Annotated in this window: 52 protein-coding genes and 1 pseudogene; 30 read left to right on the forward strand and 23 right to left on the reverse strand. The window is 67.8% G+C overall.

The window, feature by feature from the left end:
* Nucleotides 1-10: 10 nt before the first annotated feature.
* Entirely contained in the window at nt 11-1387 is a 1377-nt protein-coding gene (locus ACLBYD_RS13035) for an MFS transporter (protein WP_447816752.1), read from the reverse strand.
* A 231-nt stretch (nt 1388-1618) separates the two neighbouring features.
* On the reverse strand, nt 1619-2497 hold the full coding sequence (locus ACLBYD_RS13040; RefSeq protein ID WP_447816753.1) for a LysR family transcriptional regulator: 879 nt from the start codon (nt 2495-2497) through the stop codon (nt 1619-1621).
* A gap of 183 nt (nt 2498-2680) precedes the next feature.
* On the opposite strand from ACLBYD_RS13040, the gene ACLBYD_RS13045 reads away from it, so the two are divergent.
* From ACLBYD_RS13045 to ACLBYD_RS13100, 12 genes are all read left to right on the forward strand, one after another.
* Nucleotides 2681-4000 carry an MFS transporter gene (locus ACLBYD_RS13045; RefSeq protein ID WP_447816816.1) on the forward strand — a complete coding sequence of 440 codons (1320 nt, stop codon included), beginning with the start codon at nt 2681-2683 and terminating at the stop codon, nt 3998-4000.
* 15 nt (nt 4001-4015) lie between these two features.
* Nucleotides 4016-5722: an acyl-CoA dehydrogenase family protein gene (locus ACLBYD_RS13050; protein ID WP_447816754.1), complete on the forward strand. Its 1707-nt coding sequence runs from the start codon at nt 4016-4018 to the stop codon at nt 5720-5722.
* Nucleotides 5719-6894 (forward strand): CaiB/BaiF CoA transferase family protein, encoded by a 1176-nt coding sequence (locus ACLBYD_RS13055; protein WP_447816755.1) that lies wholly within the window; start codon nt 5719-5721, stop codon nt 6892-6894. The genes ACLBYD_RS13050 and ACLBYD_RS13055 overlap by 4 nt, the downstream gene beginning before the upstream one ends.
* A gap of 253 nt (nt 6895-7147) precedes the next feature.
* Nucleotides 7148-7450 carry an urease subunit gamma gene (locus ACLBYD_RS13060; RefSeq protein ID WP_120282630.1) on the forward strand — a complete coding sequence of 101 codons (303 nt, stop codon included), beginning with the start codon at nt 7148-7150 and terminating at the stop codon, nt 7448-7450.
* 13 nt (nt 7451-7463) lie between these two features.
* Entirely contained in the window at nt 7464-7793 is a 330-nt protein-coding gene (gene ureB / locus ACLBYD_RS13065; protein ID WP_059383476.1) for an urease subunit beta, read from the forward strand.
* Between the two features lie 4 nt (nt 7794-7797).
* Nucleotides 7798-9498 carry an urease subunit alpha gene (locus ACLBYD_RS13070; protein ID WP_447816757.1) on the forward strand — a complete coding sequence of 567 codons (1701 nt, stop codon included), beginning with the start codon at nt 7798-7800 and terminating at the stop codon, nt 9496-9498.
* On the forward strand, nt 9498-10193 hold the full coding sequence (locus tag ACLBYD_RS13075) for an urease accessory protein UreF (RefSeq protein WP_447816758.1): 696 nt from the start codon (nt 9498-9500) through the stop codon (nt 10191-10193). Before ACLBYD_RS13070 ends, ACLBYD_RS13075 begins: the two co-directional genes overlap by 1 nt.
* On the forward strand, nt 10186-10944 hold the full coding sequence (gene ureG / locus ACLBYD_RS13080; RefSeq protein WP_258261288.1) for an urease accessory protein UreG: 759 nt from the start codon (nt 10186-10188) through the stop codon (nt 10942-10944). The genes ACLBYD_RS13075 and ureG overlap by 8 nt, the downstream gene beginning before the upstream one ends.
* Before the next feature lie 2 nt (nt 10945-10946).
* On the forward strand, nt 10947-11678 hold the full coding sequence (locus tag ACLBYD_RS13085; RefSeq protein ID WP_258261289.1) for an urease accessory protein UreD: 732 nt from the start codon (nt 10947-10949) through the stop codon (nt 11676-11678).
* 13 nt (nt 11679-11691) lie between these two features.
* Entirely contained in the window at nt 11692-12597 is a 906-nt protein-coding gene (locus ACLBYD_RS13090; RefSeq protein WP_258261290.1) for an energy-coupling factor ABC transporter permease, read from the forward strand.
* A gap of 123 nt (nt 12598-12720) precedes the next feature.
* Nucleotides 12721-13425 (forward strand): DUF899 domain-containing protein, encoded by a 705-nt coding sequence (locus tag ACLBYD_RS13095; protein WP_447816759.1) that lies wholly within the window; start codon nt 12721-12723, stop codon nt 13423-13425.
* Between the two features lie 12 nt (nt 13426-13437).
* Nucleotides 13438-14286: an alpha/beta fold hydrolase gene (locus ACLBYD_RS13100; protein WP_447816760.1), complete on the forward strand. Its 849-nt coding sequence runs from the start codon at nt 13438-13440 to the stop codon at nt 14284-14286.
* A gap of 18 nt (nt 14287-14304) precedes the next feature.
* Here the strand turns inward: ACLBYD_RS13100 and ACLBYD_RS13105 are convergent, their stop codons facing one another.
* The 4 genes from ACLBYD_RS13105 to ACLBYD_RS13120 all read right to left on the reverse strand — a co-directional run bounded on the left by ACLBYD_RS13105 (nt 14305) and on the right by ACLBYD_RS13120 (nt 18256).
* Nucleotides 14305-14856, reverse strand: a complete 552-nt coding sequence (locus ACLBYD_RS13105; RefSeq protein WP_447816761.1) for a dihydrofolate reductase family protein — start codon at nt 14854-14856, stop codon at nt 14305-14307.
* Between the two features lie 58 nt (nt 14857-14914).
* The gene (locus tag ACLBYD_RS13110) at nt 14915-15724 is read right to left on the reverse strand and encodes a glycoside hydrolase family 19 protein (protein ID WP_447816762.1); all 810 of its coding nucleotides are present in this window, start codon (nt 15722-15724) and stop codon (nt 14915-14917) included.
* 716 nt (nt 15725-16440) lie between these two features.
* The gene (gene rsgA, locus ACLBYD_RS13115; protein WP_447816763.1) at nt 16441-17490 is read right to left on the reverse strand and encodes a ribosome small subunit-dependent GTPase A; all 1050 of its coding nucleotides are present in this window, start codon (nt 17488-17490) and stop codon (nt 16441-16443) included.
* Between the two features lie 100 nt (nt 17491-17590).
* Entirely contained in the window at nt 17591-18256 is a 666-nt protein-coding gene (locus tag ACLBYD_RS13120) for a class I SAM-dependent methyltransferase (protein WP_447816764.1), read from the reverse strand.
* 129 nt (nt 18257-18385) lie between these two features.
* Here ACLBYD_RS13120 and ACLBYD_RS13125 point away from each other — a divergent pair, with 129 nt between their 5' ends.
* Entirely contained in the window at nt 18386-19693 is a 1308-nt protein-coding gene (locus tag ACLBYD_RS13125) for an alpha-hydroxy-acid oxidizing protein (RefSeq protein WP_016934804.1), read from the forward strand.
* 7 nt (nt 19694-19700) lie between these two features.
* Here ACLBYD_RS13125 and ACLBYD_RS13130 read toward each other — a convergent pair whose 3' ends face one another.
* The 7 genes from ACLBYD_RS13130 to ACLBYD_RS13160 all read right to left on the reverse strand — a co-directional run bounded on the left by ACLBYD_RS13130 (nt 19701) and on the right by ACLBYD_RS13160 (nt 28747).
* The gene (locus ACLBYD_RS13130) at nt 19701-20564 is read right to left on the reverse strand and encodes an oxygenase MpaB family protein (RefSeq protein WP_277371668.1); all 864 of its coding nucleotides are present in this window, start codon (nt 20562-20564) and stop codon (nt 19701-19703) included.
* Nucleotides 20565-20681: 117 nt separating this feature from the next.
* Nucleotides 20682-22097 carry a phytoene desaturase family protein gene (locus tag ACLBYD_RS13135; RefSeq protein ID WP_277371667.1) on the reverse strand — a complete coding sequence of 472 codons (1416 nt, stop codon included), beginning with the start codon at nt 22095-22097 and terminating at the stop codon, nt 20682-20684.
* Entirely contained in the window at nt 22094-23911 is a 1818-nt protein-coding gene (locus ACLBYD_RS13140) for a DUF3556 domain-containing protein (protein ID WP_447816765.1), read from the reverse strand. Before ACLBYD_RS13140 ends, ACLBYD_RS13135 begins: the two co-directional genes overlap by 4 nt.
* Nucleotides 23912-23984: 73 nt before the next feature.
* Entirely contained in the window at nt 23985-25448 is a 1464-nt protein-coding gene (locus tag ACLBYD_RS13145; RefSeq protein ID WP_447816766.1) for a class I adenylate-forming enzyme family protein, read from the reverse strand.
* 129 nt (nt 25449-25577) lie between these two features.
* A complete protein-coding gene (locus ACLBYD_RS13150) occupies nt 25578-26891 on the reverse strand; it encodes a PucR family transcriptional regulator (RefSeq protein ID WP_447816767.1) in 1314 nt (437 codons plus the stop codon).
* 183 nt (nt 26892-27074) lie between these two features.
* On the reverse strand, nt 27075-27911 hold the full coding sequence (locus tag ACLBYD_RS13155) for a hypothetical protein (RefSeq protein WP_447816768.1): 837 nt from the start codon (nt 27909-27911) through the stop codon (nt 27075-27077).
* The gene (locus ACLBYD_RS13160) at nt 27908-28747 is read right to left on the reverse strand and encodes a MerR family transcriptional regulator (protein WP_447816769.1); all 840 of its coding nucleotides are present in this window, start codon (nt 28745-28747) and stop codon (nt 27908-27910) included. The genes ACLBYD_RS13155 and ACLBYD_RS13160 overlap by 4 nt, the downstream gene beginning before the upstream one ends.
* 144 nt (nt 28748-28891) lie before the next feature.
* Here ACLBYD_RS13160 and ACLBYD_RS13165 point away from each other — a divergent pair, with 144 nt between their 5' ends.
* Nucleotides 28892-29863, forward strand: a complete 972-nt coding sequence (locus ACLBYD_RS13165; protein ID WP_447816771.1) for a pirin family protein — start codon at nt 28892-28894, stop codon at nt 29861-29863.
* A gap of 63 nt (nt 29864-29926) precedes the next feature.
* Here ACLBYD_RS13165 and ACLBYD_RS13170 read toward each other — a convergent pair whose 3' ends face one another.
* From ACLBYD_RS13170 to ACLBYD_RS13180, 3 genes are all read right to left on the reverse strand, one after another.
* Nucleotides 29927-30685 carry a 2-phosphosulfolactate phosphatase gene (locus tag ACLBYD_RS13170; protein ID WP_447816772.1) on the reverse strand — a complete coding sequence of 253 codons (759 nt, stop codon included), beginning with the start codon at nt 30683-30685 and terminating at the stop codon, nt 29927-29929.
* 87 nt (nt 30686-30772) lie between these two features.
* Nucleotides 30773-31177 carry a DUF1304 domain-containing protein gene (locus ACLBYD_RS13175; RefSeq protein ID WP_447816773.1) on the reverse strand — a complete coding sequence of 135 codons (405 nt, stop codon included), beginning with the start codon at nt 31175-31177 and terminating at the stop codon, nt 30773-30775.
* The gene (locus tag ACLBYD_RS13180; protein ID WP_447816774.1) at nt 31174-31632 is read right to left on the reverse strand and encodes a hypothetical protein; all 459 of its coding nucleotides are present in this window, start codon (nt 31630-31632) and stop codon (nt 31174-31176) included. Before ACLBYD_RS13180 ends, ACLBYD_RS13175 begins: the two co-directional genes overlap by 4 nt.
* Nucleotides 31633-31719: 87 nt before the next feature.
* Between ACLBYD_RS13180 and ACLBYD_RS13185 the strand changes: the two genes are divergently transcribed.
* The 3 genes from ACLBYD_RS13185 to ACLBYD_RS13195 all read left to right on the forward strand — a co-directional run bounded on the left by ACLBYD_RS13185 (nt 31720) and on the right by ACLBYD_RS13195 (nt 34590).
* Complete coding sequence (locus ACLBYD_RS13185; RefSeq protein ID WP_447816775.1) at nt 31720-32808, forward strand: helix-turn-helix transcriptional regulator; 1089 nt, start codon at nt 31720-31722, stop codon at nt 32806-32808.
* 188 nt (nt 32809-32996) lie between these two features.
* On the forward strand, nt 32997-33986 hold the full coding sequence (locus tag ACLBYD_RS13190) for an NAD(P)H-dependent flavin oxidoreductase (protein WP_447816776.1): 990 nt from the start codon (nt 32997-32999) through the stop codon (nt 33984-33986).
* 19 nt (nt 33987-34005) lie between these two features.
* The gene (locus tag ACLBYD_RS13195; RefSeq protein WP_447816777.1) at nt 34006-34590 is read left to right on the forward strand and encodes a PadR family transcriptional regulator; all 585 of its coding nucleotides are present in this window, start codon (nt 34006-34008) and stop codon (nt 34588-34590) included.
* Nucleotides 34591-34736: 146 nt separating this feature from the next.
* On the opposite strand, the gene ACLBYD_RS13200 is transcribed toward ACLBYD_RS13195, so the two are convergent.
* A complete protein-coding gene (locus ACLBYD_RS13200) occupies nt 34737-36995 on the reverse strand; it encodes an NADP-dependent isocitrate dehydrogenase (protein ID WP_447816778.1) in 2259 nt (752 codons plus the stop codon).
* 569 nt (nt 36996-37564) lie between these two features.
* Nucleotides 37565-38014, reverse strand: a complete 450-nt coding sequence (locus tag ACLBYD_RS13205) for a cupin domain-containing protein (RefSeq protein ID WP_447816779.1) — start codon at nt 38012-38014, stop codon at nt 37565-37567.
* Between the two features lie 149 nt (nt 38015-38163).
* On the opposite strand from ACLBYD_RS13205, the gene ACLBYD_RS13210 reads away from it, so the two are divergent.
* Nucleotides 38164-38964 carry a HugZ family pyridoxamine 5'-phosphate oxidase gene (locus tag ACLBYD_RS13210; RefSeq protein WP_447816780.1) on the forward strand — a complete coding sequence of 267 codons (801 nt, stop codon included), beginning with the start codon at nt 38164-38166 and terminating at the stop codon, nt 38962-38964.
* A 5-nt stretch (nt 38965-38969) separates the two neighbouring features.
* Here the strand turns inward: ACLBYD_RS13210 and ACLBYD_RS13215 are convergent, their stop codons facing one another.
* Nucleotides 38970-39875 (reverse strand): macrolide 2'-phosphotransferase, encoded by a 906-nt coding sequence (locus tag ACLBYD_RS13215; RefSeq protein WP_447816781.1) that lies wholly within the window; start codon nt 39873-39875, stop codon nt 38970-38972.
* Between the two features lie 153 nt (nt 39876-40028).
* Here ACLBYD_RS13215 and ACLBYD_RS13220 point away from each other — a divergent pair, with 153 nt between their 5' ends.
* The 5 genes from ACLBYD_RS13220 (at nt 40029) to ACLBYD_RS13240 (ending at nt 43859) form a co-directional block, all read left to right on the forward strand.
* Nucleotides 40029-40799 (forward strand): 8-oxoguanine DNA glycosylase OGG fold protein, encoded by a 771-nt coding sequence (locus ACLBYD_RS13220; RefSeq protein ID WP_447816782.1) that lies wholly within the window; start codon nt 40029-40031, stop codon nt 40797-40799.
* 64 nt (nt 40800-40863) lie between these two features.
* The gene (locus ACLBYD_RS13225) at nt 40864-42270 is read left to right on the forward strand and encodes a cytochrome P450 (protein ID WP_447816783.1); all 1407 of its coding nucleotides are present in this window, start codon (nt 40864-40866) and stop codon (nt 42268-42270) included.
* A gap of 332 nt (nt 42271-42602) precedes the next feature.
* Nucleotides 42603-42977 carry a gas vesicle protein GvpJ gene (gvpJ, locus tag ACLBYD_RS13230; RefSeq protein ID WP_447816817.1) on the forward strand — a complete coding sequence of 125 codons (375 nt, stop codon included), beginning with the start codon at nt 42603-42605 and terminating at the stop codon, nt 42975-42977.
* A 22-nt stretch (nt 42978-42999) separates the two neighbouring features.
* Complete coding sequence (locus ACLBYD_RS13235; protein WP_447816784.1) at nt 43000-43623, forward strand: maleylpyruvate isomerase N-terminal domain-containing protein; 624 nt, start codon at nt 43000-43002, stop codon at nt 43621-43623.
* Between the two features lie 32 nt (nt 43624-43655).
* Nucleotides 43656-43859 (forward strand): zinc-ribbon domain-containing protein, encoded by a 204-nt coding sequence (locus tag ACLBYD_RS13240; RefSeq protein ID WP_447816786.1) that lies wholly within the window; start codon nt 43656-43658, stop codon nt 43857-43859.
* Nucleotides 43860-43865: 6 nt separating this feature from the next.
* Here ACLBYD_RS13240 and ACLBYD_RS13245 read toward each other — a convergent pair whose 3' ends face one another.
* Complete coding sequence (locus tag ACLBYD_RS13245) at nt 43866-44672, reverse strand: crotonase/enoyl-CoA hydratase family protein (RefSeq protein WP_447816787.1); 807 nt, start codon at nt 44670-44672, stop codon at nt 43866-43868.
* 216 nt (nt 44673-44888) lie between these two features.
* Between ACLBYD_RS13245 and ACLBYD_RS13250 the strand changes: the two genes are divergently transcribed.
* On the forward strand, nt 44889-46361 hold the full coding sequence (locus tag ACLBYD_RS13250) for an Hsp70 family protein (protein ID WP_447816788.1): 1473 nt from the start codon (nt 44889-44891) through the stop codon (nt 46359-46361).
* A gap of 4 nt (nt 46362-46365) precedes the next feature.
* On the opposite strand, the gene ACLBYD_RS13255 is transcribed toward ACLBYD_RS13250, so the two are convergent.
* Entirely contained in the window at nt 46366-46977 is a 612-nt protein-coding gene (locus ACLBYD_RS13255) for a hypothetical protein (protein WP_447816789.1), read from the reverse strand.
* A 166-nt stretch (nt 46978-47143) separates the two neighbouring features.
* Between ACLBYD_RS13255 and ACLBYD_RS13260 the strand changes: the two genes are divergently transcribed.
* On the forward strand, nt 47144-49804 hold the full coding sequence (locus tag ACLBYD_RS13260; RefSeq protein ID WP_447816790.1) for a LuxR C-terminal-related transcriptional regulator: 2661 nt from the start codon (nt 47144-47146) through the stop codon (nt 49802-49804).
* A 13-nt stretch (nt 49805-49817) separates the two neighbouring features.
* On the opposite strand, the gene ACLBYD_RS13265 is transcribed toward ACLBYD_RS13260, so the two are convergent.
* Nucleotides 49818-50366: a DinB family protein gene (locus ACLBYD_RS13265; RefSeq protein ID WP_194293835.1), complete on the reverse strand. Its 549-nt coding sequence runs from the start codon at nt 50364-50366 to the stop codon at nt 49818-49820.
* A gap of 100 nt (nt 50367-50466) precedes the next feature.
* Here ACLBYD_RS13265 and ACLBYD_RS13270 point away from each other — a divergent pair, with 100 nt between their 5' ends.
* Nucleotides 50467-51429 (forward strand): helix-turn-helix transcriptional regulator, encoded by a 963-nt coding sequence (locus tag ACLBYD_RS13270; protein ID WP_447816791.1) that lies wholly within the window; start codon nt 50467-50469, stop codon nt 51427-51429.
* 79 nt (nt 51430-51508) lie between these two features.
* Nucleotides 51509-52585: an alkene reductase gene (locus ACLBYD_RS13275; protein WP_447816792.1), complete on the forward strand. Its 1077-nt coding sequence runs from the start codon at nt 51509-51511 to the stop codon at nt 52583-52585.
* Between the two features lie 9 nt (nt 52586-52594).
* Here the strand turns inward: ACLBYD_RS13275 and ACLBYD_RS13280 are convergent, their stop codons facing one another.
* Entirely contained in the window at nt 52595-52981 is a 387-nt protein-coding gene (locus ACLBYD_RS13280; protein ID WP_447816793.1) for a malate:quinone oxidoreductase, read from the reverse strand.
* Between ACLBYD_RS13280 and ACLBYD_RS13285 the strand changes: the two are divergent.
* The 3 genes and pseudogenes from ACLBYD_RS13285 to ACLBYD_RS13295 form a co-directional block, all read left to right on the forward strand.
* Nucleotides 52913-53485 (forward strand): annotated as a pseudogene (locus ACLBYD_RS13285) (LysR substrate-binding domain-containing protein). The gene ACLBYD_RS13280 and the pseudogene ACLBYD_RS13285 overlap by 69 nt on opposite strands.
* Nucleotides 53486-53822: 337 nt before the next feature.
* Nucleotides 53823-55301 carry an aldehyde dehydrogenase family protein gene (locus ACLBYD_RS13290; RefSeq protein WP_447816794.1) on the forward strand — a complete coding sequence of 493 codons (1479 nt, stop codon included), beginning with the start codon at nt 53823-53825 and terminating at the stop codon, nt 55299-55301.
* Nucleotides 55302-55575: 274 nt separating this feature from the next.
* Nucleotides 55576-56691, forward strand: a 1116-nt coding sequence (locus ACLBYD_RS13295) for an FAD-binding oxidoreductase (RefSeq protein WP_447816795.1), incomplete at its 3' end; no start/stop codon positions are given.

Below are 56691 nucleotides of genomic sequence, written 5' to 3' on the forward strand. Positions count from 1 at the left end.
AGTGCGGTGGTCACTGGGAGATCTCCTCGAGGGTCTTCTCACGGGTTTCGGTCGCGAACAGGCCCACGACGATCGCGCCGATGAGGGCGACGAGTCCGAACAGCCCGAAGACCAGGGTCAGGGTGCCGCCGGCGTCGAGGATGCCGCCCAGGACGAGCGGGCCGACGATGATGCCGAGGCGGCCGGCGGCGCCGCCGATCGCGCAACCGATGGCGCGCATCCGGGTCGGGTACAGCTCGGCGGTGTAGACGTACAGGGCCATGTTCACGGCGAAAACGAACAGTGCCGCGCCGGCCGACCACAGCAGCACTGTCACGGCCGAACCGGTGCCGGTACCGGCGAGCAGGAACAGCAGCGCCGCGCACAGGACCATCGACGACGTGATGCAGATGCGGCGGCCGAGATTGTCGATGAGGAACGCGACAGCCAGGCAGCCGACGAGACCGGCGACGGTCGTGAAGATCGAGTAGTGCAGCGCGGTGTCGACGCTGACCTCGAAGACGGTGCGGTAGAGAGTGGGCAGCCAGGAGGCGATGCCGTAGTTGACGAAGTAGGCACTGCCCCAGATCGCGGCGAGCATGAGGGTGCGGCGCAGGTACACACCCTGGAACGCCTCGATGAAGCGGCCGCGGGAGGTGTCGACGGCGACGGTGGTGGTGATGGGGCGGGGTTCGGGCAGTTCGCCGTGGCGACCGGCGATCTCGGTCTCGATCCGGCGCATCGCGGCGTCGGCGTCGTCGAGGCGCCCGCGGGCGGCGAGCCAGCGGGGCGACTCGGGCAGCCGGAAGAGGACCGGTAGCAGCAGGATCGGGATGGCGCCGAGGGCGAAGAGGATCTGGTAGCCGAAGCGCGGGACCACCCATGCGGAGACGATCGCGGAGGCGACGAGGCCGACGGGGAAGATCACCTCGTAGAGCAGCACGAAGCGTCCGCGCTTGTGGGCCTTGGTGATCTCGCCGATATAGGTGGCGGCGACGGGGACTTCGGCGCCGAGTCCGATGCCCTGGACGAAGCGGAAGACCAGGAAGAGCATCAGCGAGTCGGTGAACGCCATGCCCAGGCTCATCACCGCATAGAGCGCGAGCGAGGCGATGATGACGTTGAGGCGGCCCATGCGGTCGGCGAGCCAGCCGCCACCGAGTGCGCCGACGAGCATGCCGATGCCGCCGATGGCGATCACCCACGCGACGGAGGCGGGGGTGAGATTCCATTTGGGGATCAGGACGGGGAGGGAGTACGCGATCATCAGCTGGTCGAAGCCGTCGAAGAAGGTCACGGCGCCGACGGCGACCCGCGCCTTGATGTGCCACCGGCTCATCGGCAGCCGTTCGAGGCGTGCACTGATCATTTCCGCACTACTGGACATGGTGGTCGATACCGGTGTCATGGGGTCCTCGGTTTCGTGTTCCAGTTACTTAAGCCCTAAATGGCTTACCGCTAAGATGTAACCTGCAGCACTCGACATCCGTCAACCGTTGACTTTCCGTCCCGCATGACATATACGGACACAGGCACCGTCGGGTCACCTCCTCCGCTCGAGCGTCGGGCCCTTCGAGGGTGCCTTCCACCTTGGCACGCCCGCACTGCCCGCAGGGCACATACCGGGGCGCGGCAGCGGTCAGTTCACATGGGCGCGCAGTACATCCACCACCCGCCGGACCGCCGGTGCCGGGTTGTCGCGGCGCCACGCGAGCGCGATGGGCAGCACCGGACTGTTCTGCAGCGGGACGTACCGCACGCCCGTCACGGTGATGTCGGTGGTCGACGCGACGACGACCGCAACCCCCACGCCGGCTCCGACGAGGGCCAGCAGGCTGTACGGATCCGGCGCCACCCGGGCGATCACCGGGGTGAATCCCGCGGAGTGACACACCGTGAAGGTCATCTCCCGCACGCTCGACCCGTGGACGGCGGGATACACGACGAACCGCTCGCCGGTCAGATCGGCGGCATCGAGTTCCTCCCGCGCCGCCAGCCGATGGTCGGCGGGCAGCGCGACCATGAGCGATTCCAGCCGCACCGTCTCGGTGGCGACGTCCCGGGGTACCGGGAGGCCGACGATCCCCATGTCGAGCAGTCCTTGCGAGACGAGATCGAGCACTGCCCCCGTGTAGGTCTGGGGACGCAGATCCAGCTCGATGCCGGGACAACGCTCCTCGAGCAGCCGGGTCAGCTGCGAGATGACCGTGTATCCGCTCGCGCCGCCGAACCCGACGCTCACCACCCCGGTGACACCCGAGGCCGTCGACCGCACGACGGTCCGGGCGATCTCGATCTGGGCGGCGATCACGCGTGCGGGTCCGAGCAGCGATTCACCGGCCGCGGTGAGTTGCACCGAGCGGGTCGTGCGGGCGAACAGCTCGGCGCCGAGTTCGCGTTCGAGCGCACGGATCGTCTGACTGAGCGGCGACTGGGCGATGTGCAGTCGCTCCGCTGCGCGTCCGAAGTGCAACTCCTCGGCCACCGCCAGGAAGGCCTGCAGTTGCCGAAGTTCCATGCCGGCCTCGATTTTGTCGGTTGATCTACACAATCGTGCTCGATTAGGTCTTGGACTTTACACGGTTGCGCCGGTGATAGTGATCCACGACTCATTCATCCGCGGACCGAGTCCGCTCGACGCCCTCGGAAGTGCAGCGTGAATACTTCTCCAGAGCACACCGCGACCCCGCCGCCACGCCCGATGCACGACACCCGGGCAGCGCGCCGCGCCGGTGTGACCGCCTTCGTCGGCACCACCATCGAATGGTTCGACTTCTACATCTACGGCACGGCCTCGGCTCTCGTCCTCGGGGCACTGTTCTTTCCCGACGCGTCCCCCGCGGTCGGCACGCTCGCGGCCTTCGCGACCTTCGCCGTCGGTTTCATTGCCCGCCCGCTCGGCGGCATCGTCTTCGGCCACTTCGGCGACCGCTTCGGACGCAAGAATGCCGTCATCATCACCCTCGCCCTCATGGGAGCCGGCACCATCGGTGTCGGCCTGCTGCCCACCTACGATCAGATCGGGATCTGGGCGCCCGTCCTGCTCGTCCTCCTGCGCGTGCTGCAGGGCATCGCGATGGGCGGTGAATGGGGCGGGGCGGTCCTCATCGCCACCGAATTCGCCCCACCCGGCAAGAAGGTTCTCTACGGCGCGTTCGCGCAGCAGGGTTCGCCGGTGGGCAATCTCCTTGCCACCCTTGCCTTCCTCGGCCTCACCGCGATGTCCGACGCGACCTTCGAGGGCTGGGGCTGGCGCATTCCGTTCCTGGCGTCCGCTGCACTGGTGATCGTCGCCCTCTACATCCGCGTGCGGATCCAGGAGACACCCGAGATGCGCGTGGCCGCCGTCGCCCAGGAACGCACGAAACTGCCGCTCGTCGAGGTTCTGCGCTCCCACCCGGCGTCGCTGCTCCTCGGTGTCGGTGCCGTGGTGGCGGGTGTCGCGATCACCTACGTCAAGACGACCTTCGCCCTCGCCTGGGCCACCACCGATCTCGGGTTCACCCGATCGGACTTCCTGCTCGTGATCACCCTCGCGCTGGTCGCGCAGGTGCTCGTCCAACCCTTCGGCGCGGTTCTCGCCACCAGGATCGACGCGCGACGGGCCGTGCTGTGGATGCTCGGACCCGAGCTCGTCGTCCTGCCGCTGATGTTCGTGCTGATCCGCACCGGCTCGCTCACCTGGGCGATCATCGGCATGGTGCTCGCCACCGCGCCGCATGCGATGTACTACTCGGCGCTGGCCGGCATCCTCGCGCAGGTCTTCCCCACGCACGTGCGCTACACCGGCATCTCGTTGTCGTACCAGATCTCGACGGCGATCTTCGCCGGCACCGCACCGATGGCGAGCCAGTTCCTACTCAACCGCACCGACTCGATCCGGCCGGTCGTCGGCCTCGGGATCGGGTACGTGCTGCTCTCCCTCGTCTGCATGACCGCCCTGCTCAAACGCTCACCGACCACCACCGAGCCCGACGAACCACGCGCTGCACCCGCACGGACGACGGCCGACGCCTCCTGACACGAACGGACGACCATGAACTACGCCCATACCGACCCGGCCCTGCATGCGGTACTCGACCGCTGGATCTCCGACGCCGACCGGCCGCTGACCGACCGTCTCCTCGAGCGTCTGGGTGCCGACGCCGCCGACCGTCTCGACGCGCTCGCGGCCACCGCGAACGCCCATCCGCCGGTACTGCACCAGTACGACCCCGACGGCGAACGGATCGATCGCATCGAATACCACCCCGCCTACCTCGAACTGTGCCGCGCCGCCTACAGCGAATACGGCCTCTCGGCGCTGTCGCACCGCCCGATCCACGGTTGGACGGACACACCCCCGCATCTCGTCAAGTACCTGGCGTCGTATCTGTTCGTGCAGGCCGAATTCGGCCTCGCCTGCCCGGTGTCGATGACCGATGCCGCCGCGCGCACCCTCCGGATGTTCGGCGACCCCGAGGTGTTCGGTCCGTGGATCGACGGCCTGACCTCCACCGATCCGGCCACCGCCCTGACCGGGGCGATGTTCATGACCGAGACCCAGGCCGGAACGGACATCGCGAAGACCGAGACCTGCGCCGAATTCGACGGCACCGCATGGAGATTGACCGGTCGAAAGTGGTTCGCCTCCAACCCGGACGCCGACGTCGTGATCACCCTCGCCCGGTTCCCCGGCGGCGACGAGAACTCCACGCGCGGGGTCGGAATGTTCATGCTGCCCAAGCAACTTCCCGACGGCAGCCGAAACTCGTACACGATCGACCGGCTCAAGGACAAGCTCGGCACGCGATCGATGCCCAGTGGTGAGATCACCCTGCACGGCGCGTACGCGCTGCAGGTCGGCGACCTCGACCGTGGATTCCGGCAGATGACGGAGATGCTCAACACCTCCCGCCTGTCGAACGCGATGCGCTCGAGTGCCCTGATCCGGCGTGCCGTGCGCGACGCCGTCGCTCACACGAGGGAACGGGAGGTCTTCGGGAAGTCCCTGTTCGATCAGCCGCTCATGCGCGCCACCCTGCTGCCGTTGCTACTCGACGCCGAGGCCGCGCTCGCGCTCGTCGCCTACAGCGGTGCGACCCTCGACCGTGCCGACAAGGGCGACGAGCAGGCCCGCGGTGTCGTCCGGATCCTCACGCCCGTCGCCAAGCACTACATCTGCAAGCGTGCCCGCACCGTCACCGGTGAGGCGATGGAGATCCGGGGTGGCAGCGGCTACATCGAGGACCGCGTGTTCACCCGCCTCGTCCGCGACTCGCATCTCGGATCGATCTGGGAGGGTTCGAGCAATGTCATCGCGCTCGACGTGCTGCGGTCGATGCGCAAGGACGGCGCGCACCGGGTCCTCGCCGACGCGCAGCGCGCTCTGCTCGACGCGGCGCATCCGGAATGCGGCCCGGCGGTCGCGGCACTGCGGGAACGGTGGGACGTGCTCGAGGCGCGCGGCGAAGACCTGCTCGCCGGCGACGACACGCACGCGCAGGCCCGCTGCGCGACCTACACCGACGATCTCGCACGGACGGTGATGGCCACCCTGCTCGTGGACCTGGCGTCACACCGCATCGAACACGGTCTCGGCCACCGGTCGTTGCTCGTCGCCCACGCCTACCTCGACGGCCTGGCCGGTGAGCCGAACACCGTCGCTCTCGACCACCTCGCCGTGATCGCCGACGGCACCGACGTCGACCCGTCCATCGCGGCCGCTGCGGCACCGACTGCACTGACAGGAGCCCACTCATGAGTACGCATCCCACAGGCCCGGCCCCGCTCGCCGGCATCAAGGTCCTCGACCTGTCGAAGATCCTCGCCGGACCGTACGCGACCATGTCGTTCGCCGACCTCGGCGCCGATGTCACCAAGGTCGAGCACCCGGACGGCGGCGACCCCACCCGGGTGTGGGGACCGCCCTTCGTCGGCGACGACGCCACCTACTACCTCGCGGTCAACCGCGGCAAGAAGTCGGTGACCATCGACCTCAAGTCCGAGGAAGGGCAGCGGATCGTGCACCGGATACTCGCCGACGCCGACGTCGTCGTCGAGAACTTCAAGCCCGGCAGCGGCCTGCAGAAGATCTTCGACTACCGCGCCCTGTCCGAGCAGTATCCGCACCTGATCGTGCTGCACATCTCGGCCTTCGGTGACGAGGGTCCGCTGGCCGACCAGCCCGGTTACGACATGGTCGCCCAGGCCGCCGGTGGTCTGATGTCGCTGACCGGGGAACCGAACGGAGCGCCGATGAAGGCCGGCTACGCGATGGGCGATCTCGGTGCGGCACTGTTCGGGATCATCGGGGTGCTCGCCGCGCTGGTCGAACGCGCTCGCACCGGTCGCGGCCAGTACGTCACCACGTCGTTGTTCGAATGCCAGCTGGCGATGCACGTCAACTGGGCCACGAACTACTTCGCCACCCGGGAACGCCCGCACGCCCTGGGCTCCGCGCACCCCAATCTCGCGCCCTACCAGGCGTATCCGGCGAGCGACGGTTACTTCGTCGTCGCGGTCGGGAACGACGGATTGTGGGAGAAGCTGTGCACGGCACTGGGGAGGCCGGAGCTTGCGACCGATCCGCGGTTCCTCCGCAACCGTGATCGCATCGAGCATCGCAGCGAACTCGACGAAGTCCTCACCGCGGCGTTCGCGACCGGGACGGTGCAGCACTGGTGCCGCGTCCTGGAAGAGCACGGCGTGCCGGTCTCCCCCATCCGGCATCTCGACGAGATCTACAGCGATCCGCACACCGCCGCGATCGGCATGGTCGGCACCGTCGACCATGCGTCGGGTCCGCTCGAACAGATCGCGTTCCCGGTCAATTTCGGTGGGCAGCGACCACCGCTGCGGTCGGCGCCGCCGCTGCACGGGGAACACACCGACGAAATCCTCGCGGGATATCAGAGGGTCTCCGTTCCGTCCTAGCGACGAACGTCTCGAATATCGCTGACCTACGGCCGTTTCCGATCGATCGGGAGCGGCCGTAGGACTGTTCGACCACGAACGACGGTAGAGACATCCCGCTCCGGGTGTCGTCGCGGTCACGCAGTGCGGCAGCACTTCTGAGGTCGGCGTGTCCGGATTTCTCCGCGATACGCGGGGGTAACGTCCGCGAAACAACAGCCGCGCATGATCGGCATCGATTGCACGACCGCCGACTCGTACGAAAGAACGACATATGCAGCTGACTCCCGCCGACACCGAGAAACTCCTTCTGGCCGTCGCCGGCATGGTGGCGCGCGACCGGCGGGACCGCGGCGTCCGACTGAACTATCCCGAAGCCGTTGCCCTGTTGTCCACCTGGGTGATCGAGCGGGCACGCGAAGGCGCCGCCGTCGCCGACCTCATGGTGAAGGGCCGCGAGGTCCTCGCCCGCGACGAGGTGATGGACGGCGTCGCCGAGATGTTGGCCGACGTGCAGGTCGAGGCCACTTTCCCGGACGGACGCAAACTCGTCACGATCCACCACCCGATTTCCTGAAAGGAGCCCCGACATGGCATCCGGACCGACTTCGGGACCCGGAGCGATTCGCGTCGCCGAGGGCTCCCTCACCCTCAACGCGGATCGCTCCGACGACGAGCGCATCACCCTCGTCTTCCTCAACACCGGTGACCGTCCCATCCAGATCGGATCGCACATCCACCTGCCGGACGCGAACGCGGCCCTCGAGTTCGACCGCGAACGCGCGCAGGGCTTCCGCCTGGACATCCCGTCGGGGACCTCGCAGCGCTTCGAACCCGGCAGCAGCCGCGAACTGGGCGCCGTCGCCCTGCGCGGGCGACGCGTCGTGCCCGGCATCCAGGTGCGGAAGCAGGAGGACTGAGAACGTGAAGATCACACGCGCCGAGTACGCGGCACTGTACGGACCGACGGTCGGCGACCAGGTGCGCCTGGGCGACACCGACCTGTGGATCCAGATCGAGGAGGACCGCACCTTCGGCGGCGAGGAAGCCGTCTTCGGTGGCGGCAAGTCCATCCGCGAATCGATGGCCCAAGGTGTGACGACCCGAGCCGAGGGCGCTCCCGACACCGTGATCACGAACGTGATCGTGCTGGACTGGTGGGGCATCGTGCGCGCCGACGTCGGCATCCGCGACGGCCGCATCGTCGCCCTCGGTCGCGCCGGCAACCCCGACATCGCCGACGGAGTGCACCCGAAGCTGCAGATCGGCCCGTCCACCGACGTCATCTCGGGTGAAGGGCACATCCTCACTGCGGGCGCGTTCGACTCGCACGTGCACCTGCTGTCGCCGTCGCAGATCGTCGAGGCACTCGCCACCGGCATCACCACCATCGCCGGCGGCGGAACCGGCCCGTCCGAAGGATCGAAGGCCACCACCGTCACGCCGGGTCCGTGGCATCTGATGCAGATGCACCGCGCGCTCGACACGCTGCCGGTGAACGTGCTGCTGCTCGGCAAGGGCAACACCGTCTCCGCCGACGGGTTGCTCGAACAGGCCCTCGCCGGTGCCGCCGGGTACAAGGTGCACGAGGACTGGGGCTCCACTCCCGCCGCGATCGATGCGGCGTTGCGCGCGGCCGACGAGCACGGACTGCAGGTCGCGCTGCACTCGGACTCGCTCAACGAGGCGGGGTTCGTGGAGAGCACCCTCGCCGCGATCGGTGGTCGCTCGATCCACGCCTTCCACGTCGAAGGCGCCGGTGGCGGGCACGCCCCGGACATCCTGAGCATCGCCGGATTGCCGCACATCATCCCGGGCTCGACCAACCCGACGTTGCCGCACACGATCAACACCGTCGACGAGCACCTCGACATGCTGATGGTCTGCCATCACCTCAACCCGGCCGTCCCGGAGGACCTCGCGTTCGCCGAGTCCCGGATCCGGGCCACCACCATCGCGGCCGAGGACGTCCTGCACGACATGGGCGCCCTGTCGATCACCTCGTCCGACGCCCAGGCGATGGGCCGCATCGGTGAGGTCGTCACCCGCACCTGGCAGGTCGCGCACGTGATGAAGAACCGGCGCGGCAGCCTCGACGGCAGCATGCCCGCCGACAACGAACGGGCCCGCCGCTACATCGCGAAGTACACGATCAACCCTGCGATCGCGCATGGTGTCGACCACGAACTCGGTTCGATCGAGGTCGACAAGATGGCCGATCTGGTGCTGTGGGATCCGAAGTTCTTCGGTATCCGGCCGTCGCTGGTCATCAAGGGCGGATCGATCGCCTGGGCCGCGCTCGGCGACCCCAACGCGTCCATCCCGACGCCGCAACCGGTGCTGCAGCGACCGGCGTTCGGCGATGCGCTCGCCCCGCACACGTCGGTGTCGTTCGTCTCCCCCGCCGCCCTCGACGACGGTCTGGAGGAACGACTCGGGTTGCGCCGCAGACTGTTACCGCTGCGGCCGACCCGGCACATCGGCAAGGCCGACATGAAACTGAACGACGTGTTGCCGCGCATCGAGATCCGCCCCGACACCTTCGACATCGACATCGACGGCGAGCGGGTCGTTCCGGCGCCGGCCACCGAACTGCCGCTCGCGCAGCTGTATTCGATGTTCTGATGTTGCCCGATACACTCTCCTCCACCACGGTGCTGCTCCTCCTCGCGGACGGGCGCGCGCCGGTCGGCGGGAACGTCAACTCGGGAGGCCTCGAACCGGCGCTCCAGGGTGGGATGTCACCGACCGAGGTGCGCCGCTTCCTCGTCGCGCGGTTGCGCACCTCGGCGGCGGTCGAGGCCGGTGTCGCCGTGGTGACCCGGCACGCGGTGGACTCCGATGCCGGAGCCGCCCTGACGCTACGGATCGACGAGATCGAGGACCACTGGGCGGCGCGCACTCCGGGCCCGGCCCAGCGCGAGGCGTCCCGGTTGCTGGCCCGCGGTTATCTCCGACTGGCCCGGAACCTGTGGCCCTCCACCGTTCTCGACGATCTCGATGCCCGGACCCCGCGACCGTCGCGGGGACTGGTCGTCGGGGCCATCGCGGCGCTCGCGCGCATCCCGGCGATCGACACCGCCCGACTGGTGCTGTACGAGGAGGCGCAGGCGATCGTCGCGGCCTTCCTCAAACTGCACCCCACCGACCCGGCCACCGGTTCGCGATGGGCGCTCGAAGCATGTGCTCATCTCGAACCGCTCATCGCCGAGCTGTCCGCTCTCATCGATCCGGCGGACATCCCGGCCACCGGTGGCCCCCAGACCGAAATGTGGGCCGAAGCCCACGCATCCGCTCCAGAAAGGCTGTTCCGTGCCTGAACACACCACCACCCGTTCACTCCGTCTCGGCGTCGCCGGTCCCGTCGGCACGGGCAAGAGTTCGCTGATCGCGACGATCTGCCGCACCCTCGCGTCCGAGCTGCAGCTCGGCGTGATCACCAACGACATCTACACCGATGAGGACGCCCGCTTCCTCCGCTCGGCGGGCGTGCTCGATCCCGAGCGCATCCGCGCGGTGGAGACCGGTGCGTGTCCGCACACCGCGATCCGCGACGACGTGACCATGAACCTGCTGGCCGTCGAGGATCTCGAACGTGACTTCGCGCCGCTCGACGTGGTCCTGGTGGAGAGCGGCGGCGACAACCTCACCGCGACGTTCTCCCCCGCGCTCGTCGATGCGCAGATCTTCGTGCTCGATGTCGCCGGTGGTGGCGACGTCGCCCGCAAGGGCGGTCCGGGCATCAGCCGCGCCGACCTGCTCGTAGTGAACAAGACGGATCTCTCCCCCTATGTGGGGGTCGACGTGCCGCAGATGGTCGCCGACGCCGAGAAGGCCCGCGAGGGCGGACCGGTGCTGGCGCTGTCCCGGACCGACGCCGCATCCGTGCAGGCGCTCGGCGACTGGGTGCGCGAGATGCTGGCAGCCCACCGCGCCGGGGCGCACACCCCGGTCGATCCCGGTCCGATGGCTCCGCACTTCCACGCAGACGAGGACGACGACCACGGTCACGACCATGGGCACGGTCACGGGCACAGCCACGATCACGCCGTCGCACACTCGCACGACTGATCATGTCCCGCGCCACGATCCGTATCGACCGTGCTCCGGGCCGGGCACGCCTGACCCTGCGGGCGGGCATGCTCGTCCCCCGCACGGTCGAGGTCGGTCCGGACCACGCGCGGGTCGCCCTCGTCGCCGCCGGCGCGTTGTTGCTCGGTGGTGACGCGGTGACCGTCGACGTCCACGTCGACGCCGGGTGCACGCTCGAACTGCAGGACATCGGTGGCACCGTCGCCTACGACGCCGACAACCGGCTGTCCCGGTGGGACGTGCGGATCACCGTCGCCGAGGGCGGCACCCTCGTCTGGGACACCTACCCGTTCGTGATCGCCACCGGCGCCCGCGTGCACCGCGACACCCGGATCGAACTCGCCTCCGACGCCGCCGCGAGCGTGCGGGAGACCCTCGTCCTCGGGCGCCACGGAGAAAGCGGGGGTGCGATCCGCAGCCGTACCTCGGTCACTCTCGATCGTCGTCCCCTCTTCGTCGAGGAGTTGTACGCGCACGGCGCGTTCCCCGAGCCCGGGATCCTCGGTTCCGCCCGGGTGCACGACGTCATCGCGACCTACGGGCGACGCGCCGAGGGCGACGGCGTCGTCCAGCTCGAAGGGCCCGGCAGCCTGCTGCGGTTCCTCGGCGCCGACGCCCACTCCTCGCCGCTCGAATCGACCTGGCGCTCCTGGCGCTCCACACCCGTTCACCCGTCCACCCTCGAAGGGAGTCTCACCCATGCACGTCCCTGACCATTTCCTTCCCATGAGCGCCACCGCGCCCGCCGCGGCGATCGCCACCGGTGCGGTCGTCCTCGCCGCCACCGCCGGGCGGCCGCGCATCACGACCCGGGACACCCTTCTCGCCGGCACGACCGCCGCCATGATCTTCGGCGCTCAGATGGTCAACTACCCCATCGCCGACGGCATCAGCGGCCATCTCATCGGCGGCGCTCTCGCGACCGCGCTCCTCGGGCCCCGGCTCGCGCTTCTCGCAATGACCGCCGTGGTCGGCGTGCAGGCATTGCTGTTCGGGGACGGCGGGATCAACGCCCTCGGGGTGAACGTGCTGGTGATGGCGGTGCTGCCCGTCCTCGTCACCGCCGCCGTCCGTACCGGCGCCGAGCGACTCGGCCTCGGGAAGCTGACGCGGACCACCGCCGCCGTCGGCGCCGGTCTGTCCGTGCCGGTGAGTGCCGCGGTTCTCGGCGTTGCGTACTCGGCGACCGTCGGAACCGGCGCCGCAGCAGCGTTCATCGGCGAACTGACCGCGGTCCACCTGACCATCGGTCTCGGTGAAGCCCTCATCACCGCCGCCGTGCTGAGCGCCGTGATGGCGTTCGCGCCCGGCGTCGCCGCGTGGGACGCACGGCCTTCCGTCACTCCCGTTGCCGTCCGACGTGGTCTCGCGGCGATCGGCGGTCTGGGCGTGGTCAGCGCCTGCGCGCTGGCGCTCGTCGCGTCCGGCAACCCGGACGGTCTCGAGCACATCGTCGGTGCCTATTCGCTGCCGGTCGGTGACGCCACCTTCGCCGGCCTTCCCGGCCTCGCCGACTACGGCACGCTCAGCGGCACCGAATTCCTCGCGGCACTGGCCGGACTCGCCGCCACCGCGCTGCTCGGCGCCGCCCTCGCCGCGATGGGCCGCACGCCGGTCCGCCAGGGCGCGTAACCGTCACGGGACGCGCCGCATCGAGCCCCTCTGTCGGAACACTCCGATCGAGGGGCTCGATGAGTTTCGGGCATGCCCCCGGTCAACATTCGCGAACGGATGCGTCCGACTCCGGGAGACGTCATGACCCAGCAGACCACCCGCGCCCTTCCACCGATCGTCGACGAGCAGACATGGCGGTCGGCGCTCGACGACCTACGGCGACGGGAGAAGGCCGCCACTCGCGAGCTCGACGCCATCGCAGCGCAGCGCCGCCGGCTGCCGATGATCGAACTACCCGACTACACGCTGATCGGCGCCGACGGCCCGATCCGGCTCGTCGATGTGTTCCAGGGCCGCTCGCAGCTCATCACCTATCACCACATGTGGTCCGACGGTGCCGAATGGCAGTGCGGCGGATGCACGAGTCTCACAACCCAGTGGACCCGGCTCGGCATCCTCGACAACTACGACGCCCGCATGGTCATCGTCACCAACGGACCGATCGACGAAGCCCTCGCCTACAAGGCGAAGGTGGGCAACACGATGGAGTGGTACTCGTCGTCGGAGAGTTCGTTCGGTGCCGACGTCGACGCACCTCCCGGCGGAGGGTTCGCGGTCAACGTGTTCCTGCGCGACGGCGACAAGGTCTACCGCACCTGGCACACCACCGGTCGCGGCACCGAACAGCTCAGCTACACCTTCGCCCTGATCGACCTTCTTCCGTGGGGTCGTCAGGAGGAATGGCAGGATTCGCCCGAGGGCTGGCCGCAGTCGCCGACCTATTCGGGGTGGCTCGATTCCCCCGAGGTGGCGCGGCTCTACGGTCCCGGCACCGGCGCGCAGTGAGGGCCGGGTGACATGGCGGCCTCGACACCCTCGCGCAGCGGACATCTGCCCATCAACGGTCTGAGCCTGTACTTCGAGGTGCACGGCGAACTCGACGGGTCCGCTCCGCTGCCCCTGCTGTTGATTCCCGGCGCGTTCATGAGCACCGAGTCGATGCCGTCCTGGGTGACCGCCTTCGCCCAACGACGCCCGGTGATCGTCTTCGATCAGCAGGGGCACGGTCGCACCCCGGACACCGATCGTCCGATGTCCTACGAACCGTTCGGCGACGATGCGGCGGAGTTGCTGCGGGCTCTCGACGTCGAGCGCGCGGACGTGATGGGTTATTCGCAGGGCGGCGGGGTGGCGTTGCAGGTGACGCTCCGGCATCCGGACCTCGTCGGAAAGCTCGTCACACTGTCGGCCACCTACCGGCAGGACGGTTGGTACGCGTCGGTACTCGAGGGCGTCGGACATCTCGATGCCGAGGTGTTCGCCGGTTCCTCGGTCGAGAAGGCGTTCACGGAGCACACGCCCGACCCCGCGGCGTTCGCCGTCTACGTCGACAAGATGAAGGTCCTCAACATCGAGGACCAGCAGATCACCGACGAACAGATGCGGTCGATCACCGCGAACGCGATGGTGATCGTCGGCGACGCGGACGGCGTGAAACCGGAACACGCGGTGACGATGTTCCGGTTGCTCGGTGACGGCGACGAGGAAGCAGCGGCGACGGGGATGGTGCAGACGGTTCCCCGGGCACGCCTCGTGATCCTCCCGGCGATGTCACACCTCGGCATCTCCGGAGCGGCGGACGTGCTGGTGCCAATGGTGACGGCGTTCCTCGACGACGTGCCGCCGGTGACGCCGGAGCTCTTCTGAGCGGCGGCCGGCGGACTTTCAGTCGGCGAGATAGCGGAGCATCACGGCGGTCGTGAACTGTCGTGTCTCGACCAGGCGCAGATCCACGCGCTTCTCGAGGGGCGGGAACATCGGTGTGCCTCCACCGAGCAGGACGGGTGAGACGAACACCTGGTACTCGTCGATGAGACCGTGCGGGATCAGCGACGCGGCGAGGTTCGCCCCACCGACCTCCATGACGCCGTCTCCTTCGGCCTTGAGCCTGCGCACCTCCTCCACCGCGTCGTCGCTGACGAGGCGACTGTTCCAGTGGACCTCGGTGAGGGTGCGGGAGAAGACGACTTTGGGCGTAGTCGTCCACAGCTCGGCGAAGTCGCGTTCGATGGGCGAGGCGTCCTCGGGCAGGTGCGGCCAGTACTCGGCCATCAGCTCGTACATCCGCCGGCCGTGCAGCGAAAGCTCGAGCTGACGGAACCGGTCGTTGTGGAACTGGTGCAGTTCGTCGTCGGGATCGGTCCAGTCGATGTTGCCGTCGCGGTCGTTGATGTAGCCGTCGAGGGACACGCCGAAGTCGTAGATCAGTTTTCTCATGATCCGATAGACCACCGGCGCACCCCGAACTCATCGGCCCGGTGCGACCGTGTCGGGCTTACGGCTGGAGCAGCACGTCCAGACCACGCTTGAAATCGTCGATGCGGCGCCCGAGGGCGTGGTGACCGCCGTTGACGAGCTCGGACACCCGGACGATCCCTGCGGTGTCCGCGACCTCGTTGAGGTTGCGCGACGTCCAGTACCAGGCAGCGGTGGTGAAGGCGTTCTCCGGCGCAGCGAGCAGCTCGGGGTGCGCGACGAAGTCGACTCCGATGTGCTCGCTGACCTTCTCGTAGTTGTGGCGGCCCGTGATCTGGATCGCGCCGCGACCCTTGTAGCGCTCACCGTCACCGGGATGGGTGTTTCCGAGATCGGCGCGACCCTCGTATGCGCGTCCCGACGCGTACTCCTCGAAGGTGCGGAAGGAGTCCGATTCGACGGCCAGCTGGGCGATGAACGCCGCCTGACGGACCGGGTTGTCGATGCCGCTGCGCGCCATCGCGTCGTTCAGCGGCGCGATGAACTGCTCGACCTTCTCCGCCGGGATGCCCGGCACGATGCGAGCCAGCTCCTCGGGTGTGACGGCGGGGGGCGGCGCGGGAGTCGTCTCGGCGACGAGTTCGACCACCTCGGTCGCCTCTGCGGATTCAGCCTCTTCCTCGTCGTCGGTCACGGTCCAGCCGTCGGCGGCCAGGGCGTCGAAGTCGAGCGCCCGGAGCAGGTCGCGGGGCTCCTGGAAACGGGTAGGGGCAGGGGTGGTGGGTGCGGTGTCGGCGTGGGCGGCGGAGGTACCGACGCCGAGCGCGGCGGTGAGGACGGCCGCGGCGGCGACCGCGGCACGGAAACGGCGCAATGATGAAACGGACAAGGGTCGTGCTCCAAGATTCGCCGAAGCTGGGTTCGGCCTTCGAACGGGGCCGCGGGCATCACCGGCGGGATCGTTACCACCGCACGGAGGGCCAACACGCGACCATTAGGTCACAACCAGGTAACGTCGCAGGTCGAGAGGTTTTCAAGCGATCGTGGCCGACGCCATCTGAACCGAAGCAAGTGAGCCACGCCATACTCGAAAGTCGATCATTGCGGCCCTTGCATTCGGCAGGCCCGATAAGAACCTGCCGCAACGGCACCTGGCCGATCCTGCCCCTCGTCCACGATGGATCGACCTGCCCTCACCGAATTCCCTGTGCAGCAACACCTTCGATGACACGGCCGCACGCGCCGAAGGTTCGCCCCACAGATGATCGAATCGAGGCCGCGATGGGTCGCCCCCTCGAGAACAGACCGGTTCGATTCGACCGAGAAGGTGTACACCCCCGAGCCGGGTCGTAATCATTTCGTGTTCGACGACACACCTCGATAACGCGCTACCGCGAGCCGAGGAGACCATCCGCGTCACGGTGCAACGGACCCGAACCGAAAGTACCGACCGGTATGGTCACGCTGGTGGAAGACCCCNCGGGGTCTTCCATGATCAGCGCGCCGAAACGGGGTCGCCGCGGCGTGTTGCAGGAGCGAGCCTCGGTTCACCGCGCGAACTGCGCGGAGGAGTACCGACCGCCCTGTATGCCGCGCCGAAAACACTCAGCGGTCGCGGTAATACCCCCGGATCGCGCGGCTCATCACCTTGATCTCACGGGTCCGCTCGTGCCGCAATCGGGCATCGGACCGGGCCGCGATCCATTCGTTCTCACGCCGCAGTTTGCGATGACTCTCCACTCGCCGGGCATCGAGGTCGCCGCGGTCGACAGCGGCGTGGACCGCGCATCCCGGTTCGGTCTCGTGCGCACAGTCCGTGAAGCGGCAGTACTGAGCGAGCTCGTCGATCTCGGGGAAGGCGGAGGCGATGCCGGCACCGGCGTCCCACATCCCGACACCCCGCAACCCCGGAGTGTCGATGAGGGTCACGCCGCCGCCCAGAGGGAACATCTCCCGATCGGTCGTGGTGTGCCGACCCTTGCCGTCCCCCTGCCGCACCGGTGCCGTCGCCTGGATGTCGCGACCGCACAGCGCGTTGACCAGCGTCGATTTCCCGGCCCCGGACGCTCCGACGAACACCACGGTGCCGTGGAGCAGCTCGCGCAATTCGCTCGATCCGGATCGGTCCGGCGCACAGACCTCGACCACGCTCGCTCCGGGTGCAAGCACGGCGACCTGCTCGAAGACCGCTTCGGTGGCGAGGTCGACCTTCGTGAGGGCGACCACCGGCTGCGCGCCGCTGTCCCAGGCCAGCGCCAGCCGACGTTCCATGCGACCGAGATCGAGGGTGTCGGCCGCGACGGTCACCACGACGGTGTCGACGTTGGCGGCGAGAACCTGCTCCTCCGACCGCCCCGACGCGTCAGCACGACGAATCGCGCCGCTACGCGGCAGCACCGCACAGACGGTGCCGATCGTGTCGCTTTCCGTGGGCGGTTCGCGCACGATCACCCAGTCGCCGGTGCAGACATGGTGGCCCGCCGTCCGCACCCGCAGCGGACCGACGGAGGTCACGGCGTCACTGTGGCCGCGACCGACCCGCACGATCCGGCCGGGAGTTCCCTGGATCTCGTTGTCCGCGAACCGTTCCGCGAGCTGTTCGGACCAGCCGTACTCGACCAGCAGGTCGGTTCCGGGTGGGACATCGGGGTGCACGGTGACTCCTGGATCATGACGAGGGGCGGGTGGTCCGCTCCGACAGATCCGATGGTGAACTTCGCACCCCGGCAATGCAATCGAATTTCGGCGTGCACCCTCAACCGCGGTGGGCCGACAGCAACCAGGCCGGGAGCATGGAGCGGCCTTTGTCGTCACGCTGCCAGGCGGCAGCATCCTCGTCGCCGAGAAACGCGTGGATGAACGCCGGCCGCACGTCGTCGACGGTCCAGAACTCGGCGACCGCGTCGCGCAACTCGTCGTCCGTCACCGGATTGGGTCCCTGACCCTCTTCGGGGAAGGCGTCCTTCGAGAAGGCCAGGACGAAGAAGGACGCACTCGGAGCAGTGGCACGGGTGACGGCGCTCAGGTAGGCGCTGCGCCGGTCCACGGGCAGCGAATGGAACAGGGTGCTGTCGACGATCGTCGCGAACCGGCCGTCGAAACCCGTGAACGAAGTGATATCGGCGACCTGGAAGGTCGCGGTCGTCAGGCCCCGTTCCGTCGCCGCCGCTCGAGCGGCTTCGATGGCGGTCGGCGACAGGTCGAGACCGACCACGGTGTATCCCTGCGCCGCGAGATGGAGGGAGGTCTCGGCATGCCCACAACCTGCGTCCAGCACGTCGCTACGGAATCTGCCCTCGTCGATCAATCGGGCGATCTCGGGTTGGGATTCGCCGATGTTCCAGGGTACGGGGCCCGAAAACCCTTCGGCGACGCCCCGGTAGATGTCGTCCCACGGTGCAACCTGGCCGTCCTCGGTCATGGATCCGACGGTACGCCCGCCGCCGGATCCACCGCACCGATTCCGAATTCGGCACCGGTAACCGGTTCACTCGGCCGGGTTCGTGAGGAAGGATCGACAAGCGCCACCGTTCGAGAGGGGAACTCACTCGTGACCGAAACTGCCGCATCCGCACCCGCCGGCCCCGGCCGGGAACGCCAGGGCGTCGTGTACCGCAACGGAGCGCTGGGCCGGCGCCCGGCCGTCCCCACATCCTTCGGCGACCTCGAACGCGCCGCGCGACGCGCGAGTTCGAAGCGGGCCTGGGCCTATGTCGCGGGCGGCGCCGGCGAGGGACGCACGATGCGCAACAACCGGCGCGCGTTCGACCGATGGGCGATCGTCCCGCGTATGGCCCACGGAGTCACCGAACGCGACCTGCGTACGACCGTGGCAGGAACGTCGCTCTCCTCACCGCTGCTGTTGGCCCCGATCGGAGCGGGAGCGTTGATGGCCGCGGACAGCGACCTGGCGATCGCGCAGGCGGCCGCCGCGACCGGCGTGCCGTACATCTTCTCCAATCAGGGCTGCAATTCCATGGAGGACTGTGCTGCCGCGATGGGCTCTGCGTCCCACTGGTTCCAGCTGTACTGGAGTTCCGACGAGGATCTCGTCGACAGCCTGCTGCAACGGGCCGAAGCAGCCGGCGCCGAGGCCGTCGTCGTCACCCTCGACACGACGATGCTGGGGTGGCGTCCGCAGGACCTGAATCTCGGGTCGCTGCCGTTCGCACGTGGTGAGGGCATCGCGCAGTACACCTCGGATCCCCGCTTCCTCGACATCGTCCGGCAGCGGATCGACGCCGCCCGCGAGATCGTGACGGAGCGACCCGACGTCACGCTCGGTGCGATCCGCACACTGCTGTCGATGACCCGTAACCATCCGGGCCGATTCCTCGACAACCTCCGCTCCCCCGTGCCACGCGCCGCAGCGGAGACCTTCCTCGACATCTACTCGAATCCGGGGCTGAGCTGGGAGCATCTGGCGACGTTGCGTGATCGGACTCGACTTCCCATCGTGCTCAAGGGAATTCTGCACCCCGACGACGCACGTCGCGCCGTGGACCTCGGTGTCGACGCCCTCGTCGTGTCGAACCATGGTGGACGCCAGGTCGACGGATCGATCGCCTCGCTCGATGCCCTGCTCGACATCCGCGCGGCGATCGGCCGGGAGCCGACCGTGCTGCTGGACAGCGGGATCCGAAGCGGTGCCGACGTCTTCGTCGCGCTCGCGCTCGGCGCGGACGCCGTGCTGCTCGGCCGGCCCTACATGTACGGGTTGGCGATCGCGGGTCGACAGGGCGTCGAGGAGGTGGTCCGCAACGTGATCGCCGAGTTCGACCTCACCATGGCGTTGACCGGTGCCCGATCGATCGCCGATATCGACGAACGGTTCGTCCGGCCGAATCCCTCCTTCTGAAACAGGGTCAGGCCTTGCGCGCACGCACCTTGCGGTAGGGAGTCTCGTCGATGCGCGTGGTGATCTCGGCGACCATCTTGTCGTACGACTCGTTCTTGCGGGCGATGCCGATGAGCTGCTTGGTGGTGCGCGCCGCAGCGCGCAGGTTCATCGGGCGCCCCTCGATGCCGTACATCAGGCGTGCCCACTCCGGCAGGAGCGACAACATGCCGTCCTGCACGACGACGAAGGTGAACACCTTCACCGGATTGCCCCACAGGTTCGGCTTCCGGAGTGCGTGCGTCACCTCGGCGGCGGCGAGCGACAGCGACAGCCAGTGGCGCTGCTCGTCGACGTACGCCTCGAGGTCGGCCCGGGTAGCGGGCAGGCGGGCAGGGTCCGCGCCGACGAGTTCTGCGGCGATGTGCTGTTCGACGACGAACTTGTCCTGTTCGGCCGGGGTCAGGTCGAGGCCGAAGGCTTCCGCACCGCGCAACAGCGCGAATGCGAGGGCGTTGTGGGTCCAGTCGATCCACGCGGGTTCGTCGGCGCGCAGCGTGGTGCCTGTGTGCGGGTCGTCCCACACGGCGTGAGCGTGCATGCGGCGCACCGACGCAGCGGCGGCATCCGCATGGGCCTTGTCGCCGAACATGACCGTGTCGAGATAGCGGCCGGTGCGCTCGTCCCGCCCCTTCGGATCGACGTACGCGGCCGACGCGTGCTCGAACAGCCGCATCATGCCGGGGTTGAGTGCCTGCAGCAGTAGGCCCGCCATGCCGGCGACGCGAGAGGACGGGTCGGCGTACACCTTCCACGAGACGGAGCCGGGACCGAAGTAGCCGTCGTCTTCACGCGGCGCGTTCTGGGCAGGATGGGGGGTGGTTGCGGTCACGGGTGAGGGCTCCTTCAGCACCGGGGGAAGTGCATATCGGGAGAATGTTATTTCCGTATGCGAAGTTTCGCACGCCCCCGCGCACCCCCCACCGCACATTCACCCCGGAAGATCACCTCATGCCTTCAGGTACGCCAGCGCCGACCGGGCCGCGTGATACCCGCACATACCGTGCGCCCCGGCACCTGGCGGAGTCGCCGCCGAGCACAGGTACACGCCGGGAACGCCGGTCGCGTACGGGTCCAGGGCCGGGCGGGGCCGGAGCACGAGCTGCACCGCACTGTTGGCTCCGGTGACGATGTCGCCGCCCACGTAGTTCGCGTTGTGGACGGACATCTCGGTCGTCGTCCGAACGTGCGCGGCACGGATCGTGTCGCGGAAGCCCGGGGCGAACCGTTCGATCTGGGCGGTGATCGGCTCGGTCGCGTCGCCGGTGTACCCGTGCGGGACGTGCGCGTAGGCGTAGAGCGGGTTCAGGTTCCCTGCGGAGCGCGACGGGTCGGCGAGGAACTGCTGGCCGACCAGGACGTAGGGGCGATCGGGCATGATCCCCCGGTTAACCTGACGTTCGGCCGCCGCCGTCTCGGCGTACGAACCGCAGACGTGGACGGTGCCGGCGCGGCGGGACGGTTCGTGCTGCCAGGGCACGGTGCCCTCGACGGCGTACTCGACCTTGAACGCTCCGGGCCCGTGCTTGTACCGACGGTAGGCGCGGGCGGTGCGGCGAGGCAGCCTGTCGCCGACGATCCGCACGGCGTCGGCGGGTGAGGTGTCGAGGAGCACCAGATCGGGGTTGCCGAGTTCGTCGAGGGACTCCACGCGCACCCCGGTTTCGACGGTGCCGCCGTTCTTCTCGATCAGTGACGCCATCGCTGCGGCGATCGCGCGCGATCCGCCCTGCGCGACCGGCCACCCGTAGGCATGCGCGGCCGTGCCCAGCGCGATGCCGATGGCCGACGACATCGGCGAGCCGAAGGGCCGCAGGGCGTGGGCCGCCACGCCACCGAAGAGGGCGCGCGCCTCGGGTGTGGACCAGGCGCGTGCGAGCACGTCGGCGGGCATCGCGGCGAACATCCCGAATCCGGCGAGCAGCACCGGATGGACGGGTACGTGCAGCATCGGGCGCAGGAAGTCCTCGGTGATGCCGCCGAATCGTTCGGTCAGTGCGCCGAAGATCCGGCGCCACCTGGTCCCGTCGGTCCCGAGTTCCGTGGCGGTGTCGTCCACGGATCGGTAGGCCGCGCCACCACGTCCGCCGTCGAGCGGGTGGGTGTACTGCACCTCGGGCCACGACCAGGTCAGTCCGTGTTCCGCGAGGTCGTACTTCCGGCTGAAGGGGGTGTCCACGGCCAGCGGGTGGAAGCCGCTGCATTCGTCGTGGAGCAGGCCCGGCAGGGTCAGTTCGCTGCTGCGCGTGCCGCCACCGATCGTCTCGGCTGCCTCGAGCACTCGTACCCGTACGCCCTCGGAGGAGAGCACGACGGCGGCAGCGAGCCCGTTGGGCCCGCTGCCGACTATCACCGCGTCGGTCATGCTCCAACCTTGACACGATCGGGTCGGACCTGCGGGTGGAGGTAGGCCGTCCCGGCCGGTTCGTAGCCGGCCATCCGCCAAGTGACGGTGTGCGGGATCGGGCCGTCGGGCAGCCACGGTTGCGCCGAGACCGCGTCCTCGATGTGATAGTGACCGCGCTCGACGACACCGAGCGCAGCGTCGATCACCTTGTAGTCCAGCGTCTTCCGATGGATCGGCTGGGACTCGATCCACACGATGACGCATTCTCCCGGTTCGAACCGGCACCGCTCCTGCACCGCGGTGATGGTCTGCTCGTTGTGGAGGTGACCGTCGCCGAACTGCCAACCCACCAGGGTGGTGCAGGTGAACTCACCTTCGCGGATGCGGTAGTTCTCGAGCTTGTCGAGGTGCCGCATCATCAGCGACATCAGTCCGCGGCCCTGGCTGTGCATGGTGCGCCATGCGACCGCCTTCTGCATGAAGATCTCGGCGACCTCTTTGCCGAACGCCCCGCTCAGCTGGTCGATCTGGTTGTCGTTGAACTTGGTGAGATTCTCGTTGAGCTTGTTCTCCGCCTCGTCACCGCGGAAGGCCCACAGCGCCGACGCCCAGTTGCCGGCGTACTGACGCATCGACGGCAGGAAGGAGACGAGGTCGGGGCGCAGGTTGCCGAGGATCGGGAACAACAGGAAAGCGACAAGGATCGGTGCGAGGATCCAGACGGAACTCACGTCGCCCACACCGTAACCGGCGCCGGCGGGGAATCCACCGAAGAGCCAGACCGCGGCGAACATATAGAAGACGTTCCACTCGAGCGGCACCGCCAGCGGGAAGGTCGAGGTGATGAAGATGTGGAACATGACCATGCCGATGATGGCGAGCCAGGTGATCGTCGTGTTCGTGGAGAACAGCAGCACCAGCGGGACGACGAGTTCGACGACGGTGCCGCAGACGTGGGCGAGGAACCAGCTGACCTTCGACGGACGCAGGTCCTGCGGGAAGTTGCGGTAGAGCGAGCGCTTGAACCGCTTCGAGGTGATCCACGGGGTGTTGCTGAGCATCGGCGGGATCACGTTGGTGAAGTGGTGACCGAACTTGGAGACACCTGCGCCGAACCACACGGTGACCAGCGCGATCTTGGCGGCCAGGATCATATCGACGTGGTTGCTGAAGATGCCGAAGAAGAACATGACGGCGACGTACTGTTCCGAGCGTGCGGCCAGGAAGACCACGCGGTCGCGCAGACCCATGACGACGATGAGGCCGACGTAGGTCAGCAGCGCCCACTGCGGGAGCAACCCGACCTTGCTTCCCGGCAGGGCAGCGGTCGTGACGCCGGGTCCGAGCAGCAGGAACAGCAGCGTGGCCAGGAGCGCGAAGTAGATCGCGACGTCGACGACGGTGCGATGGTCACCGCGGGTGAACGGCACCACCTTCGGCCAGGGTGGGAGCCGCAGGGTGCCGCGGCGGGTCCAGTAACGCCAGCCACCGGTGAACGGCTTGAACTTGAACGCCAGCGGTCCGGAGGACGACGCGTAGCCGGTGATCTCGAACAGGATCGTCCACACCATCAACTTCTGGTAGACGATCGGCTCGCCCCACCAGCCGGCGAGATCGGCGAAACCCAGTCCGGGCGTGGTGAGTCCGACGACCGCCACCCCACCGAGAGCGTAGAAGATCAGCTTGTACACGTAGAGCATGTGCATCTGTTTGGGGCTGCCGAAACCGTATTCGGCCCAGTGGGTCGCCAGCACCCGCATGCGCTCCATGAAGGGCATGTCGTCGTAGGTGGCCGGGTCGACCGGTGGCATGTCTGCCGTCTTGAATCCCATTGTGACTCCTGAAGGTGGGCAGGGCTCATCACCGCGAGGGGCACTCGCGTCGAGGTAGGACGAGGGATAGGGGTCAGGCGTGTTGCAATGTGCGCCTGAGCGAGGGTTTGTCGATCTTGCCGACGGGGTTCTTCGGTAGCGCGTCGAGGATGTCGATCCGCTCGGGCACCTTCGCGCGCATCAGGTGCCGCCGGCAGTGCTCGAGGAGGTCCTCGGTGGTCGTCGTCGCAGCCGGGTACAGCACCACGTAGGCGACGGGAACCTCGCCGAGGACCGGGTCGGGCCGCCCGACGACCGCGGCTTCGAGAACGTCGTCGACCGAGGTCAGAACGGTTTCGATCTCCTTGGGATAGATGTTCTCGCCTCCGCGGATGATCATGTCCTTGACGCGGTCGACGATGCGCAGATAACCGTCCTCGTCCAGGATCCCGATGTCCCCGGTGTGCAGCCAACCGTCGCGGACGGTCTCGGCGGTCGCGTCGGGGCGATCGAGGTAGCCACGCATGACCGTCGGTCCCGCGATGACCACTTCCCCTGTCTCGCCGGGTGCCAGCAGTTCACCGTCCGGGGACATGATCCCGATCCGCTGTCCGGGCAGTGCCGGTCCGACCGTTCCGAGTTTGCGGACGCCGTCGACGGGATTGCAGGCGGACGCGCAGGTCGCCTCGGTGAGTCCGTATCCCTCGACCATGACGAAGCCGAAGCGGTCGTGGCACCGCTGCAGCAGTTCCTTCGACACCGGCGCGGCGCCACACACCACGAACCGCAGCGACGAGGTGTCGGGGCTCACGGTGTCGGGTAGCGCCGCGAGCATCGCGTAGATCGCGGGCACAGCGGAAAAGTATGTGGGGCGGAGCTTTTCCACGTGGTCGAAGAATCGGCTCGCGGAGAACGATCCGATGACGCTGAGCTGTCCGTGCGAGCGCCAGACCGCCAGTGCACTCACCATGATCGCGTTGACGTGGAACAGCGGCAGGACGAGCATGCAGTGGTCGTCGGCGGTGAGACGGAAATGCTGCGCCATCGTCGACGACATGGCCTCGGCGTTGTCGTGATCGAGCATCACGCCCTTCGGCCGGCCGGTGGATCCGCTGGTGTAGATGACCAGGCTCAATTCGTCGCCGCGCAGGGCCACGGGTTCGGGGCCGTCGCCCCCGTCGGCGAGATCGTTCACCGCGATGCTCGGCCGGCCCCCGTCGGGTGCGTCGGTCGAAGTCTTGACCACGAGGACAGCGCCGGAGTCCGAGATCTGATATGCCGCTTCCGATTCTGTGAACGCCGGATTGACAGGTGTCGCGGCAGCACCGAGACGCCACGCCGCGATCATCGCGACGAGCAGTTCGATCCGGTTCGGCAGCATGATCGCGACGATGTCACCCGCACCGACGCCGTGACGCGCGAACTGCGCTGCGACAGCGCGGGTTCGGTCGTCGAGCTGAGCGTAGGTGAGTTCGAGCCTGTCGTCTCGGACCGCCGTACGAGAGCGATCCTCGGCGGGGACGTTCCAGGGGAGAAAGGGAAAGCGGGAGAAGGGCATCTACAGCTCCTCGGTCCGACGAGCACGTATCGGTTGTGATGCACGACACTATGCGGTCGGCGTGATCCAGGACACGTCCCCACGAAACCAACTTCGACGCTTCTCTTGTCGATTCTGCACAAAAACGGGTCAGCGACCGGACGAGCGCTTCTCCTTGGACAGCAGCACGGGTCGTCCGAGCACATGACAGACGTGCAGAGCCAGCTCGAGATCCAGCCGGTTGTCGGAGATCGGCCGTCCCCGTTCGTCCTCCGCCTTCTGCAGCCGGTACTTCACGGTGTTGCGGTGGAGGACGAGTTCCTCGGAGGTCTGCACATAGCTTCCGCCGGTTCGCAGGAACACCCGCGTCGTGTCCCGCAACCGCTCCGCGGCCGGGCGGTCGATCGCGAGCCGGCCCAGCGTATCGGCGACGAAACGCCTGGTCGTCGCGAGGTCACGTGCCAGCACCGCTGTCGCGGACATGCCGTCCTCGCCGTAGTACACCGCTCGGCTGTGGGGAACGGTCGCGGTGCTCGCGACGATCCGCACCGCCTCGGCCTGCTCGTGACTCCGCCGGAACCCCGCGACCCCGACCCCCGGCTTCCCGAACGCCACGCGCAACCCGGGGACGGCCTGCACAGCCGTCCGAAGGCGCGGCAGGTCGACGACCGTGCCACCGGCCCTTGTCGTCCACAACCAGGCCGTGCGCCGATCCACCGGCACGAACAGGGGCGCACCTCCCCCACCGGCCGCGACGGTGAGAGTCTCCGCTGCTGCCGCGAGCGCGGGTGTCTGGTCTGCGCCCTGGGCCGGGCCTTCGATCCACGCGATCGCACCGAGGTGGGTTCCGTCGAGCCGGTAACCCGTCTTCGTCGCGAAGTCCTCGGTATCGAACGCGCCGCCGCTCAACACCTGCTCCACCAGCGCCGACGTCACGTTCTCGGACTGCTGGACCAGCACCCGCTGCTCTTCTTCGTGCGCGTCGAGCACGACGCGCGTCATCCAGTCCACGTACTTGTGCATCCACCCGGCGAAATGATGGAGCAGTTCCAGTTTCAGGTCGGGTGCACAATCGAGCTGCTGGATCTCGGCGAACATCTGGTTGAACAGGTCGTCGGAGCCGATGTGGTACGCCCGCCGCAGCGCTGCCGCAGGAACGCCGTGTCGCGCGAGCCGCACCGCATACTCCGTGGCCGCGGTGATCGGCTGGATGCGATCGAGCGGGATGTCGTTGCTGATCATGTGCAGGATGGTGGCGACATTGCCCTCCACACTTGCCCGCAGCATGTCCGTCAGTTCGGGCTCGCCGAGATCCTCGACGACCGACTCGATCGCCGCGTCCATGCTCGCGACGAGCTCGCCGGACCGCCGTTGCAGCCGCTCACCGACCACCACGACGAGTTCCTGCACCTCGGCGGCACGTGCGTCCTTCGACGGAGTCCCGCGTCGGGCGTCATCGCTCATTGCACTCGTCTACCAGAAAACTCTCGTGCACAGTGCGCGATCACCACACCACCGGCGAGGTCTTACCCGAGCGTCAGCCCGCGGCTTCGTCCTGGCATGCCGCATTGCCATACACGATGAACGCAGGTCACCGCATGGGGAACGGATCCGGTAGACGAAATCGTCGATTTCACCCTCGACGCGTCAGGCGAGGAGCGCGGCGTCGAGCACTCGGCGCGCCGCTGCGGGATCGTCGACGTGGATCGCGAACCGGCTCACGAGCGCCGGACGGCGGCGATGTTCGAAGAAGGCCGGCAAGAGGGCCTCGACGGGTTCCGCGAGGACGAGATCGAGATTGGTGCCGTCGGGACCGGGCAGGAACAGCACCTCGCCGTCCACACCCGTCTCCGTCGGCTGGAAGCGATGGCGCGGGATGCATCGCTGCAGGTTGTCGGCATCGATATGTGCCACGACCTGATGTCCGGAGCGCAGGACGAGGGCGTCCCGCGTCAGAAGATGCGGGTTGACGACACGATCCGCGAGCCACCCCACGAGAGGAAGAAGCGAGTACACCGAGACGATCAGCAACGTCCAGCGCAGCCATTCCCAAGGCACGAGTATGTGGACCACCGCGATCTCGATGACCGACGCCACGAGCCACGCGATCGGCACGCTCATCGTGCCGCGGGTGTAACCGATCGTCGTCACCTCAGGTCCGGCGCCGACCCGACGTCCTCGTATCAGGAACCACAGTGCGCGGTAGCTTCTCAACTCTGCGCGGATCAGGGTCGCGGGCACACGGCCGACGAGTTCGTCGAGCACCCCCGCCCACGGTGCTCCGGATCGGCGCAGGACTCGGACGCGCAGTGCGCCGACGATCAGCACCAGGATCCCGAGAGGTAGCTCGAATCCGAGCCAGACCTTCAGTGCTGCCACCGGCGTGAGGATGCCCAGTGCAGCGAGGACGGCGTTCGTACAGGCCACCGCCACGGTGAGGACGAGAGCGGCTCGGTGGACGAGCCGGACGGTGCGCTCAGTCATGCCCGCGCTCCGTCCTGCTGCGGTCCCGACTGTGCGGCGACGCGCCGGACGAACCCGATCGCGACGGCCTGCTGGGCCGGGTCCGGAAGGAACTCGGCGAGCACCTCGGTGTTCGATTCGAGGGCAGTTGCCGCCTCGGCTGCCCACGAACCGAGCACCTCCGCCATGATCGGGATGTCGTCGAGCAGCGCGGTCATGCCGTCGATGACGGCGCTGACCTCGTCGGCTGCCGCGGTGGGATCTTGTCCGGCAAGTGCACCGAAGCGTCGGTAGACGGCGACCATGGCGTGCCGTTGTTCGGGGTCGTCGAGCAGGGTTCGCATGGCGTCGAGATACTCCGGTGATGCCTGCCCGGTGAGTGCGAGCATCTCCCAGCTGTCGCGTTCGCGGACGAACAGCGTCCGGGTGTGCGGGTCGTCCTCGCCGTCGATGAGTTCGTCGAACGCGTCGACGATCGGTGACGGCAAGGGCGAGAGCCGATCGCCGACGCGGTGACGCTCGAGAATCGCGGCGAGTGCCTCACGTTTGACCTGCAGCGTCCGGATCTGATTATCTGTCGCCTCGAGCAGCGATTCGAGGTCTGCGGTGAGATCGGACTCGGCATCTCGGTCGCTGCCGTCGGTGAAGTGGCCGCCGAGGACGGTCGCCACCGAACCCAGTGGAACACCCGACTGGGCGAGCCAGCGGATGCGCAGCAGACGCACCAGGTCGGCGAGTTCGTAGTCCCGGTATCCGTTGGGTGTCCGTGGGGGTTCGGGCATGAGCCCGAGCCGGTGGTAGTGCCGAACGGCGCGAACGGTGGTTCCCGCGGCCTGGGCCAAGTCGCTGATCCTCATGGCTTCAGCATCGACCCTGACGCTACGTCAGGGTCAAGCCGTGAATGCGGCGGCGCACATCGGGGTGGGAACAACCCGAGAAGGACTGCGGTTGAGTGCAGTAAGGTAGTTGACAAATCAACTACATGGCCGAGAGGGGCTACCGTGCCTGCCGTAACCGTCGACAACGTTCTCGCTCTTCCTCGCGTCGAAGAGCCCGCACCCGACGCGCTCTCGCGTCCCGTCCTGTCCGTGACCACCGCACCGCGCGGCTTCGAAGGCGAAGGCTTCCCGGTCCGCCGTGCGTTCGCGGGCATCGAGACGAAGTACCTCGATCCTTTCATCCACATGGATCAGATGGGTGAGGTGAACTACGCGCCCGGCGAACCGAAGGGCACCCCCTGGCATCCGCACCGCGGTTTCGAGACCGTCACCTACATGATCGACGGCATCATGCAGCACCGCGACTCCCACGGAGGCGGCGGCACGATCGGTGGCGGCGACACCCAGTGGATGACCGCCGGCAGCGGCATCCTGCACATCGAAGCACCACCGGAACATCTCGTGGTCAGCGGTGGACTGTTCCACGGCGTGCAGCTGTGGGTGAACCTGCCCAAGGCCGAGAAGTTCGTCGCCCCGCGGTATCAGGACATCGGCGGCGGCGAGGTCGCCCTGCTGTCCTCGGCCGACGGCGGCGCGCTCATCCGGGTGATCGCCGGAGAACTCGACGGGCACCGTGGCCCCGGTTCGACGCACACGCCGATCACCCTGCTGCACGCGACCGTGGCGCCGGGAGCGAGCGTCACCCTGCCGTGGAACCCCGAATTCAACGCCCTGGCATACGTGCTCGCCGGTGATGGCGCGGCCGGACCGGAACACCGCCCGATCCGGACCGGACAGACCGCCGTCTTCGGTAGGGGTGAAAGCCTGACCATCTCTGCTGCCGCGACACAGGATTCGCGCACCGACGCCCTCGAGGTGTTCGTGCTCGGTGGCAAGCCGATTCGTGAACGCGTCGTCATGGCCGGTCCGTTCGTCATGAACACCCGGGCCGAGATCATCGAGGCGATGGAGGACTTCCAGGCCGGGCGATTCGGTTCCATTCCCGCCGTGCACAGCTCGGACGAGAAAGCCTAGACGGGTAGTTGCGATTCGGGTGGTTTCGGCCCCGGAAAGCGGGGTCGAAACCACCCGAGTCGTCTATCCCCTGTGGTCCACGAAGCGATCGCCGACGAGCACGGGCACGGTTGCACTCCGATCGATCTCCGCCGCCACGACGACGTCGGATTCGTATCCCATGGCGGTCAGCTCCCGACCGGATGCGCATGCCTCCAATGAAGAGTTCACGTTTCCCCGAACCGCCTGCCATGCAGCCACTGCCATCTCGGTCTCCGTCGACGCGGCCAGATCCGGACGCAGAGCCAACAGTTCGGTGAGCACCGCGCCCGCACCCCACAAATCTTCGACGCACGGTCGCAGGGACCCGTCGGGCCACTTCTCTCCGGCAGCGATCACCGCCACGGTCGCACCCTCCGTCAGCGCTTCCACGATCCATCCCGCCACCACAGTGGCATTGCGCAGGCACGCTCCGACGACGACAGTCGACGACGTAGCCAGCGAGTGTGCGATCGACGAGCCGTTCGGCGAGGGCAGAACCAGGCGATGCAGGTTGTCGGCGTCGCGAACGGTGCTCGGAGACAGGCTCACCTCCCCCGCCTCCGCTCGGCTACGCCCGACCGCCAGGACGGCATCATGTCTCGCGGCGTACTCGGCGGCCGAATCGTCTCTCGCCCAGTACGGCAACACCTCGATTCCACGATCCGCGGCGACCGACAGCGTCGTGGTGAACGACAGCACGTCCACCACGACCGAGATGTCGGAGGACCCGAGAGCAACCGCTCCGGACAAGCCCCACTCGAAGCGAACAGAAGCATGCGACTGCTGGTGCGTGTGGTTCACGCCCCTACCCTCACACATGCCACGAATCCGGTGTTCCCGACCGCGCTGAGCGAGGTCGAGAACACCAAATCGTCGGCCGCGCCGCTTCTACGCCAGCGCCAGCGCTACGAGCGCGACCAGCGACGGCACGCTCTGGCACAGCGACCCCATCACCCCGGCACCTCGTGGACGGCTCATCGCCATCCGGTCCGAGGCGAACAATGCGATGCCGGCCAAGAACATGAACGAGCACGTGTAGACGACGAGGGTGCGGCCCGGCGTCTCGTGGCCGGTCCACCACAGGATCACGCCGGCGAGCGCTCCGGAGCCGAGGAAGAGGTTGTAGAAGCCGACGTTGAACGCCCACATCCGCACGGGCTGGACGTCCTCGGTCGGGATGCGGAACACGTCCCGGTGGATACTCGGACGGCGGAAGAGGATCGTCTCCCACACGAAGACCAGCAGATGCACCGCGGCAGCGACCAGGGCCGCGAGTTGCGCAACGACGATCATGGCGAGACCTCCTCGGCGAATCGGATGCCGTAACGGGCGGCGATCTGCCCGAACCTGCTCATCAGTGCGTCCTCGGGCAGGTGCTCCTCCCCCAGCGCGTCGAGGTCGGTGAAGAAACCGCTCATCCCGGTCCCGGGGCAGACGAGGAGAAAAACCGCGTCGTCGGTGAGGACCGAGAAGCTGTTCATCGTTCCCGCCGCGATGGTGAGCGTGTCACCGGCGGCGAGTTCGCAGCCCTCACCGTCGAGCAGGACGAGGATCCGGCCGCGCAGCAGGTGGTAGGTCTTGGACCAAGGCTCGGAGTGCAGGGGCGGTGGGCTGCCGCAGGGGGCCTCGACCAGCATGAGCTCGTAGGCGTCGCCGGTGTGTTCACCGGACGACAGGACGGTGACGACGGCATCCGGCACCGACAATCGCCTGCCCGTACCGGCACGTTGGAGATGAATCGTGGACACAACTGCGACGCTATGGATCCGGAAACAGCCGGACCATCCCCTGAATCGGGGATGCTCCGTCTTCCGGATCCGGCGCATACTGGGTTCATGCTCGAAGTGCGGGCGGAGCGCCTACGCCGCGAGATCCTGGAGTTCGCGGGCACCGGTGCCGGCGTCACCGCACTGCACCAGCGTGCCATCGAACTGGTCGATCGCACTGTACGCAGCGACCTGACGTGCTGGGCACTGTTCGATCCCCTGACCCTGGCATTCGGTTCGATGACCAGTGGGCGCAACCGCATTCCCTCCGAATACGAGCCATTACTCGCCGAATCGGAATGCGGTGGACACGATCCCGCGACCTTCGCAGACATCGCCCGCAGTGGACGAACGGTGGTGCGGGCCTCGGATCTACCGTCGACCGAAGTCGCTCACAGCCTCCGGCACGCTGCGGTATGGTGCCCACTCGGACTCGACCGTGAGGTGCGGGTCGTCTTCACGGTGAACGGGTTCTGTTGGGGAGCAGCGGGTTTCGTCCGTTCGGGACCGGACTTCACGGAGCGGGAGCTGGAGTTCCTGACGATGGTCGCGCCGGCGGTGGCGGTCGCGACCCGGGCGGCCGCCGTCCACACCCTGCACGCACGCCCCGGAGCCGATCCGGGACCGGCGGTGATCGTGACGGATCCAGCGGGTGAGCCGGTCGCATCGACGGTCGCGGCGCAGGCATGGGAGGAATGGCTCGCCGGTCCCGTGCGATTGGCACTGCTGTTGCGGGCGGCAACGTTCGGGGCTCGGGCGAGTTCGACCGGAGTGTTCCGGGCGCGTATCCGCAACGACGGTGGAGGCTGGATCGTCGTCCGTGCGGCGCCGTTGAGCACCGACGGCGACGAATCCCGCACCGCGGTCACGATCGAACCCGCGGCCGACAGCGAGCTCACAGACATGCTGTTCGCTGCGTACGCGCTGACCGCCCGCGAGTGCGAGGTGTGCACCGACGTGCTGAGCGGACTGTCGACGGCCGAGATCGCTCGGCACCGGGGCATCACGCCGAACACGGTGCACGACCACCTCAAATCCGTCTATGCGAAGACGGGAGCGGGTAGTCGCGCGGGACTCGTCGCTCGGTTGGCCGGCCGGCAGATGCCCCGGCCGTCGCTGTCGCCCCCATACACGCCGACGATCAGGTCCGCGCACTGAGCGATCACGCTCACTACGCATTGAGCGGGGCTGCTCATTGTATGCCACAGTGCCACTCGGTGCATGCAGCTGCCACGCCCGAAACCCCTCTGTTCCAGAGCAGGTGACGTCTGCCCGTTGTTTTTTGCACCTTGTTGCACATAGTCTGACGCCAGAGGGACCGTCCGGAGACGAAGAAGGAACACACCATGACGCTGCCACCGATCCTGTCCGGCCCGCTGAGCGTGCCCCTGGTCGCTTCCCCGATGTTCATCGCGTCGGGACCGGAACTGGTGTCCGCCCAGTGCCAGGCCGGAGTCGTCGGGTCGTTCCCGGCACTCAACGCCCGTCCCCAGTCGATGCTCGTCGACTGGCTGCAGCAGATCACCGAGAGCAACGCCGACTACGCGGCGCGCCACCCCGAGGAGTACGTCGCGCCGTTCGCCGTCAACCAGATCGTCCACCGCTCCAACGAGCGACTCGAGCAGGACCTCGAGGTGATCGTCGAGCATCGGGTCCCCATTGTGATCACCTCGCTCGGTGCCCGCGAGGAGGTCAACGAGGCTGTTCACTCCTACGGCGGCATCGTCCTTCACGACGTGATCTCGAACGAGTTCGCGCACAAGGCGATCGACAAGGGCGCGGACGGCATCGTCGCCGTCGCCGCAGGCGCAGGCGGCCACGCCGGGACGCAGTCACCGTTCGCATTGCTCCAAGAGATCCGCCGGTGGTTCGACGGCCCCCTGCTGCTGTCCGGCTCCCTCGCCCACGGCCGCTCGATCCTCGCTGCCCAGGCCGCCGGTGCCGACCTCGCATACGCCGGCACGGCCTTCCTCGCCACCGAGGAGGCCCGCAGCGCCGACGACTACAAGAACATGATCGTCGACAGCACCGCCAAGGACATCGTCTACAGCAACCTGTTCACCGGCGTGCACGGCAACTACCTGCGGGGAAGCATCGTCGCCGCCGGACTCGACCCCGACGACCTCCCCGAGTCCGATCCGTCCGCCATGAACTTCGGGTCCGGTGGCAACACCGGCGCCAGGGCCTGGCGCGACATCTGGGGCGCCGGCCAGGGCCTCGGCGCGATCGAGTCCGTCGTCCCCGCCCGCGAGCTCGTCCAACGACTCCGCGACGAATACGAGCAGGCGTGGACGTCCCTCGAACGACGCCGAGTCGCCACGATCGACGCCGGATAGCGTGACCTAGGCTGACGCGGTGTCTCTCAGGTTCGCCATCCTCACCGCACTGGTCGAGCGCGACAGCACCGGACTGGAACTGGCGCGGCGCTTCGACCGGTCGATCGGGTACTTCTGGCCCGCGACCCACCAGCAGATCTACCGAGAACTGGACCGGATGCGGGCGGGCGACCTGATCCGTGAAGTCCCGACGGACGGAAAACCCGGTCGTGGTCAGCCCCGACGTTTCACCATCACAGCGGACGGTCGCCGACTGCTGCGCGGCTGGATCTCCGAGATCGAGGATCCGGACGTGGTGCGCTCCGGTGTCTCCGTGCGCCTGCGCGCGGCCGCGGCGCTCGACGATCCCGACGCCGCGCGTCCCACACTGGAACATCAACGCGCCTACCGGACGGCGATGCTCGAGCAGTATCGCGCCATCGAGCAACGCGACTTCGCCGAGGTCCGGGGCGACGCGCGGAGCACCCTGCAACATCTCGTGCTCCGCCTCGGCATCCTCCTCGAAGAAACGTGGCTGACCTGGCTGGCCGAGGCGCTCGACACGATCGACCGGCTCGACCCGACACCGGATTCCTCCGCCGACCGCAGCGGAACGGTCCCGTAGACCGGAACACTAGAACCGGGCCGAGGCGTACCACGCGAGGGAGGTCGACCTCCCTCTGCCCGTGCATTCTCGGGACTGCTCGACGACCCGCGCGGTCACACCCGTCGAGGAGCGGCGGCTTGTCTACACGGATGCAGGTCTACCTGTCACGGTGCGTTTCCGGCTTCAGGGTCGACTGCCGTCAGCGCGGTGGTCAAGGTCCGACTCGGCCGCATCACGGCCACGGTCTTGTCCCTGTCCGGCCGGTAGTAGCCGCCGATGTCGACCGGCGCGCCCTGCACCTCGTTCAACTCTCGCACGATCGTGTCCTCGTCCCTGGCCAGCGCCTCGGCCAGCGGGGCGAACTGTTCTGCGAGTTCCGGATCCTCGGTCTGCGCGGCAAGTTCCTGTGCCCAGTACATCGCGAGGTAGAACTGGCTGCCCCGGTTGTCGAGCTCGCCGACCTTGCGCGACGGGCTCTTGTTCGTCTCCAGCAGCTTGCCGGTCGCTGCATCGAGCGCGTTCGCCACGATCTTGGCGCGCTCGTTGCCGGTCTTGATGCCGAGGTCCTCCAGGCTTACGGCCAACGCCAGGAACTCACCGAGCGAATCCCAGCGCAGGTGGTTCTCCTCCACCAACTGCTTGACGTGTTTGGGCGCCGACCCGCCGGCGCCCGTCTCGTAGAGGCCGCCACCCGCCATCAGCGGCACGATCGACAGCATCTTGGCGCTCGTACCGAGCTCGAGGATGGGGAACAGGTCGGTGAGGTAGTCGCGCAGGATGTTGCCGGTCGCGGCGATGGTGTCCATCCCGCGGATCAACCGCTCCAGCGTGTACCGCATCGAGCGCACCTGCGACATGATGTGGATGTCGAGGCCCTCGGTGTCATGATCCTGCAGGTACAGCTCGACCTTCTTGATCAACTCGTTCTCGTGGGGGCGGTACGGGTCGAGCCAGAACAGGACCGGCATACCGGAGTTGCGTGCCCGGGTGACCGCGAGCTTGACCCAGTCGCGGATCGGCGCGTCCTTGACGGTGCACATGCGCCAGATGTCACCCGCCTCGACGTGCTGGGTGAGCAGCACCTCACCGGTCTCGACATCGACGAAGTTGGCCTCGCCCTCCTCCGGAACTTCGAAGGTCTTGTCGTGCGAGCCGTACTCCTCGGCCTTCTGCGCCATGAGACCGACGTTGGGAACGGTACCCATGGTCGTCGGGTCGAACGCGCCGTTGGTCTTACAGAAGTTGATGATCTCCTGGTAGATGCGCGCGAAAGTGGACTCCGGCATGACCGCCTTGACGTCCTTGGGTCGTCCGTCGGCGCCGTACATCTTGCCGCCCGAGCGAATCATTGCGGGCATCGAGGCATCCACGATGACATCGCTGGGGGAATGGAAGTTGGAGATGCCGCGTGCGGAATCGACCATGGCCAATTCGGGACGGTGCTCATGGCAGTTGTGCAGGTCCTGCTTGATTTCGTCGCGCTGCGTGCTGGGCAGCGTCTCGATCTTGTCGTACAGGTCGCCGAGACCGTTGTTGACGTTGACGCCCAGTTCGTCGAACAGCTTCTGATGCTTGGCGAAGGCGTCCTTGTAGAAGGTCTTCACCGCGTGGCCGAAGACAATGGGGTGCGAGACCTTCATCATCGTCGCCTTGACGTGGAGGGAGAACATCACGCCCGTCTTGCGCGCATCCTCCATCTGCTCCTCGTAGAACTCGAGCAACGCCTTCTTGCTCATGAACATGCTGTCCATGATGTCGCCCTCACCCAGCTCCACCTCGGGCTTGAGGACGATCGTCTCGCCATCCTTGGTCACCAGCTCCATCCGGACCTTGCGCGCCCGGTCCAGCGTCATCGACTTCTCGCCGTGGTAGAAGTCGCCGTGCCGCATGTGCGCGACGTGGCTGCGTGAGGCCATCGACCACTCGCCCATGCTGTGCGGGTGCTTACGGGCGTACTCCTTCACCGCCCGGGGTGCGCGCCGATCGGAGTTGCCCTCACGCAGGACAGGGTTGACCGCACTGCCGAGAATCTTGCCGTAGCGCTCCCGGATGGCACGCTCTTCGTCCGTCTTCGGGGCGTCCGGGAAATCCGGGACCTGGTAGCCCTTGCTCTGCAGTTCCTTGATGGCAGCCAGGAGCTGCGGCACGGACGCACTGATGTTGGGCAGTTTGATGATGTTGGTCTCGGGCAGTTGCGTCAGACGACCCAGCTCGGCCAGGCTGTCCGGGACGCGCTGCTCTTCCGTGAGGTGCTCGGGGAACTCGGCCAGGATCCGCGCAGGCACCGAGATGTCGCTGGTCTCGACCTCGATGCCCGCGGCCCCAGCGAAGGTACGCACGATCGGCAGGAAGGCGTAGGTCGCAAGCAACGGCGCCTCGTCGGTCAACGTATAGATAATGGTCGACTGCTTGTCGGCGCTCATTCTTGTCTCGACTCCCTACGTCGGTTCGGTCCGCCTCACGAAATGCTCCGCGTGCGGGATTGCATCGGGTATCAGGCTACGTGCGAGAACTCGAGAACGATATTTACTCGCCGGTAACTCGAACTCCGCCGACAGGCTTCGACGGCCCGTCGGGCGTCCAACCGTCGACCTCATGTCCGCTCGCGACCGAGAACGCCGCAGTCCGGCGCGCCACCGATTCGATGGCCCCTCGACCTGTCGTAACGCGGGTGCGACCGGCGCACAGCATCGCCGTCAGGAAAGAGGTCTTCACAAGAAGTGGGAAGACTACTGTCACAAGCGATCCCGTTGTCGAACTGGACTACGATCCCTCGGCCGTCCGATCGCGGCTCGAATGCCGACGCCGGCAGATGCTGTCGGCGGGGACGATCGTTCCGTCGAGAATCGAGGTTCGTCGATCGTCGCTTGGGGGGAGACGACCGCGGACCCGAGAGGGAGCCGCACGCCTGCGTCCCGATGAAAAACTTCACATTTCTCGCCGACGACTCGACCCGAGCGGCTACCGACAGGAGCCCGCCACTGCTCCGACATCAATCGCAGGCGGGCGCCGGAACATCCTCGAACAGCGGCGACCCGATCGGCACGAGGTACACCACGTCGAGGATCACCGATTCCGTGCCGAGATTGCGACCGACGTGCAGGTGGTCCCGACCCGAGGGTTCGTTGATGAAATCACCGGTCTCGAACATGACAGGCTCGCAGTCTCCTTCGGGATGCGTCAAGGTGCCGGCCCGCACGATGCCGAGCACGGGACCATCGTGATAGTGCCAACCGGTGCTACCGCCCGGTTCGATGGTGATCTCCCGGGCCACGGCGTGCACGCCGTCGGGTACGAACGGCAGCAGTCCCGGTGGCACCTCGATGTCCACCCATGTCACCCCTGAGATGCCCTCGCTCGGGGTGGCGTACGCCCACCCGGGCACCGCCACCGTTACTGCACATGCCGTCGCCGCGAGTACACCCTGCACGGAGCGCTTCATGCGCACGGACGCTACCGCCTACATGACACTGCTGCAGAACAACTCGTGCACTCGATGAACCCGTCCTCCGCTTGCCGCTCGGCCGCGGCCCATCATGCCCCATCCATGACGGCTCGCTCGGAAGCCGGCGTGTCGGTAGCGTCTCGTGAATGACGAACTCGGATCACGGAGACCCCGGCGACGCTCCCACCGTGCCGCCGCCGTTGGCGGAGATCGTCAACGCGACCCGACCCACTGCCGCCGAGGAAGCGCGGACGGTCGCGGCGTCGACGAACACCGGCACTCTCGCGACCCTCACGAAGGAAGGAGACCCTTGGGCCTCCTTCCTGACGTACGGACTGGTCGGAGGTTCACCGGTGTTGTGCGTGTCGCACATGGCGGAGCACGGCCGCAATCTTGCGCGCGATCCACGCGCGAGCATCGCGATCGTCGCGCCCGACCCGCATTTCGACCCGCTCGCCTGCACCCGCATCACTCTCGCCGGGTACGTCGAGCGGCCCGAAGGTGAGGAACTGGCCGCCGCGCGCGAAGCCCACCTGGCCGCGGTCCCCGCGGCCCGCGTGTACATCGATTTCAGCGACTTCACACTCTGGGTTCTTCGGGTTCAGCGCGTGCGCTGGGTCGGTGGGTACGGGCGGATGGATTCGCCCACCGCCGAGGACTATGCCGAAGCATTGCCGGATCCTGTGACCCCGTCGGCAGCTCGTGCGATCGCGCATCTCAACGACGATCACGCCGACGCGCTGCTGGCGATGGCCCGGAAGCTCGGCGGGTTCCCGGATGCGACGGCGGCAACCTGTGTCGGAGCCGACCGATACGGCCTCGACCTCGATGTCACCACGCCGCGTGGGCGAGCCATGACGCGTGCCGGCTATCTGTCGCCGCTCGACTCCGCCGACGAATTGCGCTCAGCAACAGTCGCTTTGGCTCGCGCGGCGCAATCATCGTAAGATGGTCAGTGCTGCGGATCGAGCATCGCTGCTGCCGTGGCGAGGTCGGATTCCTTCTCGGTGATCAACGCGAACAGGGCGTACCCGACGGGGGCCGCGTTCCAGAGGTGCTCGACCTGGGCCGCCAGACCGTCGTGGAGACGTCCGCCTGCATCGACGTAGGCGGCGAGGGTGACCCGGAGCATCTCCTCCCCCGCTGCCCCGTACTGGATCACGAAGTCCCGCGCGGGATCGTCGACGCGTGCGGTCGTCCAGTCCAGAACACCGGTGACGACACCGTCCTCGTCGAGCAGGACGTGCGCGGGATAGATCTCGCCGTGTGTCATGACCGTGCGGTCGGGCCAGCAAATGTCGTCGTCGAGCCACGCCTCCCATTCCTCGGCGAGGGCGGGTGCGACGGTGAACGCGTCGCGCACCCGCGCGATGTCGTCCCGCCAGGCCTGGCGTGCTCGGGCGGGCGTGCGCACTTCGATACCGGCCACACCTGCTCGTTCCACGTCGATCGAGTGCAGGCGTGCGAGAAGACGTCCCAGCCGCTCCGCATAGCGGGCGTCGGCAGGGTCCATGTGCCAGACGGGTTCACCGGCGTCGTTCAGGGTCAGTCCCGGGGCGCCCGGCAGAGCACGGTAGGCGATGAGGTCGGGGCTGTGGATCTCCCAGCGTGGCACCGCAATGCCGTCCTCGGCAAGGACGGGTCCGACCAGACCGAGGATGCGCAATTCGTCGGCCGTCTTCGCCGAGACATCGGGCCGGCGCGGGATGCGCAGGACCCACCGTCGGCCGGTGTCGTCGGAGGCGAGGGCGACACGGTAGTCGAGTCCCGCCTCGTTCACCGTGACGCCGTGGGCCGACAGGTGCAGGTCGTGCCGGGCGGCGAGCGCGAGGGCGTCGGTGACATCGAAGGGACTCATGCGGTTCACGCTCTCATCGCCGCGTCGTTCCGGTCCACCGATTTCCTCGGACGGTCGTGGCGGCTCGCGTGCTGTTACAGGCGGGGAACAGGTCGGCCCCCCCGCGCGTGTCTTGCCCGGGAATCGCCGCCCACCCGTGGCAATGTCCACAGAATGCATCCGTACGACCAGGGGTTCGAGCCTCCGCAAGCATGCTCCGAGTGGTGCCGGGCACGCTCGTTCGATCTGCAGGTGCTCGACGAGGGCGTCACCGTCGACCTCAAATGGTGGAACAGCCACCTCGAACGGACCGGGCACGATATCCGCCTCCGGGGACGGAATCTCGACGGACGGATCATCGACGACGGCGACGCGATCGTCCAACGCAACGACCTCCGCCTCGACAGTGAACTGATCGAAGCCGACCACGCCGGTCTGGGGCTGTTGTTCCTGTGCGCGGCCTGGCGCAGCGCACATCCGCGACGACGCGGTGCCCGACGTTTTCCGGACGTCCGCGACGCACACGCCCCGAAGGACCGGGACCGGTTCACCAAGATCAAGGGAGTCCTCGACTACTGCGCGAAGACCAAGTCGCTGCCCGACACCGCGCGGCAGACCTGGTCCGGATGGCCGGACACCCCCGGCGTCGGCGTACCGCTCCTGGCGACCTATCTGTGGGCGGTCGAGGTGCGGACCGAGGCGGGCCCGGCCCAACTTCTCGATCAGCACGCGGTGTCGACGCTCATCCACGAAGGGTGGCTCGAGGATCCGTCGGTCGCCGACTTCACGCTGCGGCGCTATCACCGGTACGTCGAACTCCTCAACATGTGGGCGTCGTTGATCGCCACACGTCCGGAGATGGTCGAGATGTGGCTCGTCGACCGGTGGCACGCCCGTATCTGCGAAGCCCGGGACGGGTCGCACGCGACTCCGCGATTGTTCTGATCCTCTTGGGCGTCGCGGTGAGGCCGCCCGAATCGTCCCGTCGAGGCTGATGCACACTCGCAGGATGGGGTCACCGACTACGACGAGCATCACCATGACGACCGGCGCGCAGCCGATTCCACAGCCGCGATGGAGACTTCCGCTGGTGGGTGATCTGCTCAGTATCGATGTGGCCAAGCCGGTTCAACGTGAGATGCAGATGGCACAGGAACTCGGTGGGATCTTCGAACGCAAGATCCTGCAGCACCGGTTGATCGTGGTCTCGGGCGCCGATCTGGTGCGAGAAGTCAACGACGAGGAGAAGTGGTCGAAGTTCCTCGGCAAGCCGCTGCGCAAGCTTCGTGTCATCGCCGGCGACGGACTGTTCACCGCGTTCAACTCCGAACCGAACTGGAGCAAAGCCCACAACATCCTCGGTCCGGGCTTCAGTCAGGCCGCGATGCGTGGCTATCACGACTCGATGCTTACAGTCGTCGACCGACTGGTCGACAGCTGGGACACCGCTGCGGCCGGCGGCGAGTATGTGGACGTGCCGAAGAGCATGACGTCGCTGACCTTCGACGTCATCGGCCGGAGCGGCTTCAGCTACGACTTCGACTCGTTCGGCCGCACCGAACCCGATCCGTTCATCGCGGCGATGAGCCGGGCGCTCGAGTACATCAATCGCTCGTCGAACGACATCCCCATCCTCCGGACACTGTTCGGCCGCAGTGCCAGGGAGCAGCACGAACGCGACGTCGCGCTGATGCAGGAGACGGTCGATCGCATCGTCGAGGAGCGGATGCGCTCCGGCGAGAAGCACGGCGATCTGCTGGACCTGATGATGCACACCGTCGATCCCGACACCGGCGAGCAGCTCGACCGTGAATCGATCCGCAATCAGGTGCTGACCTTTTTGGTCGCGGGCAACGAGACCACCGCGACCACCCTGGGGTTCGCGGTCCATTTCCTGAGCCGACATCCCGAGGTGGTGGCGAAGGCGCGGGCCGAGATCGCCGAGGTCGTCGGTGCCGACGGTCGGATCGGGTACGAGCAGGTCGCCAAGCTGCGGTATGCGCGGCGGGTGGTGGACGAGACGCTGCGGTTGTGGCCGGCCGCCCCAGGTTATTTCCGCAAGGTGCGCGGCGAGACCACCCTCGGCGGACGGACGCTTCCGAAGGGTTCGTGGGTGTTCGTGCTGCTGCCGCAGCTGCACCGCGACCCGCTGTGGGGCGACGATCCCGAGCGGTTCGATCCGGATCGGTTCGAGCCCGCGGCCGTGCGGAAGCGTCCGGCGCACATCTTCAAACCGTGGGGCACCGGGATCCGGGCCTGTATCGGTCGGCAGTTCGCGTTGCACGAGGCGGTGCTCACGCTCGCGTCGCTGATCCGGCGGTACCACTTCGCTCCGGAACCGGGCTACGAACTCGACGTTCACGAGGCGATCACGTTGAAGCCCCGTGGCCTACGGGTGCGGCTCTCCCCCGCCTGATCTGTCGCGTCGCCCCGGCAAGAGGGACGGCGGTCGGGTCGTCGACAGAGGCTGGCTGATCGGTGACGACGAGCACGGCGATCACAGTCACCGCGAACAGCAGAACTTCCACCGGCTACCCACCCCCTGCGACCATCATGCCCCGTCTTCCTGGTCGTACAGGAGGGCAGGCGTCATGATGGAGACGTGACGCCCGCGTCGCCCGGAGACTTCGACCTCCTCGCCCGGATCCGTGCTCGAGATCCGGAATCGCTGTGCGCCAATTCCGTTCACACACGAGGAGCAGCACCATGACATCGATCGAACCTTCTCGCGGCGGGGGTGGCGGGACGATGGCCCGGCCGAATTCGTCCGGCTTGGCGGACGTCATCGACACCATTCTGGACAAAGGCCTGGTCATCGACGCGTTCGTGCGAGTCTCTCTCGTCGGCATCGAGATCGTGACCATCGACGCCCGCATCGTGGTCGCAAGCGTCGATACCTACCTGCGGTTCGCTCAGGCCGTCGACAGACTCGAGATCTCGCAGACCCAGCCGAAAGGTGTGCCCGAGATCGTCGGCGACGTCAGCGGCAAGGCCGTGGAGAGCGCCGCAAAGCACAAGACCCACAGCGCCCTCGACTCCGCAGCCGAGAAGGTGCTCGGGTTCCTCGACGACGTGGCTGAGAAGCGGCAGGAGGCTCCGCGACACAGGAGAAGGCAGCGATGACTATCCGAACCGGGGAGGTGTTGTGGCGGACTTCGAACAGGACCGGGCGCTGATGATCCGACTGTGGCGCATGTGGGGATCTCGCGCCGCCGAACTGTCCGACGAGCAGTGGACGACCGAGACCCGGCTACCGGGCTGGACGGTCCGGGACGTCTACGTGCACATCGCACCGGACGTGATGATCGAGATGCTTGCCGCGCCACCGGCGGAGGGTGAGGCGAAGGTGGCCGGCGCCGCGGAGATGCTCCGGATCCTCAACGCCGATCCGGTCGAGGCCGAACCGAGGCACGAGCGGATGGCCGAGACGGTGCGCCGACTGGCGGCCGATACCGGTCGCGCCGCCGTCTCGATCCGCTTCGAATCCGAGTTCCCCGCCGCCTTCGAGCGGATCAGCGGGTTGAGCCGTGCGTCCGTGATCGCGCACCCGTTCCTGCAGTCGGTCGCAGTCGGCGCCTTCCTCGACATGGCGATCCTGGAAACCACCATCCACTGGCTCGACGTGATCGACGCGGTCGGCGGACCACGGCCCGAGGCGATGGCGCTCGAACGGACACGGGACGTCCTCGCCGCGGTGCCCGATCCGCTCACCTTCGTCGAGGCGGCGTCGGGCCGCTCCGACCCGGCGATCCTTCCGGTCATGCACTGAAGGACCACGCGTCGTCGCTCTATGCTCGGACGATGTTCCTTCTCTTCGGCTTCGGCACCAAGCGACAGAACCTCGGTCCAGGGCAGAACCGGACGTGTCCGCGCTGCCACAACAACACGCAGTGGCTCCGGATCCGGGAGTCCAAGCAGTTCACGCTGTTCTTCGTGCCGGTCGCGCGGTGGGGCCGCCGACAGTTGGAGCAGTGCGGGATCTGCGGTACCGCCGTGGAGATCTGAGCCCGGTCAGTCGGGATCGGCGAAGGCGGGAGCACGCTCGGTCATCCCCGCCGTGACCGCCTCGATCTGATTGGGCGACCCCATCAGCTCGACCTGAAGCGCGCTCTCGAGCATCAGCGCGGACTCCGGGTCCGAGCCCGTCCACGTCTCCTCGTACAGACGCTTGGCCGCCTGCACGGCGTGCGGCGACTTTCCGGCGATCTCGTGGGCCAGTTCCTGCGCCGCGGCGAGCGGGTCGTCCGAGACATGGGTGACGAGACCGAGTGCGTCGGCCTCGGTGCCTGTGAGGATGCGCCCCGTGAAGGTGAGTTCCTTCGCCACATCGAGGCCCACGAGGCGCGGCAGGCTCTGGGTGATCCCCATGTCGGGGACGAGGCCCCACTTGACCTCCATGATCGACAGCCGCGCGTCGGGCGTCGCGAAGCGGATGTCGGCGCCGAGCGCGATCTGCAGGCCGCCGCCGAAGCAGTTGCCGGTGNNNGCGGCGATCACCGGGGCCGGGACGCGGGACCAACCGTAGGCCACGCGTTGGGCGTGGTTGGCGATGTGCCCGTCCGCGCGGGCGAGCAGATCCCGCGGGCCACTGCCGTCGCGGTTACCGAGACCGGTGATGTCGAGGCCGGAGCAGAAGCTCTTGCCGGCACCGTGGAGCACGACGGCGCGTACCGTGCGGTCGGTCGCGAGCTGCTCGGTGGCATCGACGATCGCATCGAACATCGCCGGGTCGAGCGCGTTGTGCTTCTCGGCGCGGTCCAAGGTCACGGTTGCGACACCGAACTCGTCGATCTCGATCCGCACTCTCTGCTCGCTCATCCGCCCGAACCTCCTCGATATCAGTGGGGATCGGGACGTCCGGAAAATCCTGCCCGCGATCGCGAAGCCGACGGTACAGCAAGGATTTCGCCGCCGAAGGTGAACATGCGAGAGGCCGCCACGAACGTCCTCGGCTGCCGTTCGGAGACGCGCCGTCATCCGGGCACCGCCCGCCTCCGGCGTGCAGACCGTGACCGAACCGTTATAGTCGGCGTCATGACTACAGTTCTCGGTGTCTCGGTCGGTGCCAGCGCGGTGCGCTTTGCGCGACGTGACACCGGGAGCCTCGACAGTCCCGTCTTCGGATCCCGCTCGATGCCCGCCCTGCTCGACCGGCCGGCCGAGCTGGCCGCGGAGTCCATCGAGACGATGCTCGCCGAGACCGACGAGATCGAGCAGGTGCGCGCCATCGGCGTCGCCTACCAGAACGAGACGCAGGCCGATTTCGTCCAGGGCGCGATGAGCCGCCTGGACATCGACAACTTCCGGCTCGTCCCGGAAGTGACCGCCGCGCTCGAAATGCTGGAAACCACAGGAGATCTCGGCGACCACGAGACACTCGTGTTCTACGACCTCGGCAGCTCGGGCCTCACCGTCACCGTCGTCGATCGGGGCACCCGCATCGCATTGAGCACGGCACGCTCGGACCGGATCAGCGGCGACCTCGTCGACCGCCTGATCTACGACCACCACGTCGAACTGCAGCGCTTCGCCGAGCCGGCCGACATGGCGGCGCAGCGGGCCCTCACCGCCCGGTGCCGCGACGCGAAGGAGCAGCTGTCCTCGAAGGACGCGGTGTGCATGCCCGGCGAGGGGGGTCTGCTGCTGCTCTCGCAGGACAGCTTCGATTCGCTCATCGACGGACCCGTGAAGGCCTCGGCCCGCCTCACCCTCGACGTCATCCGCCGCTCGGGACGCACTCCCGACGCCGCGGTGCTCATCGGGGGCGGAGCGAACATTCCACTGGTCACCGCCGTGATGGAGTCGTGGCTCGACATTCCGGTGATCGTGCCCTCGCAGCCCGAACTCGTGGCGGCGGAAGGCGCGGCGCTCCTCGCCCGCCCGGACACTGCGAAGGTCGTCGAGACGGCGGAGTTCGCTGCGCCGACGGAGTTCACCGAGACCGCACAGTTCGCCCCGCAGCTGGTCGCGCCGGACGCACCGACCGAGAGCTTCGCTGCCGCCGACATCCGGAAGGAGACCGAGACGCCCGCGCAGCCGCGGAACCGTCGACGCCTCCTGCTCGCCGGTGGTGCCGTCGTCGTCGCAGCGGCGATCGGCCTCGGTGTCGACCTGCTGCAGAATTCCGGTCGCGATCCGCAGCCCACCGCCACGCAACAGGAGATGCAGGAGCCACCGGCGCAACCGGCAGCGGAACCGCGGCCCACGACCACCACGGACGCATCGACCGCGCCGGAAACCGTCCCGGCAGTGTCGGACGAGCAGTCGACGGCCACCGATCGCAGCGAGACCCGCACCACCTACCGGCCGCAGACGACGGCGGAGACCTCCACGCAGGTCCCCATCACCACCGGCGCGCAGGACGATGCGGCAGCCGACACCTCGGTGCCGTCACTCGAACCGGAGCCGGCCCCGATGGTCCCCGGGCTCCCCCAGTTCGAGCTGCCGACGCTGCCGCCGCCTCCGCAGATCCAGCTCCCGCAGCTGCCCCGCATTCCCGGGTTCTGATCGGTCAGCCGCAGACCGCCGGGGTGCGGCGCGCCGTCGCACGTTCCGGATGAGGCAGCAGTCGCTGCCACCACCGGGCCACCCGCGGACTCGGAATCAGTCGCGCGACACGGAACCGGTTCGTCTCGGGTCCGGTGCGAACCGGCGACGCGGGCGGCAGGATCTGCTCTGTCGGCGCCGAGCGCACGCGTTCGTCGTGGCACCAATCGACCACCACCGACCGCGCTCCGCTCCGGATGATCAGCGACCGCACGGGCCCGTCCACGCAGACCTCTCGATCGACGTGATGGGGGCCGGGATGCCCGGGCTCCGGGGCGGAGGCAACGCCCAACAGGATCTCGGGTTCGGTGGACGGCCGGCTCGCCTCGACGAGCAGACGCTCCTCGTCGACCTCGCGGACGGTGACGTCGCTGTGTCCCGAGACGTCGCCCACCAGCAACGCCACGTAGTCGGTCTCGCTCTCCGAATCGCGAATCGCCAGCAATCGGGCCTTCCGGGAGCCGCAGCGCAGTGACTCGTCGAGCTCCGGTGTCACCGTGCGCACATCCGCTGCAGCGCTCAGGTCGATCCGTCTCGACGTCCAGCTGAAGAACGGCTCCGACGATGTCGTGGTCATCACCAGCTCCTTCGGCCGCTTTCCGTTCGCTTGCTCCGACGACTCCATCGTGGTCGCCGAAGGTGGGGACGTCGCGCGTAGTGAAGTACTCGATCTGCGGTCGCCCGCGGCAGGTGAAATCTCCAACCCGGAGATATCCGCACTTCGCGGATCTACGATCGTGTGCATGGATCAGCGCTGGCCACTGATTCAGCGGCGGGGCGAACTGGAGATCATTGTCGCGGCCCTGACGGACCACGACCGAGGCGGTGTGGTCCTCACCGGAGATCCCGGTGTCGGCAAGACCACCTTGGCCCGCATGGCCACCGACTCGCTGTCCGCCCCGGTGCGCTGGATCGCGGGAACGGAATCCGCTCGGAGCATCCCTCTGGGTGCCTTCGCGCACCTCATCGAAGCTCCCCCTGCCAGCGACCCCGTCGCCTTCCTCGCCGCCGCGCGACAGGCGCTACTGGGCGAACACGGCTCCGATCGCGCACGCCTCGTCCTCGGTGTCGACGACGCCCACCTGCTCGATCCGCTGTCGGCCACCTTCCTCCATCAGCTCGCCCTCGATCGCGCGGTCCACACGGTCGCCACGGTCCGCAACGGCGAAGTCGTGCCCGACGCCGTCACTTCCCTGTGGAAGGACGGCCATCTCATCCGCCTGGAGCTGTCACCGTTCACCCGGCAGCAGTGCATCGATCTCATCGAGACCGTGCTCGGTGGACCCCTGGAGGAGTTGAGCGCCGACCTGATCTGGAAGGCCTCTGGCGGAAACGCCCTGTTCGTCCACCATCTCGTGGTCGGCACCCGCGAGGCCGGCACGCTCCGCCGGGTGGGGAACGTGTGGCAGCTCCGGGGCGGCACCGCCGTCACCTCCGAACTCGCGTCGCTCCTCGAACATCGCATCGACCACCTTACGACCGAGGTGCTGCAGGCCCTGCAGTTGCTGGCGTTCTGCGAACCGCTCGACCTCGAGATCCTCTGTGGCCTCGCCGGCGACGACGCGGTCGAGGAAGCCGAACGACGAGGACTGATCGACGTCGTCGACGACAACCGCAACTATCGCGTCCGCTACACCCATCCCCTCTTCGGTGAGGTCGTGCGCCGCCGAGTGGGGCGGGTCGCGGGTCGCAGGATCCGCGGGCAGCTCGTCGAAGCACTGGGCTCGCGCGTGCAACGAGGTCCGGCCGAACGGATCCGTCTGGCCGAACTCTCCCTGGACAGCAGCCGGTCCGTCGACCCCGAGCTGCTCGAGACCGCGGCCCATGACGCGATCGCCCTGGGCGATGCCCCGCTGGCCGAACGTCTCGCACGCGCGGCGTTCGATGCCACGGGGACGTTCTCGGCCGCGGATCTCCTCGCCCGCGCACTGGTGTGGCTGGACGGGATCAGCGAGGCCGAGTCCGTGCTCGCTTCGTTCGATCCCCGCACCCTCGACGAGAGCGAACTCGTGCGATGGGGCACGACCCGCATCTCCAATCTGTTCTGGGCGATGGGAAACGCCGCCGAAGCCCAGCAGGTGCTCGCGACCCTCCGCGAACTGGTCACGCGCCCGCACCTGAGGCAGGTGGTCGATGCGATCGACTGCGGGTGCGCGGTGTACGAAGGGCGCCCCCGCGACGCGCTCGCCCTCGCCCATCGCGTCCTCGCCACCGAAACCGCGCTCCCCTGGGCCGTCGAGTGGGCGTTCTTCGGCGGCGGACTCGCCCTCGCGGTGATGGGACGCGGTCACGAAGTCCCCGCGATGGCGGCGCGCTGCGCAGCGATCGCCCATCAGGTCGACGGTCTGCTGCGTTATCCCGCCGGACTGGGCGAGGTCCTCGCACTGCTCCTCACCGGAAACCTCGACGAGGCCGAGCGTCGGGCCGAAACCTACCGGGAGAGCGCGATGCGCGGTCCCGCCGACGCCCACGGGACCGTCACGTCGACGGGGCAGTATCTCGCGTGGGGCCTGGCGAACATCCTGCTCGGCGTCGTCGACACCGCGCGCGGGCGGTTCGTCCACGCCGCGCACCGCCTCGAACAGGCGGTCGCCGCGCTCCAGGTGGACGACCGGGCTGCCACCGTCTCCTGGAACGTGCCGGCGTACATCGCCCTCACCCAGGGCTACGCCGTCCTCGGGCGTGTCAACGACGCGGATGCCGCTCTGGCCCAGGCGACCTCGCGCAGCGGGCGGCACGTCGCCGTCTTCGAGCCGCAACTCCGGATCGCGGAGGCCTGGCTCGCCGCGGCGCGCGGCGAGACCACGAACGCGATCGCCTCGGCCCGGGAGGCGGCGGAGATCGCGGCGCGACACGATCAGTTCGCCGTCGAGGCGGTCGCCCTGCACGCCGCTACCCGGTTCGGGGATCGCACCACTGCGGAACGACTCTCGGCACTGGCCGAGCAGTGCGACGGACGTCTCGTCGCCGCCATGGCCGCCCACGCCGCCGCTTCCGCGGAGGCGGACGGCCGGGGACTGACCCTGGCCGCGGAGACCTTCGAGGCGCTGGGGGCACTTGCCGACGCAGCCGATGCCCACGCCCTGGCCGCGATCGCCTACCGCGACCACGGCGACACCCGACGGTCCGTCGAAGCCGCCGCCGCGGCCGCGGCACTGGCTGCGCGATGCGATCACGCCTCGTCGCCTGCGCTGGACGAAGCGGCCCGCCCACTCCCCCTGACCAGCCGGGAACGGGAGATCGCCGCCATGGTCACCGCCGGGCTGTCCAACCGGCAGATCGCCGACCGGCTCGTGGTGTCGGTCCGCACCGTCGAGGGGCACATCTACCGGGCGTGCACCAAACTCGACGTCTCCGACCGCACGGAGCTCGCCGAGTTGATGCGCGACACCGGCCGGCGCTAGCGCGACCTCCGGTTCATCCCATCGACTTCGATCCGTCGAGGGACTCGCGGATGATGTCGGCGTGGCCGGCGTGTTGCGTCGTCTCGGCGACGATGTGCAGCAGCGCGCGACGCACCGACCAGGCGTCCTCGGTGTTCCAGGGGGCCTTGGGGAGTTCGTGGACGACGTCCAGCGACGGCAGCGTGCGCACCAACTCGTCGGTTCGGGCCGCCACCTCGTCGTAAGCGCGCAGCGCACCTTCGAGGGTCTCACCGGGCTGCAGCTGGAAGCCCTTGTCGCGTTCGGCGAAATCCTCTTCGGTCCACTCGGTGAAATCCTTCTCCATGTAGTCGGCTCCGACCACGAGGAAATCCGCCCATCCCCGCTCGACCTCGGTGACGTGCTTGATGAGCCCGCCGATCGTCAAGGCGCTCACCGTCGTTCGCTGCGACGCCTGTTCGGTGGTGAGATCGCGGGCCGTGAACCGCAGGAAGTGCCGCGCGTGGGCGAGGCTCGACAGCAGATCGCGGCGTTCCTGGTCGAGGGTCGGGGTGGCGTTCCGGGTGGTGGTGGTCTCGGTCATCGAGTGCTCCTCGTCGTCGTGATCCGGCAAGAACTACGCTACGAGCCATTGGTGCCAGTTCCTGTCACTTATCGGTCTGCAGGTGCGGAAGAATGAGGTCATGTCCGACACGAGCTCCCGCACCCTGCGGCTTCTGTCGCTGTTGCAGACCCACCGCTACTGGCTCGGCGCCGAACTCGCCGACCGGATGGGCGTCTCGTTGCGCACCCTGCGCCGCGACATCGAACGGCTCCGCGATCTCGGATATCCGGTGCGGTCCGATCGTGGGGTCGGCGGTGGGTATCAGCTCGCGCCGGGCGCGTCGTTGCCACCACTGGCTCTCGACGACGACGAAGCGGTCGCGCTCGCGGTCGGCCTACTCACCGCGGCCCAGACCTCGATCACCGGGATCGCCGAGATCTCCGTGCGCGCGCTGGCCAAGGTCATCCAGGTGATGCCGCCGCGGCTGCGACGCCAGGTGGAGGCGCTCGATGCAGCGACGGTCTCCGCCGACATCCCCTGGGCGACCCGTGCGACCGATTCGCAGCAACTCGTCACCGTCGCGCGCGCCTGCCGCGACGACGAACGCATCGTCTTCGAGTACACCGCGGCCGACGGCACCGCGACGAGCCGGCGCGTCGAACCCCGGCAGCTCGTCTCCCTCGGGCGACGCTGGTATCTGGTCGGCTACGACCTCGACCGCGGTGACTGGCGCAGCTTCCGGCTCGACCGCATGGCCGAGACCACGGCCACAGGGACGCGATTCCGACAACGCGAGCTGCCCGGCGGCGACGCCGCGGCCTTCGTCGAACGCGGCATCCGCAGCCGCTCCCAGGTGAAGGTCAGCGCCGAACTGGAGGCTCCGGAGCACGAGGTGCGGCGCCGGATCGGTCAGTGGGCCGAGGTGATCGCGATCGACTCCGAACGGTGCCGGATCGAGGTGGACGCCGACAGCATGGACTGGGCGGTCTTCGCCGTGGGCATGTCCGGTGGGCGGCTGCTCGGCGCGTCGCCACCCGAGTTCGTCGAGCACCTGGAAAACTGGGCGAATCGGCTGGTCACCGCCGTCGAACACTCGGAATGACCACCATCGGGGCTATGACCCATCCCACAATCGGCGGGGCATCGGAATGCCGTCGGGGGTGGAGGTGGTTGCGCCACCCATGGATCTGTTCACACCTGTAGCCCTCGGAGACCTCGAACTCGCGAACCGTATCGTCATGGCGCCGCTGACCCGCCTGCGTGGTGGTTCGGCCGGTGTACCCGGAGATCTGATCGTCGAGCACTACCGTCAGCGGGCGAGTGCCGGCCTGATCATCGCCGAGGGAACCTATGTGAACTTCGAATCGCAGGCCTTCGTCGGTCAGCCCGGCATCGTCACCGACGAGCAGGTCGCCGGCTGGCGTCGCGTCGCGGATGCCGTGCACGAGCGCGACGGACGCATCGTGCTGCAGTTGATGCACGGCGGCCGCGTCACGCATCCCGACGTCAACGGTGGCCGGCGTGTCGTCGGGCCGAGCGCGATCGCCATCGACGGCCAGGTGCACACCGAGCAGGGCAAGCAGCCCTACCCTGTGCCGCACGCGCTGACCATCGACGAGATCCCGTCCGTCGTCGACGATTTCGTCGCCTCGGCCCGCCGCGCGATCGATGCCGGACTCGACGGCGTCGAGGTCCACAGCGCCAACGGCTACCTGTTGCACGAATTCCTCTCCCCCGCATCGAACGTGCGGGACGACGAGTACGGCGGTTCGGTGGAGAATCGGATCCGCCTCGTGGTCGAGGTCGTCGAGGCCGTGTCGAAGGCGGTCGGCGCCGGACGTGTGGGGTTGCGGATCTCTCCCGAGCACAACATCCAGGACGCAGTCGAGACCGATCGCGACGACGTGCGCGCCGTCTACGGCGCTCTGGTCGATGCCCTGCAGCCCCTCGGCCTGGCGTATCTGTCGGTCCTGCACAAGGAGCCGACCGGCGAACTGGTGCAGGAACTCCGGAAGCGGTTCGGCGGCAAGGTGATCGCCAACAGCGGCTTCGGCTCGTCGACCACACGCGACGAGGCCGTGCAGCTGATCGAGGAGTCGCACGCCGACGCCGTGGCCGTCGGCCGCGCGCTGATCGCCAATCCCGACCTGGCCGAGCGCTGGCGGGACGGGCAGCCGGAGAACGCACCGCGTCCGGAGCTGTTCTACGCGTCCGGAGCCGAGGGTTACACCGACTACCCGTTCCTGCAGACCGCCTGAGCGTAAGTCCTACGAGGCGCTCGGATCCTTGCGCGCCGAACCGTTTCTCGCCGCTGCTGTAGCGCGGGCGAGCCTCGGTTCGGCGCGCGAGGTCGTTTCGGTCTCCCGAGACAGGTCGGGCATCATCCATTCGAGCACCGGCCGCCACCGCGCCACATCATCCGGGAAACACGTGCTCAGCAGCTCGACCATCGCCGACGGAGCGATCGAGGCGCCGGGCGACGCCCCGAGCAACCCGGCGATGCTGCCGTCCGCGCTCGCCACGACCTCGGTGCCGAAGGTCAGGACCCCGACCCTGCGACGATCGGGTTTGACGAGCTGGGCTCGTTGCCCCGCGTCGATCAATTCCCAGTCGGACTCCCGCGCCTCGGGACAGAATCGCTGGTCCAGGCGCACGGCGAAGCGCTCGCCGACAAGGTTCGGGACGGCCGGCTCGATCTCGTCGTCATCATTCCTCCGCCGACGGATCTACCGGTCACCGTGCTCGCGCAGCAGCGGTTGTTGCTCCACCTCCCGAGCAGCCACCGACTCGCCGGACGCGCCTGCCTCGACCTGCGCGATCTCGCGGACGATCACTTCATCGCCGGCCCACCCGACTATCACATCCGCAGAGAACTCGAAACTGTCTGCGCCTAAGCAGGATTCGAACCGTACATCGCGTTCGAGATCAGCGAGTTCGAAACGATCCGGGCGCTGGTCGCCCAGGGCCTCGGTATTGCACTGTTGCCTCGCTCCGAAACGCCTGTGCCCGGAATCGTCACCGTACCGGTCGCCGGAATCGCGAATCGCACCATCGGGTTGACAACGGGCACGAGGACGCCGTCCCCGGCGGTCGCGCGACTGCACGCTCATATCGCCGGGCACGCCGACAGATTCGACGGTCGCCGGCTCGATTCGTAGGCATCGTCCATCGAACGCAAGACGTGGCGCACAGCCGCGAGAGCCGTGCGCCATCTCCTGCGTCGCCGGTCCCGACGAGGCGCAAGCTCCGGGTTCGAATGGTCGCCGGCGGGGTATGCCACACAGATGCGATCGTCTGCAACGAGTGTTACCCGACGCCGCTGTCGGCAGTTCTCGGATACGAGGACGTCGTGCGGACTGCGGCATCCAGACCGGCAGGTGGAGCCTATTTATTCGAGCAGATCAACACCACATTCGGCGGTTCGGTAAACGCATCGACCTTCGAGCCCGTCGTCGCTTTTCCCTGACCTACCTACCTACCGTCGAGGAGTTCTCCATGACAGCAACAGATCTCGGTTCCAGCGCCACGTTCGCCGGGCAACCGGTCGCCTCCCAGTTCATCGATGGGCAGTGGCGCGAGGGACGCTCCGAGCGCGTCCTGACCGACACCAACCCGTTCGACGACAGCGTGGTCGCCACGATCCGCCTCGCTTCCGCCGAGGACGTCGACGCCGCCTACACCGCTGCCCGGGCAGCACAGACCGAGTGGGCCGCGACCGCTCCCGCCGAGCGCGCCGCGGTCCTGCGTCGCGCCGCGCAGATCCTCGAACAACGCCGAGCCGAGATCATCGACTGGCTGGTCGCCGAGTCCGGCTCGACGCGGATCAAGGCCGATACCGAGGTCGCCCTGGCCATCGGCATCACTCAGGAGGCGGCGTCGTTCCCGTCCCGGGTCCACGGATCGATCTTCGATTCGAACACCCCGAACCGTGAAATGCGGGTATACCGCAAGCCCATCGGAGTGGTCGGGGTGATCAGCCCGTGGAATTTCCCGCTGCACCTGTCGCAGCGATCGGTGGCACCGGCATTGGCGTTGGGCAATGCCGTGGTGCTCAAGCCGGCCTCGGACACTCCGGTGACCGGCGGTCTGTTGATCGCGCGGATCTTCGAGGAAGCAGGCCTACCGGCGGGAGTGTTGTCGGTGGTGATCGGCTCCGGTTCGGAGATCGGCGACGCTTTCGTCGAGCATCCCGTCCCGCGGTTGATCTCCTTCACCGGCTCGACACCGGTCGGCAAGCAGGTCGGTGCGGTCGCCACCGGCGGTGAGCACCTCAAGAAGGTGGCACTCGAATTGGGCGGCAACGCACCCCTGGTGGTCCTCGACGATGCCGATCTCGATGCGGCCGTGGAGGCAGCGGTGACCGGGTCGTTCCTGCATTCCGGACAGATCTGCATGGCCGTGAACCGCATCATCGTGCAGGCGCCGGTGTACGACGATTTCGTCGAGCGGTTCACCCGAGCCGCGCAGGCCGTGCCCTACGGCGATCCCTCCGCAGACGGCACTTTGGTCGGGCCCGTCGTCAACGATTCGCAGTTGAAGGGCCTCGAGGAGAAGATCGAGCAGGCCCGGCACGCCGGAGCACGCGTTGCGCTCGGTGGGAAGATCGACGGCCGGGTCGTGCCTCCGCACGTGTTCGTCGACGTCACGCCCGACATGGAGATCGCCCGCGAGGAGATCTTCGGCCCGATGGTCGCGGTCCTGCGCGCCGATGACGAAGCACACGCCCTCGAACTGGCCAACGACCACGAATTCGGTCTGTCCAGCGCGGTCTTCACGCAGAACATCGACCGCGGACTGCAATTCGCGCATCGGGTCGAGGCAGGCATGACGTTCATCAACGAGATGACCGTTCAGGACGAGGCGCACGTGGCATTCGGTGGCGAACGCAACTCCGGCCTCGGACGATTCAACGGCGAGTGGGCGATCGAGGAGTTCACCACCGATCACACGATCGGCGTGACTCGGCTGGTGTAGGCACGCCGCAGCGCCCTCCGGCTCCGATACAGCATTCTGCCGTCTGCACCCTGCCCAGCCTCGGGGTGCAGACGGCAAGCCGTCACAGAGGCCTCCTCGGTTGACGGTGAGAACGCCCGGGCCGGCGTGCCGTTGCGTTCACTGCCTCCTCTTTGTACGCTCCGTACATGGCAGGATTGTCGACAATCCTACAAACCCGGAGGCGGCCGATGGAGTTCCCCGAACCGACGCGCCCATATTCTCTGCGGTCTCCGATCCTGACGCGGCGCACGCGATGAACGACGACCAGCTCACCATAGGACAGCGTTCCAGCGTCTCCTCCACGGACGAGGACGTCCGGATTCGCGTCCTCGCCGACAGACTCCGGGCGCTGGGCGTCCCGGTCGACACCTCCACGCGTCGACGGGCCGAGTACTCCTACGATGCCTCCACCTACCGGGTGCCACCGTCGGCCGTGGTCTTTCCTCGGTCGGTGGACGACGTCGTGGCGGTGGTGACCGTCTGCGGCGACACCGGGATTCCGTTGGTCAGCCGAGGGGGCGGGACCTCGATGGCGGGCAATGCCGTCGGCCCCGGTGTGATCGTCGACTTCTCCCGGCACATGAACCGCATCCTCGACATCGACGAGACGTCCGGTGTCGCCGACGTCGAACCGGGCGTCGTGCTCGCTACCCTCACGCGGACGGTCGAAGACGCGTCCTCGGGTCGGATGACCTTCGCCCCCGATCCCTCGTCGAAGAACCGGGCCACGGTCGGTGGCGCGCTGGGCAACGACGCCTGCGGAAACCACTCGGTGCGCTACGGCCGCATGTCCGATCACGTCCACGAGATCGACCTCGTCACCGCCGACGGGTTCCGGCTCACCGCGGCGCAGCGAGGTCTGCGTGCCACCGACCCCGACGACGCGGCCGCTGCGGCGCGCGCGCAACAGCTCGACGCCGAGCTCACCGCGCTGGCGGGCGAGCACCTGTTCGAGTTCCGCACCGAACTCGGGAGGATCCAACGGCAGGTCTCGGGGTACCACCTCGACCATCTGTTGCCGGAGAAGCGGTTCGACGTCGCCCGTGCGCTCGTCGGATCCGAGGGAACGTGCGCGGTGATCGTCGGGGCCCGCGTCGAGCTGGTTCCCCGCCCGTCCAGCGCGTTGCTGGTCTGCCTCGGCTACGACGACGTCGTCGACGCGGCCCGCGACATCGGAACCATCCTGGAATTCTCTCCCGCGGCGGTCGAGGGTGTCGACGCGGCGATCGTCGAGACCATGCGGCTGCGTCGGGGCGAGAATTCCGTCCTCGGCCTCCCCACGGGAAACGCGTGGCTCTACGTCGACCTGGACGGTGACGACCCGGACTCCGTGGCCGCGGCCGCCGACGCACTGCTCGACGAACTTCGC

The organism is Rhodococcus sp. C26F (assembly GCF_053345925.1).

Coding starts and splice junctions, on each gene's coding strand:
- ACLBYD_RS13035 (WP_447816752.1), bottom strand. CDS start 1,387: ATGACACCGGTATCGACCACCATGTCCAGTAGTGCGGAAATGATCAGT.
- ACLBYD_RS13040 (WP_447816753.1), bottom strand. CDS start 2,497: ATGGAACTTCGGCAACTGCAGGCCTTCCTGGCGGTGGCCGAGGAGTTG.
- ACLBYD_RS13045 (WP_447816816.1), top strand. CDS start 2,681: ATGCACGACACCCGGGCAGCGCGCCGCGCCGGTGTGACCGCCTTCGTC.
- ACLBYD_RS13050 (WP_447816754.1), top strand. CDS start 4,016: ATGAACTACGCCCATACCGACCCGGCCCTGCATGCGGTACTCGACCGC.
- ACLBYD_RS13055 (WP_447816755.1), top strand. CDS start 5,719: ATGAGTACGCATCCCACAGGCCCGGCCCCGCTCGCCGGCATCAAGGTC.
- ACLBYD_RS13060 (WP_120282630.1), top strand. CDS start 7,148: ATGCAGCTGACTCCCGCCGACACCGAGAAACTCCTTCTGGCCGTCGCC.
- ureB (WP_059383476.1), top strand. CDS start 7,464: ATGGCATCCGGACCGACTTCGGGACCCGGAGCGATTCGCGTCGCCGAG.
- ACLBYD_RS13075 (WP_447816758.1), top strand. CDS start 9,498: ATGTTGCCCGATACACTCTCCTCCACCACGGTGCTGCTCCTCCTCGCG.
- ACLBYD_RS13085 (WP_258261289.1), top strand. CDS start 10,947: ATGTCCCGCGCCACGATCCGTATCGACCGTGCTCCGGGCCGGGCACGC.
- ACLBYD_RS13090 (WP_258261290.1), top strand. CDS start 11,692: ATGAGCGCCACCGCGCCCGCCGCGGCGATCGCCACCGGTGCGGTCGTC.
- ACLBYD_RS13095 (WP_447816759.1), top strand. CDS start 12,721: ATGACCCAGCAGACCACCCGCGCCCTTCCACCGATCGTCGACGAGCAG.
- ACLBYD_RS13100 (WP_447816760.1), top strand. CDS start 13,438: ATGGCGGCCTCGACACCCTCGCGCAGCGGACATCTGCCCATCAACGGT.
- ACLBYD_RS13105 (WP_447816761.1), bottom strand. CDS start 14,856: ATGAGAAAACTGATCTACGACTTCGGCGTGTCCCTCGACGGCTACATC.
- ACLBYD_RS13120 (WP_447816764.1), bottom strand. CDS start 18,256: ATGACCGAGGACGGCCAGGTTGCACCGTGGGACGACATCTACCGGGGC.
- ACLBYD_RS13135 (WP_277371667.1), bottom strand. CDS start 22,097: ATGACCGACGCGGTGATAGTCGGCAGCGGGCCCAACGGGCTCGCTGCC.
- ACLBYD_RS13140 (WP_447816765.1), bottom strand. CDS start 23,911: ATGGGATTCAAGACGGCAGACATGCCACCGGTCGACCCGGCCACCTAC.
- ACLBYD_RS13145 (WP_447816766.1), bottom strand. CDS start 25,448: ATGCCCTTCTCCCGCTTTCCCTTTCTCCCCTGGAACGTCCCCGCCGAG.
- ACLBYD_RS13150 (WP_447816767.1), bottom strand. CDS start 26,891: ATGAGCGATGACGCCCGACGCGGGACTCCGTCGAAGGACGCACGTGCC.
- ACLBYD_RS13155 (WP_447816768.1), bottom strand. CDS start 27,911: ATGACTGAGCGCACCGTCCGGCTCGTCCACCGAGCCGCTCTCGTCCTC.
- ACLBYD_RS13160 (WP_447816769.1), bottom strand. CDS start 28,747: ATGAGGATCAGCGACTTGGCCCAGGCCGCGGGAACCACCGTTCGCGCC.
- ACLBYD_RS13175 (WP_447816773.1), bottom strand. CDS start 31,177: ATGATCGTCGTTGCGCAACTCGCGGCCCTGGTCGCTGCCGCGGTGCAT.
- ACLBYD_RS13185 (WP_447816775.1), top strand. CDS start 31,720: ATGCTCGAAGTGCGGGCGGAGCGCCTACGCCGCGAGATCCTGGAGTTC.
- ACLBYD_RS13190 (WP_447816776.1), top strand. CDS start 32,997: ATGACGCTGCCACCGATCCTGTCCGGCCCGCTGAGCGTGCCCCTGGTC.
- ACLBYD_RS13200 (WP_447816778.1), bottom strand. CDS start 36,995: ATGAGCGCCGACAAGCAGTCGACCATTATCTATACGTTGACCGACGAG.
- ACLBYD_RS13205 (WP_447816779.1), bottom strand. CDS start 38,014: ATGAAGCGCTCCGTGCAGGGTGTACTCGCGGCGACGGCATGTGCAGTA.
- ACLBYD_RS13210 (WP_447816780.1), top strand. CDS start 38,164: ATGACGAACTCGGATCACGGAGACCCCGGCGACGCTCCCACCGTGCCG.
- ACLBYD_RS13215 (WP_447816781.1), bottom strand. CDS start 39,875: ATGAGTCCCTTCGATGTCACCGACGCCCTCGCGCTCGCCGCCCGGCAC.
- ACLBYD_RS13220 (WP_447816782.1), top strand. CDS start 40,029: ATGCATCCGTACGACCAGGGGTTCGAGCCTCCGCAAGCATGCTCCGAG.
- ACLBYD_RS13225 (WP_447816783.1), top strand. CDS start 40,864: ATGGGGTCACCGACTACGACGAGCATCACCATGACGACCGGCGCGCAG.
- gvpJ (WP_447816817.1), top strand. CDS start 42,603: ATGGCCCGGCCGAATTCGTCCGGCTTGGCGGACGTCATCGACACCATT.
- ACLBYD_RS13240 (WP_447816786.1), top strand. CDS start 43,656: ATGTTCCTTCTCTTCGGCTTCGGCACCAAGCGACAGAACCTCGGTCCA.
- ACLBYD_RS13250 (WP_447816788.1), top strand. CDS start 44,889: ATGACTACAGTTCTCGGTGTCTCGGTCGGTGCCAGCGCGGTGCGCTTT.
- ACLBYD_RS13255 (WP_447816789.1), bottom strand. CDS start 46,977: ATGACCACGACATCGTCGGAGCCGTTCTTCAGCTGGACGTCGAGACGG.
- ACLBYD_RS13260 (WP_447816790.1), top strand. CDS start 47,144: ATGGATCAGCGCTGGCCACTGATTCAGCGGCGGGGCGAACTGGAGATC.
- ACLBYD_RS13265 (WP_194293835.1), bottom strand. CDS start 50,366: ATGACCGAGACCACCACCACCCGGAACGCCACCCCGACCCTCGACCAG.
- ACLBYD_RS13270 (WP_447816791.1), top strand. CDS start 50,467: ATGTCCGACACGAGCTCCCGCACCCTGCGGCTTCTGTCGCTGTTGCAG.
- ACLBYD_RS13275 (WP_447816792.1), top strand. CDS start 51,509: ATGGATCTGTTCACACCTGTAGCCCTCGGAGACCTCGAACTCGCGAAC.
- ACLBYD_RS13290 (WP_447816794.1), top strand. CDS start 53,823: ATGACAGCAACAGATCTCGGTTCCAGCGCCACGTTCGCCGGGCAACCG.